Below are 56313 nucleotides of genomic sequence, written 5' to 3' on the forward strand. Positions count from 1 at the left end.
CGGTGGCGATCCGCCTGCGCACCACGGCGACCGGCGTGGAACTCCAGCTCCCGGACCCGCATCCGACAGCCCCGGACCTGGCAACCGCCATCCCGCTGGAACCGGTGGCACCGAACGGCGCGCAGCTTTCGCCCGAAGGACCCGACGGCGCCGCCCCCGCGCCCCTCGCCGACGCGACCGACGCGGGCACGGGCGCAGCCCGCTCCGGGAGCGGCGGCGCGCAGCTGCCGCCTCGGGGGCCGGGGGGCTTGCCCCCGGTTTCGGAAAGGGGCGGGGCGGGGGAAGAAAAACTGCCCACCCGCGCGCGCCTGGTCACCACGGACGCCGACACCGTGACCATCGAACTGGCCGGCGTCACCCACACCTTCAGCCACGCGACCAGCGCCGAGGGCACCTGGCTGGGCCGGGACGGGGACGCCTGGCACGTCCAGGACCACGACCCCGTCGAGGCGAGCCTGACCGGCGGCGCCCGCTCCGGAGTCGACACCCTCGCCGCGCCCATGCCCGGCACCGTCACCGTGGTCAAGGTGGCCGTCGGAGACCACGTCGCCGCCGGGCAGAGCCTCCTCGTCGTCGAGGCCATGAAGATGGAACACGTCATCTCCGCCCCGCACGCCGGCACCGTCACCGAGCTCGACGTGACGCCGGGCTCCACCGTCGCCATGGACCAGGTCCTGGCCGTGGTCACCCCGCAGGAGGAGTCATGACCGCCGCCGGCCCCGAGGCACTGCCGATGCGCGTACCGGCGAACAACCTGCCGGCTCACGTACGCATCCATGAAGTCGGCGCCCGCGACGGCCTTCAGAACGAGAAGACCGTCGTACCGACCGAGGTGAAGGCCGAGTTCATCCACCGTCTGGCCGACGCCGGACTCACCACCGTCGAGGCGACCAGCTTCGTGCACCCCGCATGGGTGCCCCAGCTCGCGGATGCCGAGGAGCTGTTCCCTCTCCTGCGCGATGTGAACGCCGAGCTTCCCGTCCTCGTACCGAACTCCCGCGGCCTCGACCGCGCCCTCGCGCTCGGCGCCCGCCGGATCGCCGTGTTCGGGAGTGCGACCGAGACGTTCGCGAGCCGCAACCTCAACCGGACCGTCGACGAGTCGCTCGCCATGTTCGAGCCGGTCGTCGCCCGCGCACGGCAGGACAGGCTCCACGTACGCGGCTACCTCTCCATGTGCTTCGGCGACCCCTGGGAAGGGGCCGTCCCGATCCGGCAAGTGGTCAGGGTCGCCAAGGCGCTCCTCGACCTCGGGTGCGACGAACTGAGCCTCGGCGACACGATCGGCGTTGCCACCCCCGGCCACGCAGTGGCCCTGCTCACCGCCCTCAACGAGGCCGGAGTCCCCACCTCCGCGATCGGCGTGCACTTCCACGACACGTACGGCCAGGCCCTCGCCAACACCCTCGCCGCACTCCAGCAGGGCGTCACCACCGTGGACGCGTCCGCGGGCGGCCTCGGCGGCTGCCCGTATGCGAAGAGCGCCACCGGAAATCTCGCCACCGAAGACCTCGTGTGGATGCTCGACGGCCTCGGCATCGAAACCGGGGTCGACCTCGGCCGCCTCACCGCCACCAGCGCGTGGATGGCCGAACGGCTGGGCCGCCCCAGCCCCTCCCGCACCGTGCGTGCCCTGTCCCACAAGGAGTCGTAGCCATGCCCCTCGACCACCGCCTCTCCCCCGAACACGAAGAACTCCGCCGCACGGTCGAGGAGTTCGCCCACGACGTCGTCGCCCCGAAGATCGACGACCTCTACGAGCGCCACGAGTTCCCGTACGAGATCGTCCGCGAAATGGGCCGCATGGGCCTCTTCGGTCTGCCCTTCCCCGAGGAGTACGGCGGCATGGGCGGCGACTATCTCGCCCTCGGCATCGCCCTCGAAGAGCTCGCCCGCGTCGACTCCTCCGTGGCCATCACCCTCGAAGCGGGCGTCTCGCTCGGCGCGATGCCGATCTTCCGCTTCGGCACGGAGGAGCAGAAGCGCGAGTGGCTGCCCCGACTGTGCTCCGGCGAACTGCTGGGCGCGTTCGGACTGACCGAGCCGGACTGCGGCTCGGACGCCGGCGGCACGAAGACCACCGCACGCCGCGAGGGCGACGAGTGGGTGATCAACGGCTCCAAGTGCTTCATCACCAACTCCGGTACGGACATCACCGGCCTCGTCACGGTCACCGCGGTGACCGGCCGCAAGCCAGACGGCAAGCCGGAGATCTCCGCGATCATCGTCCCGTCCGGCACCCCCGGCTTCACGGTCGCCGCCCCGTACTCCAAGGTCGGCTGGAACGCCTCGGACACCCGCGAGCTGTCCTTCTCCGACGTACGCGTCCCGCTCGCCAATCTGCTCGGTGAGGAGGGCCGCGGTTACGCCCAGTTCCTGCGCATCCTCGACGAGGGCCGCGTCGCCATCTCGGCGCTCGCGACGGGTCTCGCGCAGGGCTGCGTCGACGAGTCGGTGGCGTACGCGAAGGAGCGCCACACCTTCGGCCGTCCCATCGGCTCCAACCAGGCGATCCAGTTCAAGATCGCCGACATGGAGATGCGCGCCCACATGGCCCGCATCGGCTGGCGCGACGCGGCATCACGCCTGGTCCAGGGGGAGCCGTTCAAGAAGGAGGCGGCCCTCGCGAAGCTGTACTCCTCCACGGTGGCGGTCGACAACGCCCGCGAGGCCACCCAGATCCACGGCGGCTACGGCTTCATGAACGAGTACCCGGTCGCCCGCATGTGGCGCGACTCGAAGATCCTGGAGATCGGTGAGGGCACGAGCGAGGTCCAGCGCATGCTGATCGCACGGGAGTTGGGCCTCACGGGCTGACCGCCACGCGGGCACGGCGCGGCGGGACGTGGAGGCTTCCGGGGTCCACCCCTGGACAACGAATGAGGTTAGGCTAACCTACCTTCGGACTTGTCCCGTGGTGGACCCCGCACGTACGAAAGCAGACACCGTCATGCCTCACGCCCGAGCTTCCCACCTTTCCCGTCGCGGCCTGCTGGCCGTCGGCGGCGCCCTCGGCATCGGCGCCGCGCTGACCGCCTGCGGCGAGACCGCCGCGAAAAGCGAGGACAAGGCCGCGGGGAAGTCGGGGCCGTGGTCCTTCAAGGACGACCGCGGCAAGACGGTGAAGAGCCCCGCCACCCCGAAGAACATCGTCGCGTTCACCGGCGTCGCCGCCGCCCTCCACGACTTCGGCATAGAGGTCAAGGGCGTGTTCGGCCCGACCAAGACCGCCGACGGCAAGGCCGACGTGCAGGCCGGCGACCTCGACGTCAACAAGGTCAAGATCCTCGGCAACGCCTACGACGAGTTCAACGTCGAGTCCTACGTCGCCCTCAACCCCGACCTGCTGGTCACGGCCATGTGGGAGAAGGACAAGCTGTGGTACGTCCCCGAGGCGTCCACCGCGAAGATCCTCAAGGTCGCCCCGAGCGTCGCCCTGTGGGCCGCGGAGACCACCATCCCCAAGGCCATCCAGCGCCACGCCGACCTCGCCGCGTCCCTCGGCGCCGACGTGAAGTCCAAGAAGACCACCGACGCGAAGGCCCGCTTCGAGAAGGCCGCCGAGCGCCTGCGCCAGGCCGCCAAGGCCAACCCGAAGGTCAAGGTCATGATCGGCTCCGCGAGCCCGGAACTCTTCTACGTCTCCCTCGCGAAGATGTCCGCGGACACGCTGTACTTCCAGGAGCTGGGCGTGAAGTTCGTCGAGCCGAAGGTGAACGCGGCCGGCTTCTTCGAGGAGCTGAGCTGGGAGAACATCGACAAGTACCAGGCCGACATCATCATGATGGACAACCGGACCGGGATCCTGCAGCCCAAGGACCTCAAGAACAAGCCGACCTGGACCCGCCTGCCCGCCGTCAAGGCCGGCCAGGTCATCCCGCGCACCACGGAGCCGATCTACTCCTACGACAAGTGCGCGCCGATCCTCGAAGACCTCGCCGAGGCCATCGAGAAGGCCAAGAAGGTCGCCTGACCATGACCGAGGCCGAGACTGAGACTGCGGCCGAGGCTGAGACCGCCGGAGAAGCCGCCACCGTCCCGTTCCGCTTCTTCGGCCTGACGGTCGTGCGGACGCGACGGCTCAGCACCTCCATGCTCCGGGTGACGTTCGGCGGCGAGGACCTGCGGGCCTTCGCCTCCGGGGGCCGCGACCAGAGCCTCTCCCTCTTCCTGCCGCATCCCGGCCAGCCGGAGCCGGCGCTTCCGCCGGAGACGGCACCGGACTGGTTCGCGACGTACCGCGCGCTGCCCGACGACGTACGCGCGGTCATGCGCTCGTACACCCTGCGCGAGCAGCGCCGCGCCGCCGACGGGGCCGGGGCCGACGAGATCGACATCGACTTCGCGCTCCACGACGACGGCGGGCCCGCCTGCCGCTGGGCGGCGCGGGCGAGCGCCGGTGACCGTGTCGTAATCCTCGGCCCGGCGGTCGAGGACAACACCGCCGTACGCTTCCGCCCGCCCGAGGACACCGGCTGGGTCCTGATGTGGGCGGACGAGACGGCGCTGCCGGCCGCCGCGGCCGCCCTGGAGTGGCTGCCGGCCGGGACGAGGGCCAAGGTCTGGATCGAGGTCCAGCACGCCGACGACCGTCTGGAGCTGACCACGGCGGCCGACGCGGACATCACCTGGCTGGTACGGGACGAGAACGCGCCCTGCGCGCTGGACGCGGTACGCGCCGTCCCCGACGCGGAGTTGCCCGAAGGCACGCCGTACGCCTGGATCGCGGGTGAGTCGTCGTCCGTACGGGCTCTGCGCCGCCACCTCGTCCAGGAGCGGAAGTTCGACCGCAAGCGCGTGACGTTCGTGGGCTACTGGCGCCGCGGGCTGAGCGAGGAGCAGCTCCGGGAGCGCGTGGAAGAGGAAGACGCGTAGGCCTTCGCCTGCGGTTTTCATCACAACAACTGAGCCTCCTGGGGGGCGAGGGGTCGTTGCGAGAGTAAGTAAGGTTAGGCTAACCTTACTTACACACCGCGCCCTCGCCCCCCTCTCCTGTCCTGAGGGCACGTTGAATTCCCGTACCCGGGAGGACAGTTCATGCGCTCACACCTGCTCAATGACACGACCGCCGAGCGGTATCGCCGGACCGCCACCGCAGCGGTCGAGCGGGTGGCGGACAAACTCGCCGCGACCGACCGGCCGTTCACCGGCATCACGCCGGAACAGCTCGCCCCCACCTTCGACGCGATAGACCTCGACCGGCCGCTCGGTGACACCACCGCCGCCCTCGACGAGCTCGAATCCGTCTACCTCCGCGACGCCGTCTACTTCCACCACCCGCGCTACCTCGCGCACCTCAACTGCCCGGTCGTCATCCCCGCCGTCGCCGCCGAGGCCGTGCTCTCCGCCGTCAACTCCTCCCTCGACACCTGGGACCAGAGCGCGGGCGCCACCCTCATCGAGCGGCGCCTGATCGACTGGACGGCGAGCCGCATCGGCTTCGGTACGAACGCCGGTACGAGCCTCGGCACGAACGCCGAAACGAACGCCGACGGCGTCTTCACCAGCGGCGGCTCCCAGTCCAACCTCCAGGCCCTCCTCCTCGCCCGCGAGGAAGCCAAGGCGACCGACTCCGCCAAGCTGCGTATCTTCGCCTCCGAATGCGGCCACTTCAGCGTCCAGAAGTCCGCGAAACTCCTCGGCCTGACCCCCGAAGCCGTCATCGCGATCCCCTGCGACAACGACAAGCGCATGCAGACCCTGGCCCTCGCCCGCGAGCTGGCCCGCTGCACGAGCGAGGGCCTGGTCCCGATGGCCGTCGTCGCCACCGCCGGCACGACCGACTTCGGCTCGATCGACCCGCTTCCGGAGATAGCCGAGCTGTGCGAGCTGTACGGCGCCTGGATGCACGTCGACGCCGCGTACGGATGCGGCCTGCTGGCCTCCCGCACCCGCCGCCACCTCCTGGACGGCATCGAGCGCGCCGACTCGGTCACCGTGGACTACCACAAGTCCTTCTTCCAGCCCGTGAGCTCCAGCGCGCTGCTGGTCCGTGACGGCGCCACCCTGCGCCACGCGACGTACCACGCCGACTACCTCAACCCGCGCCGGATGGCCGAGGAGCGCATCCCCAACCAGGTCGACAAATCCCTCCAGACCACCCGCCGCTTCGACGCACTCAAGCTGTGGATGACCCTGCGCACCATGGGCGCCGACGGCGTCGGTGAGCTCTTCGACGAGGTGTGCGACCTGGCCGGCGACGGCTGGCAGTTGCTCGCCGGCGACCCGCGCTACGACGTCGTCGTCCGGCCCACGCTCTCCACCCTCGTCTTCCGCTACATCCCGGCCGACGTCACCAGCCCCGCCATGATCGACCGCGCCAACCTGTACGCCCGCAAGGCGCTGTTCGCCTCCGGCGACGCCGTCGTGGCCGGGACGAAGGTCGGCGGCAAGCACTACCTGAAGTTCACCCTTCTCAACCCCGAGACGACGCTGACCGACATCGCGGCCGTACTCGACCTCATCGCCGGCCACGCCGAGCAGTACCTGGGAGAGTCCCTTGTCCACGCCTCTTGAGCTCCTCGCGCCGCTCGACTTCATCGGTATCGGACTCGGTCCGTTCAACCTCGGTCTCGCCTGCCTGACCGAGCCCATCGACGAGCTCGACGGTCTCTTCCTCGAAACGAAGCCGAACTTCGAGTGGCACGCCGGGATGTTCCTGGAAGGGGCCCACCTCCAGACGCCGTTCATGTCGGACCTGGTCACGATGGCCGATCCCACCTCGCCGTACTCCTTCCTGAACTACCTGAAGGAATCCGGCCGGCTGTACTCCTTCTACATCCGCGAGAACTTCTATCCGCTGCGGACCGAGTACAACGACTACTGCCGCTGGGCCGCCGCCAAGCTCCGCACCATCCGCTTCAACCAGACGGTCGCCTCCGTCGAGTACGACGCCGAGGCCGAGGTGTACGTCGTCCGCACCCAGGACGCGACCTACCGCGCCCGCCACGTGGTGCTCGGCACCGGAACCCCGCCGTACATCCCCGACGCCTGCCAGGACCTGGGCGGGGACTTCATCCACAACTCGCGTTACGTGAGCGGCAAAGAGGCGCTCCAGGCCAAGAAGTCCATCACCCTGGTCGGCAGCGGGCAGAGCGCGGCGGAGATCTACTACGACCTGCTCTCCGAGATCGACGTACACGGCTACCGGCTCAACTGGGTCACCCGCTCGCCGCGCTTCTTCCCGCTGGAGTACACCAAGCTCACGCTGGAGATGACCTCCCCGGAGTACGTCGACTACTTCCACGCGCTCCCCGAGGCGACCCGCTACCGCCTGGAGTCCCAGCAGAAGAACCTCTTCAAGGGCATCGACTCCGAGCTGATCGACGCGATCTTCGACCTGCTCTACCAGAAGAGCCTCAAGGGCCCGGTCCCCACCCGCCTCCTCACCAACTCCTCCCTCAACACCGCGGCTTACGACGCCGAGAGCGGGACGTACGCCCTCGGGCTCCGCCAGGAGGAGCAGGGCAAGGACTTCGAGCTGAGCACCGAGGGCCTGGTCCTCGCCACGGGCTACCGCTACCGCCCGCCCGCGTTCCTGGAGGGCGTGCGGGACCGGATCCGCTGGGACGGCCAGGGCCGCTACGACGTGGCCCGCAACTACAGCATCGACACGACGGGACGCGGCATCTTCCTCCAGAACGCCGCCGTCCACACCCACAGCATCACCTCGCCCGACCTGGGCATGAGCGCGTACCGCAACGCCTACATCATCGGTGAGCTGCTGGGTCGCGAGTACTACCCGGTCGAGAAGGCCATCGCTTTCCAGGAGTTCGCCATATGAACAGCTCATTCTCCATCCGCCCGCTCGACCCCTTCGCGGACGCCGAGCTGCTGCACGGCTGGGTCACCCACCCCAAGGCGGCCTACTGGATGATGCAGGACGCGTCGCTGCCGGACGTGGAGCGCGAGTACATGGCGATCACGGCCGCCGAGCACCACGACGCCTTCATCGGTGAGTACGAGGGCAGGCCCGCCTTCCTCATGGAGCGGTACGACCCGGCCCACGTCGAGCTGGTCGGCCTGTACGACGCCCAGCCCGGCGACGTCGGCATGCATTTCCTGGTCGCGCCGACCGACACGCCCGTTCACGGCTTCACCCGCGCCGTGATCACCGCGGTGATGGAGACGCTGTTCGCCGATCCGGCCACCCGCCGCGTCGTCGTCGAGCCCGACGTGCGCAACACCGCGGTCCACCGCCTCAACGAGGCCGTCGGCTTCGAGACAGCGCGGAAGATCGCCAAGCCGGAGAAGGACGCCTACCTGAGCTTCTGCACGCGGGAGCAGTTCGAGGAAGCCACACGCACCGCCGGAGCCGCCCTGTGACCACCACCGCCGCCACCCCCGCCGTGACGCCCGCCGGGGCCGTCGCCCACCTCGCCCCCGAGCGGTGGGCCCACGCGAGCCGGCTGCTCGTCCGCAAGGCCCTCGCCGAGTTCTCCCACGAGCGCCTGCTGACCCCCGAGCCGCTGAACAACGACAGGTACGCGGTCCGTTCCGACGACGGCGCGACCGAGTACCGTTTCGCCGCCCGCCGCCACGCGCTCGACCACTGGCAGGTCTCCGCCGAGTCCATCACCCGCCACCGCGACGGCAACGAGCTCCCCCTCGACGCTCTCGAATTCTTCATCGAGCTGCGCGAAACACTCGGCCTGAGCCCGGAGGTCCTCCCCGTCTACCTGGAGGAGATCAGCTCCACCCTGTCCGGTACGGCGTACAAACTCACCAAGACGCCCGTCACCGCCGCCGCCCTCGCCCGCGCCGACTTCCAGGCCGTCGAGACCGGCATGACCGAGGGCCACCCCTGCTTCGTCGCCAACAACGGCCGGCTGGGCTTCGGCATCCACGAGTACCGCGCGTACGCCCCCGAGGCCGCCGCCCCCGTCAAGCTGATCTGGCTGGCCGCCCGCCGCGACCACGCCACCTTCACCGCGGGCGCGGGACTCGACTACGAGAGCTTCGTACGGGAGGAACTGGGCGACGCCACCGTCGACCGGTTCGCGGCGACCCTGACCGGCCTCGGCCTGGACCTGGCCGACTACTACCTCATCCCGGTCCACCCGTGGCAGTGGTGGAACAAACTGTCCGTCACCTTCGCCGCCGAGGTCGCCCAGCAGCGCCTGGTCTGCCTCGGCGCGGGCGACGACACGTACCTCGCCCAGCAGTCGATCCGTACCTTCTTCAACACCAGCGACCCGGCCAAGCACTACGTCAAAACGGCCCTGTCCGTCCTCAACATGGGTTTCATGCGCGGGCTTTCCGCCGCCTACATGGAGGCCACGCCCGCCATCAACGACTGGCTGGCCGGTCTGATCGCGAGCGACGACACCCTCCGGGCGACCGGCCTGACGATCATCCGCGAACGCGCGGCCATCGGCTACCACCACCGCCAGTACGAGGCCGCCACCGCCAAGGGCTCCCCGTACCTGAAAATGCTCGCGGCGCTCTGGCGCGAGAGCCCCGTCCCTTCGCTCGCGCCGGGCGAGCGCCTGGCCACCATGGCGTCGCTGCTGCACACCGACCACGACGGCGCGTCCTTCGCGGGCGCCCTGATCGCCGAGTCGGGTCTCGACCCCGCGAACTGGATGCGCCGCTATCTGCACGCGTACCTCACGCCGCTGCTGCACAGCTTCTACGCGTACGACCTGGTGTTCATGCCGCACGGCGAGAACGTCATCCTCGCCATCGAGGACGGCGTCGTCACCCGCGCTATCTTCAAGGACATCGCGGAAGAGATCGCGGTGATGGATCCGGACGCCGTCCTGCCGCCCGCCGTCGAGCGCGTGCGCGCCGAGGTCCCGGAGAACATGAAGCTGCTGTCGCTCTTCACCGATGTCTTCGACTGCTTCTTCCGCTTCCTCGGCGCCACGCTCGCCACCGACGGTGTCCTCGACGAGGACACGTTCTGGCGGACGGTCGCGGAGTGCGTGGCCGACTACCAGGAGGCCCACCCGCACCTCGCGGACAAGTTCAAGCAGTACGACATGTTCGCACCGGAGTTCGCGCTGTCCTGCCTGAACCGGCTCCAACTGCGCGACAACAAGCAGATGGTCGACCTTCAGGACCCGGCGGGCGCCCTCCAGCTCGTCGGCACCCTCACCAACCCGATCGCGCGGTACGCACCCGCCTGACCGGGACGGATGGACGGCGGGCGCCCGTGTCCAAGGCCCTCACGGACGCCCGCCGCACCATCCGGCGGCCGGTTACTCCGCCGGCCAGGGCACCTGCGGCGAGCGGTAGTAGTCGATCCCGAGCGCCGACATCCGCGGCCCCTGGGCCGCCAGTCGCACCTTGTACGTGTCCCAGTCGTGGGTGACCGCGGGTGACCAGCCGAGCTCGGCGATGCCCGGCAGCCTCGGGAACGCCATGAACTCGACCTGGTCACTGGTCCACAGCGTCTCCGACCACAGCGGCGCCTCGACGCCGAGCACCGACTCGGCCGGCGCGCCCTGCAGGTACGTTCCCGGGTTCCAGTCGTACGAGCGCTCCACCTCGACATAGCCCGCCCAGGCGAGCCCCAGCGGTGTGCTCTTGTTGTACTTCATGTCGAGGTACGCCCGGTCGGCCGGCGACAGCACCAGCTTGGTCCCCTTCCTGGCCGCGTCGGCGACCTGTGCCTTCTCCGTGTCGGAGGTCTTGTCGAGCCCCCAGTACTGGACGACGGCGCCCCTGACCGGGTTGCCGCCCGTCAACTGGTGCCAGCCCATCACCGTCTTGCCGTACTTGCCCACGATGGCCTGCGCCTTGTCCATGAAGGCGACGTAGTCCTTGTGCGGGGTCGAGTGCGCCTCGTCGCCGCCGATGTGGATGTACTTGCCGGGCGTCATCGCCGCGATCTCACGCACCACGTCGTCCACGAACTCGTACGTGATGTCCTTCGGCACGCACAGCGAACTGAAGCCGACGTCCGTGCCCGTGTAGAGGGGCGGTGCGACGCCGTCGCAGTTCAGTTCGGCGTACGAGGCGAGGGCCGCGTTGGTGTGGCCGGGCAGGTCGATCTCGGGGACGACCTCCAGGTGGCGGGAGGCGGCGTACCGCAGGATCTCCCGGTAGTCGGCCTTCGTGTAGTAGCCGCCGGGGCCGCCGCCGACCTGTGTCGAGCCGCCGTACGTCGCCAGCCGCGGCCAGGAATCGATGGCGATGCGCCAGCCCTGGTCGTCGGAGAGGTGCAGGTGGAGCTTGTTCACCTTGTAGAGCGCCATCTGGTCGATGTACGTCTTGACCTTGTCGACGCTGAAGAAGTGCCGTGACACGTCGAGCATCGCGCCCCGGTAGCCGTAGCGCGGCGCGTCCTCGATCGTGCCGCCCGCGACCGTCCAGGGCCCCCGCTGCCGGGTGTCCTTCTCCACCGAGGCGGGCAGCAACTGGCGGAGCGTCTGCACGCCGTGGAAGAGCCCCGCGGGCTTGCGGGCGGTGATGGTCACGCCGTGGCGGCCGGACTCCAGCCGGTAGCCCTCGTCGCCGAGCGAGGCGTCCCTCGACCCGAGCCGCAGCCGGATGCCGTCCTTGGCGTCCCACTCGGTGACGGGCAGTTCGAAACCGGTGGACGGACGCAGTATGTCCGCGAGGTACGAGCCGATCCGCCGTGCCTCCCGCGAGTCGTCGTCCACCCGGATGCGTGTGCGGTCCGTGAGGGCATAAGAAGGCCCGCCCTCCAAGACGGAGGCGGGCGCCGGAATCACTTGGCTCAACGGTCTTGCCCGCTCGGCCGGCTCGGCGGCCGCCGGAGTGGTCGCGACACTCGTCGCGCCGGCGGCTACGACCAGGAGCAGCGGGGCGAACAGGCGCGGAATCCTTCTGCGTTGACTCACGGGCGGTCCCTTCAGCGGGCTTCGCGACAGTGGCATGGTGCAGGCGAACGGTCACCATGGGTATCGCGCGCCACACTTCAGGGTCAAGGGTGTAGACCACTTCTCCCCCCTGTGTCGCCGCGGAGACATGCACGGCCGACATCCGGGCGCGACCTGCCCTTTTCGCTTTGTGACGGAAATCCTGCCCGATTGCGGGCAGATTTCTTGCGTACGCTCCGGATCCCCCGCAGTATCTACGGGTGCTCGAACGCCGCCCGTCGTCCCCGTACGACGACCTCATCGACCACCTGGTCCGCAGCACCGCGCTCCCGCGCGGTGAGGCCGCCCGGGTGGTGCTCGACGTACTGGCGTACTTCGACGAGACGGCCGAGGACTTCGTGCGCCGCCGGCATCGTGAGCTGCAGTCCGGCGGCCTGGTGAACGCGGAGATCTTCGAGCGGATCGCGGCCGAGATGCCGCACCGCGCCGTGGCGCCGCCCGAGCTGTCGCTCCGGCAGCTGCGCCGCATCGTCTACGGCTGAGCACCTACTCAACGACTCGAGGGATACACACTTTATGTGCGGAATCGTCGGTTATATCGGCAAGCGCGACGTCGCCCCGCTGCTGCTCGAAGGCCTCCAGCGCCTGGAGTACCGCGGCTACGACTCGGCGGGCATCGTGATCACGAGCCCGAAGGCCAGCGGCCTGAAGATGGTCAAGGCGAAGGGCCGCGTCCGCGACCTGGAGGCCAAGGTCCCCAAGCGCTTCGCCGGCACCACCGGCATCGCGCACACCCGCTGGGCCACCCACGGCGCCCCGAGCGACGAGAACGCCCACCCGCACCTCGACTCCGAGGGCAAGGTCGCCGTCGTACACAACGGCATCATCGACAACGCCACCGAGCTGCGCGCCAAGCTGGTCGCCGACGGCATCGAGTTCCTGTCCGAGACCGACACCGAGGTCCTGGTCCACCTCGTCGCGCGCTCGCAGGCCGTGACGCTGGAGGAGAAGGTCCGCGAGGCGCTGCGCCACGTCGAGGGCACGTACGGCGTCGCCGTCATGCACGCCGACTTCTCGGACCGCATCGTCGTCGCCCGCAACGGCTCGCCGGTCGTGCTCGGCATCGGCGAGAAGGAGATGTTCGTCGCCTCCGACATCGCGGCGCTCGTCTCGCACACCCGCCAGATCGTCACCCTCGAAGACGGCGAGATGGCCACCCTCAAGGCCGACGACTTCCGTACGTACACCACCGAGGGCTCCCGTACGACGGCCACGCCGACCACCGTGGAGTGGGAGGCCGAGTCGTACGACATGGGTGGCCACGACACGTACATGCACAAGGAGATCTCGGAGCAGTCCGACGCCGTGGACCGCGTGCTGCGCGGCCGCATCGACGACCGCTTCTCCACCGTGCACCTGGGCGGCCTGAACCTCGACGCCCGCGAGGCGCGCGGCATCCGCCGCGTCAAGATCCTCGGCTGCGGTACGTCGTACCACGCGGGCATGATCGGCGCGCAGCTCATCGAGGAGCTCGCCCGTATCCCCGCCGACGCCGAGCCCGCGTCCGAGTTCCGCTACCGCAACCCGGTGGTGGACCCCGACACCCTCTACGTCGCCGTCTCCCAGTCCGGTGAGACGTACGACGTCCTCGCGGCCGTGCAGGAGCTGAAGCGCAAGGGCGCCCGTGTCCTCGGTGTGGTCAACGTCGTCGGCTCGGCGATCGCCCGCGAGGCCGACGGCGGCATGTACGTGCACGCCGGACCCGAGGTCTGCGTCGTCTCCACCAAGTGCTTCACCAACACGGTGGTCGCCTTCGCGCTGCTCGCCCTGCACCTGGGCCGCATCCGTGACCTGTCCGTCTCGGACGGCAAGCGCCTGATCGCCGGCCTGCGCAAGCTGCCCGCCCAGATCGCCGCGATCCTGGAGACCGAGGAAGAGATCAAGAAGATCGCCGAGGAGTACGCCGGCGCCCAGTCGATGATGTTCATCGGCCGCGTGCGCGGCTACCCGGTGGCGCTGGAGGCCTCCCTCAAGCTGAAGGAGATCTCCTACATCCACGCTGAGGCGTACCCGGCCTCCGAGCTGAAGCACGGCCCGCTCGCCCTGATCGAGCCCGCGCTGCCGACGGTCGCGATCGTGCCCGACGACGAGCTGCTGGAGAAGAACCGCGCGGCGCTGGAGGAGATCAAGGCGCGCAGCGGCCGGATCCTGGCGGTCGCGCACCGCGAGCAGGAAAAGGCCGACCACACCATTGTGGTGCCGAAGAACGAGACGGAGCTGGACCCCATTCTCATGGGCATTCCGCTGCAACTCCTCGCATACCACACGGCTTTGGCCATGGGTCGCGACATCGACAAGCCGCGTAACCTCGCCAAGTCAGTGACGGTCGAGTAGCAGCCGAAACCTGGGTCGTCGTGATCCTGTACGTGACGTGTCGCGTTACGGGATCACGATGACCGGCCGCTGCGCGCGCCGCGCCAGCCGGCCCGCCACCGAGCCGAAGATCCGCCCGACGATCCCGTGCGTCGAGCCGACCACGATGGCGTCGGCCGAGTACTCCTGGCCGACCTCCTCCAGCTCGTGGCAGATGTCGCCGCCGCGCTCCACGAGGATCCACGGCACTTCGGCGAGATAGTCCGCGCAGGCCAGCTCAAGCCCGAGCACCTCGGTGCGGTGATCCGGTACGTCCACGAAGACCGGGGGCTCGCAGCCCGCCCAGACCGTGGTCGGCAGCCGGTTGGCGACATGGACGATGATCAGGCCGGAGCCCGACCGCACCGCCATGCCGATGGCGTACGAAAGCGCCCGCTCACTGGAGGTGGAGCCGTCGAAGCCGACGACGACGCCGTGCTGGAAGGCGGGATCGCAGGAGTGGCGCGCTTGTTCCACCGCCCGGAGGTCGTCCAGAGGATCGACGACCTGCTTGCGGTCCGCGGGTTCGGGGGTTTCGTGACCGGCCATGGGTGTCTCGGCGAAGAAGTCCTCTTGGGAGGGGTCGCTTTTATTGAGGGAAGGAGCGGCAAAGAGCGGTGGAGCTGTGTCCGGGAATCATCTTCCCAACCCCATACCCCCAAGGGTACGGCGACACTCCTCTGCTGCCCAGAGCCCGCCGGTCCCTCACACGGCGTTGGAGGGAGCATGCCCGAGCCGGGCCCGTAAGGCAATGCCGGTTGCCCCTTACAGGTGTCTCGGCAGGCGGTCACCGAGTGACCCCACGGCCCTGCCGCCCGTTAGCCACGCGCCCACCCGCGTACCGAGGGAGCGCGCCGTGACCGGCCCTTCGACCAGCCCCGCCCCAGCCCCCGGCCCCGGCCCGGCCCCCGCCGCCGGTGTCCCCGCGGGGCGCGGCCGCCGCAGGGCGCCCGAACCGCCGGCCCGCGGGCCGCATCCGGCCGACACGGTCGGTGATGTGGTTCGCTGGGCCGCGTTCAGCTGCGCCCTCGTCCCCGTGGTGCTCGTCATGTACGGCACGTCCTTCGGCGGGGCCGCCGCGGCCGCGCTGGGGCTGGCCACCGTGACCGCCGTCTGCCGGGTGCTGCTGCGCCGGTCCGAGCGCGCGGCGGCCGAGGCGGCGGCAGCCGCACACACCGGGGCACGGAGGAAGACGACGGGGGCGCACCGGGGCGGGCGCCATGCCGGGGGAAATACGCCGGGGAAATGACGGCCCCGCACACACGAGCCCGTACCTTTTCAGCCAACTTCTGGCCGTGACCCAACCCTTGGCGAAATGGCCTCCCAACCCCCGTACCACCAGGCATGAAAGGACCGTCTCCGGCCAATGCACCCTACGGGGACGGGCCATGAGCGGGACGCGTACTTCCCTGCGGGGCCCTTGAGTGGAACGCTTCGTGATCGAATGCTTCGCGCCAAGTGGCCTTGTCGACATAGTGCCGAATGCCGAAGTTGTCACGCCGGCACCACGGAACACAGTAGATTCGATCATGGGTATATACGGCGGGGGAATCATGCAGGACCGAGGGGAAACGTGCAGGACCGAGAGGACGCGAACACCAAGGGGGGCTTAGCGTCATGAGCCAGGACTCCACTGCCGTACCGGAGGCCGCACGGAAGCTCTCCGGACGCCGCCGCCGGGAGATCGTCGCAGTACTGCTCTTCAGTGGTGGCCCCATCTTCGAGAGCTCCATCCCGCTCTCTGTGTTCGGCATTGACCGGCAGGACGCAGGAGTGCCCCGTTACCGGCTACTGGTGTGCGCGGGCGAGGACGGGCCGCTGCGGACCACGGGAGGGCTCGAACTGACCGCCCCCTACGGCCTGGAGGCGATGAGCAGAGCGGGCACCGTCGTCGTACCGGCGTGGCGGTCCATCACCTCGCCACCACCGCCGGAAGCGCTCGACGCGCTGCGCCGCGCCCACGAGGAGGGCGCCCGCATCGTCGGGCTGTGCACCGGCGCCTTCGTGCTGGCGGCCGCGGGGCTGCTCGACGGGCGCCCGGCCACCACGCACTGGATGTACGCGCCGACGCTCGCCAAGCGCTACCCGTCGGTGCACGTCGATCCGCGCGAGCTCTTCGTCGACGACGGCGACGTCCTCACGTCGGCCGGCACGGCGGCCGGAATCGACCTGTGCCTGCACATCGTGCGTACGGACCACGGCACCGAGGCCGCCGGGGCGCTGGCCCGCAGGCTCGTCGTACCGCCGCGCCGCAGCGGCGGACAGGAGCGCTATCTCGACAGGTCTTTACCAGAGGAGATCGGCGCCGACCCGCTCGCCGAAGTCGTCGCCTGGGCGCTGGAGCATCTCCACGAGCAGTTCGACGTGGAGACGCTGGCCGCGCGCGCCTATATGAGCCGCCGCACGTTCGACCGGCGTTTTCGTTCGCTCACCGGGAGCGCTCCCCTGCAGTGGCTGATCACTCAGCGGGTGCTCCAGGCGCAGCGTCTGCTGGAGACGTCCGACTACTCGGTCGACGAGGTCGCGGGCCGCTGCGGCTTCCGCTCACCGGTCGCGCTGCGCGGACATTTCCGGCGCCAGCTCGGCTCGTCCCCGGCCGCCTACCGGGCCGCGTACCGGGCCCGGCGGCCGCAGAGCGAGATCCACTCCGGCCCGCCGGGGCTGTCCGGGGCCGGCCAGGCCCCGGACAGCCCGGTGCCGCAGCAGGCCAGGCGTACGGCGGCCGCGAGTACGCCGGCGGGTCCCACGGCGACCACGTCCGCGACCCCGTCGGCGGGCCACGAGCCGGGCAAGCCCAGCTCCGATGTGTACGCCCCCGGCCGCCCGATGCTCCCCGGCCAGCGGGAACGCCCCGTAGGGTGAGACACATGAACGATCGCATGGTGTGGATCGACTGCGAGATGACCGGGCTCTCGCTGACGGACGACGCACTCATTGAGGTGGCCGCACTGGTCACCGACTCGGAGCTCAACGTGCTCGGCGAAGGGGTGGACATCGTGATCCGCCCGCCGGACGCGGCCCTGGAGACCATGCCCGAGGTGGTGCGGCAGATGCACACCGCCTCGGGCCTGCTCGACGAGCTGGCGGGCGGAACGACGCTGGCCGACGCCGAGGCGCAGGTCCTGGCGTACGTACGCAAACACGTGAAGGAGCCCGGCAAGGCCCCGCTGTGCGGAAACTCGGTCGGTACCGACCGCGGCTTCCTGCTGCGTGACATGTCGACGCTGGAGGCCTACCTCCACTACCGGATCGTGGACGTCTCGTCGATCAAGGAGCTGGCCCGCCGCTGGTTCCCGCGCGCGTACTTCAACAGCCCGGAGAAGAACGGCAACCACCGGGCGCTCGCCGACATCAAGGACTCCATCGCGGAGCTGCGCTACTACCGGGAGGCCGTCTTCGTGCCGCAGCCCGGCCCCGATTCCGAAACGGCGAAGAAAATCGCCGCGAAGTACGTCCTGCCTGCGGAACACGCGTAATCAGCACCCGGCGAGGCCCGGTTAAACCTGGGCGCGAGCACCCTCTGGGACCCTGTACACTTTTTCTCAGCCGGTCGGAAACGACCGGCCACGGTGGGTGTAGCTCAGTTGGTAGAGCACCTGGTTGTGGTCCAGGTGGCCGCGGGTTCAAGTCCCGTCACTCACCCTGATTGATCAAGCTCTGACCTGTGGAAACAGGTCAGAGCTTTTTCATGTTCAAAAATTGGGTGCCCCGTGGACGCACCGCACCCACGCGAGACAGCCCTATCGTCTGCCCATGGCCTACATCGCGGAACGCTCCACGGCGGACGGATCGGTCACCTACAGGTCAAGTGGCGCGAGGGCGACAACGACGCCGCTCGTGCCTCCTCGATCGTCCCCCGTTCTCCCTCGGGGGAGGGCAGGGGCGGTTTCGTCATGCTGGTTCCGGCGCAGATAGCGCCGTGACGTGCAACATTGGGAGCATCTCCCCTCGCGGCGCCCCGTCGCCCCCTCGGTGGGGCGCTGCACAGGCGAAGACGCCCGCCGAGTGGCGGAGGTGAACTCCTGTCGCCTGTCAACGGGTTCGAGGCGTACCGTTCCAAGTGTCGAGCACGGAACGGAGTATCAGTATGCCGCAGTGGTCCGACTACAGTAACGGCGAGCGTGTCAAGATCCTTCGAGGCGGCGAGATCACGCAAGCTGATCTCGCAGAGATGACGGGTCTGTCGCTCCCTACCATCCAGGCAGCCGAGCAAGACAAACGGCTGTCGCTGCCGACCCTACTCAAGATCGCCGCCGCCCTCAGCGTCGACACTTCTGTGATCCTCGGGCAGCAGGCGCCGCGCCGCGCGTTGAGGCAGGAAGACCGAACGATGATGCGCGATCTCTCGCACGCCGTTCACGACACCGCGGCGGGCATCACACAAACGATCGAGGCACCGACCCTCGACGAACTGGAAGAGATCACCCGCCGGGGGTGGGAACTGTACTGGAAAGGTCACTACGCCGAAGCGGGCGCGATCGGTGCGCCGCTCCTGCGCTCTGCGGCGGCGCGGCTGCACGAGCAGCCGGCCGGGCACGAAGCGGCCGCTTGGGCACTGGTGGCCGACGCATACCGGATCTGTGCGTACGTCGCGAACCTGATGGGCGTGCGTGACCTCGCGTACGCCGCGATCGGTCACGCGCAGGGCGCCGCAGAGAAGGCAGGCGACGACCTGCGAAAGGCGCTCGTCGTCTCGGGCCGATCCTGGGTGTACCTGCGCGACGCCCGGCTGTCCGAAGCGCTCGACCTCGCCGAGCGCGCCGCGACCGACATCGAGCCTCGGTTCTCGCGGGCAACCCCCGAGCAGCTCACGGTCTACGGCTCGCACGTCAATTTCGCCGCGGTCGTCGCATCCCGTATGGGCGACAAGGAACGGGCTGCCGACTACCTCTCGCAATCACACGCCGCGGGCGCGCGCATGGGGCAGGAGGTGCGAGCGCACGGGACGCTCTTCGGTCCGGTATCGGCGAGCACGCAGGCAGTCGGCATCAACGTGTCGTTGGGGAAGATCGGCAAAGCGCTCGATCTGATCAACTCCATTCGCGACACGGCGCAGCTCAGCCAGGCCGCACAGAACCGGTACGAGCTCGACAAGGCCATGGCGCAGGCCGAGGCGAAGATGTGGGACGCGAGCCTTGACACCCTCGAATCGGCACTGCGCAACGCGCCGCAGTGGGCACGCCATCAAGCTCTGCCACAGGTGATCGTTTCGAAGGTCGGGAAGGCATCGACCACTCGACTTCGCCGAGTGTCCAAGCTGATCGGCGCTACGCCCGGGATAGCCGGATTCCCTGCAGCGACTGCTAAGACCGCGCTCTGACGACTGCTCAACTCGTACGTGACGTACGACTCTTCGCTCCCGCGGCGCGTCGAGTCGTACGTAACGAGTGGTTCCCACTGTGACGAATCTCGTAAGTCGTACACCCCCGTTCTGTACGGCAACGGACCGTAGCGGGACCGTTACAGCATGATCAGGACACGCGCACAGGAGCGACGCCAGCAGGCCTTGGCGAACGCCGCCATCGGCCGTACCGCGGTCGTTCTCTACGCCTGCGACGAAGGATCTCGCGCAGACGCGACGGCGGCTCTCGCCGGACTGCGCCGCTTCGCGAACGCCCGCGAGTGGGTCATCGTCGACGAGATACTCGACAGCGCTCCGCTTGCGACCCCGCTGGACGATCGGCCGATGTGGCACTCGGTACGCGAGGCGATCAGCGCAGGACTTGCCGAGGGCATCGTCGCACCGCCGAATCACACCTGCGACGACGTCGAGGGAGGGCGCGCAGAGCTCTTCGACTGGCTCGCCGAACACGCCGCTTTCCTCACGACCGCACACAGCCATGTGTGCACCGCACCCTGCCCCGGCCCTGGGGGTGACCGACGATGAAGAACGCTCGGCAAGACTGTGCTTATTGCCCCGAGAAGGGGGCCGACGTCTGCGTGAGGGTCGTGAGTGACCCGGGCCCCGACCGGCTCGCGGCCGCTCACCGCTCGTGCGCCGAGAAGCGCGAGGCGACGATCATGTTCGGGTTCGTCGATGAGCCCGCCGAGCAGGCGCGGTGATCGCGGCATGCGTCGGCGATCGCGTCGCCCTGCCCATCCCCGATCTTTGCTGGGTGCCGATGCCGAAGAACTCGACCCGCCGCTGCACGAATTCGGATCCGCACCACCAGGACGACCACGTGCACGAGTACTCGGGCACCACGTGGCCTCACTACACCAGCGAGCAGGCGGCACGCGAGCGGCAGCCATGACCACACGCGCTGCCAAGGCGACCACCAGGCCCGTGCGCTCCCGGTGCCGATACAAGAAGATTCCGCCTGCTCAAAAGCTCAGTTACGACGCGTACGCCGGCCGTGCCTGCTACGCCTGCGGCCGCACCCTCACAACGGGCGCGATACTCGTCGGCCGGGCGACCGGCCGCCAGGGCGTGCACGTTCTGGACGTCGACGTGTACGCCTGCCCCTGATCTCCAGCACGCGGGCGCAGCCCTGTCCGGCGCCCGCCCCATGACTCCTGCCTCGGCAGTCGAGGCAGGCCACCCGCACATCACATCGAACGAGGAGAGTCACATGTCCGATGACGGAAAGCACGCCGGTCAGCCTTCCGACAAGCCGTGGACGCCCCCGCCGTCCCCGCCGCCGTCCCCCGACGGTTCCGGCCCCAAGGTCGCCAACGCCGCCAAGGTTGGCCAGTGACGACGACGCAAGAGGCACAGCACGCCGCGCTCGTCGAGGCGCTCGCGATCCGCGGCCTGTTATCCCCAGAGTGGCGCAAGGTGTGGGAACGCGTGCCCCGCGATGCCTTCGTGCCCCCGGTGGTGTGGCGGCAGGGGGCCGAGCGATGCGAGCTCGTCACCACAGCCACCGAGTGGCGGCAGCTCGTCTACAGCGACGAACCCGTCGTGACCCAGGTCGACGACGGGGCCATCGATGGACCGGGCGTAGCCACGTGCTCGAACTCCAAACCGTCCATGGTCGCCGGCATGCTGCAACTGCTCGATGTGCAGGGCGGCGACAAGGTGCTGGAGATCGGCACCGGCACAGGTCATGTTGCGGCGCTGCTCTCCGAGCGCCTGGGCGATGACCACGTCGTCAGCGTTGAGATCGACCCCACCCTGGCCCGACAGGCACGGGAGCGTCTCGCGGCCGCCGGCTACTCGCCGACGGTCGTGACCGGGGACGGCGAGCAAGGGTGCCGGCAGGCAGCCCCGTACAACCGGCTGATCTCGACGTGCGCCATCCGGCACGTGCCGTACGAGCTGGTGCGGCAGGTACGGCCGGGCGGCATGCTCGTTACCCCCCTCGCTCGCGATTTCTGGAGCGGCGCGGTGGTCCAGCTGGCCGTACAGGACGGCCGGGCGTCGGGGCCGATCCGTGGCGGCGCCTCGTACATGCCGATGCGGTCGCACCGCACGCCGGACGGTCCGCCGGTTCAGGCCACCGGACGGGCGACCGACACGGGCCTGGACCCCCGGCGGCTGCTCAACCTCGGTTTCGCGATGTATGCCGGCGCCCGGCTGCCGGGCGTCTCGATGATCCATGCCGAGAAGGGCGGCACGGTCGAGGTGTGGCTGATGGATCAGACCGGTTCGGGGGCGTGCTGCGAGCCGGATGAGCAGGCGTGGCAGTTCGGCGAGCGCGACCTGTGGCGGGAGATCGAGAAGGTGTACGCGGAGTACGAGGCTCTCGGTAGCCCGAGCTCCGACGACTTCGGGCTGACTGTCACGGCCCGCGGTCAAGAGGTCTGGTTGACGCATCCGGGGCGAGTGATCGTCTCCGCGTAGCGCAGGTGAGTCGGGCGGCCGCTCGACGGCGAGCAGGATGAGCGGCTGCCCGATCTACCCCCGTACGAGGTCGGAGAGCGGTACGCCGATCGCGTCGGCGATGAGGATCAGCGTGTCCAGTAAGGGCGCATTGTGTCCGCGCTCAATGCGGTTGTACGTCGCCCGTTCCATCCCGGTCCGCTCAGCGACCGTCTGCTGCGTCAGGTTCGCGTTGAGTCGGGATGCTCAGATCTGGTCATCCCCACACGATCGGCCCTCCCTGCCCCAGGCACCAGGGAGCGGTCGCTACGCCCCCGACCTACGCGGTCGGGGGGTCCGTTCCGCCGCCAGTACCCATGAACGACCGCGCCCCTCTCACCTTCGGGTGGGAGGGGCGCATTGTGGGGGTGTCCGGGGTCAGTCGAGTGGGATCGCCTTGTGCGCCTCGACGATCGCGTCGATCCGGGCAGCCAGTTCGAAGTCTGCTGCGGTCAGCACATGGCCCGCGTCGTGGGTCGTGATGCCGAACCGCAGATGGTCGATCCGCAGGTCGATGTCCGCGTGGTGCTGGATCCGGCGCTCGCGGTCTGCCACATGCACGATCACCGCCACGCCCGCGTGATACCGAATGTCGTACCGGCGGGTGATCTCATTCCCCTGCTGCTCCCAGCCAGGCAGCTGCTCCAGACGCTCAGCTATCTCGTGGTCCGTCAGCGGTACCAGTCCCTGCGCCACATCATCCCCTCTCAGTCACTGGGGCCAGCAACTCATCGACCTCCTGGCCGATCGGGGCATCCTGCCACGGCCGCATGGCGTGCTCCAGGGCCCGCAGTTCGCGGAGCATCCGGGCTGACCGTGTCTCGACGCCAATCTGTGCCACCTGACGAGCGATCTCCACAGCCTGATCGGGCTCGCGTGCGGTGGCGGCGGCTGTGGCGTGCCGCGCGAGGTACACCCCACGGTCACGGTGTGCGGTCTCCGGCACGACTTGGAGCGCCTGCCCCCAAAGCGCCCCTGCTTCAACCCCGAGACCGAGACGCCCGTAGCAGGTAGCGCGCTCGACCTCGATGTAGCGAGCAGGATGAGCGGCGAGACGGCCGGGCGTCAGGACGAAGCGCGGGGTATCAGTTTTGTCGGGAGTACGATCTGGCGGCCCTTGGTGCCGCGGGTGGTCGCTGGGCGGCGGTCCGCGATCTCGGCGAGCAGGACGCGGGTCATCTCCCGGCCCATCTCCTCGATGGGCCAGTGGACGCTGGTCAGGGGCGGGTCCATCCGGTGGGCGATGGCCGAGTCGTCGAAGCCGACCAGGGCCACGTCGTCCGGGACCGTGCGGCCCCGTTCGCGCAGCACCTGGCGGGCTCCCACCGCCATCACGTCGGAGGCCACGAAGACCGCGTCCAGTTGCGGGCGGCGCTCCAGGAGTTCGGTCATGGCGCGGCGGCCGCCCTCCTCGGTGAAGTCGGCGGGGGCCACCAGCCCCTCGTCGGCATCGAGGCCGGCCGCGGCCAGTGCCTGGCGGTAGCCGTCGAGGCGGCACTGCGCGCCGTACACGTCGAGCAGGCCCGTGATGGTGGCTATGGTGCGCCGGCCCCGGGCTATGAGGTGGGAGACGGCGCTCCGCGCGCCTGCCACGTTGTCCGCGTCGACCCAGGCGAGCGGCTCGTTTTCGGAGCGGCGGCCGCTGAGGACGACCGGGATGTCCAGCTGGACCAGCAGCTCGGGCAGCGGGTCGTCGGCGTGCACGGAGACGAGCAGGACGCCGTCCACGCGGTTGCCCGCGAGGTAACGGGCGAGGCGGCTTCGCTCGCGGTCGTTGCCGACGATGGTGAGCAGCAGTTGCATCTCGGTGCTGTCGAGGGCGGCGCCGACGCCGCGCACGATGTCGGAGAAGTACGGCTCCGCGAAGAAGCGGGACTCGACCTCGGGGACGACGAGCGCGATGGCGTCCGTGCGGTTGGCGGCGAGGGCGCGGGCCGCGCGGTTCGGTACGTACCCCAGCTCGTCCACGGCGGCCTCGACGGCGGCGCGGGTCTCCTCGCTGACCCGCGGGGAACCGTTGACCACCCGTGAGACGGTGCCCCGGCCGACCCCGGCGCGTGCCGCCACTTCTTCAAGGGTCGGCCGCCCGCCGCTCCGGCTCCCCTGCCCCCGGATTCCACGCGTCACCATGTCCGACCTCCCCTTACTGTGCCCCGTCCGGTCGCCGTCCGGTGGCAGTCCGGCGCTGCGCAATATCTCATAACGGTCTCGGGCGGGAAATCCCGCCGTCCGGCGCCTTGACACTCCCGCAAGGAGCCGCGAACCTTCAACACATCACACATGGGAGCGCTCCCACAGTACCTGACTCATACACAACCCGCACGTTCCCCGCCCGGGCCGCAGCAGCAACTCAGATGTGTACCAACACAGTTGGCCGGGGGTCGGCACGTCAGGGCACAAGGAGGACGCAATGCGCACCAGCACCCGAACGCGTCACAGGGCGGTGGTCGTCGCCGCCGTGGTCGCACTCGGCGCAGGCCTGCTCGGCGGCTGTGCCGAGGACAGCGACGAGGGGACCGGCGGCTCCGGCGGCAGCAAGAAGGACGCCAAGGGCAAGACCGTCATCGAGATCGGCACCTTCGGCGTCTTCGGCTACAAGCAGGCCGGGCTCTACGACGAGTACATGAAGCTGCACCCGGACATCGTCATCAAGGAGGACGTGACCGAGCGCAACGACACGTACTACCCGGAACTGCTGACGCACCTCGCGGCCAACAGCGGCCTCCAGGACATCCAGGCCATAGAGGTCGGGAACATCAACGAGATCGTCACCACGCAGGCCGACAAGTTCGAGGACCTGTCGAAGGCGCCCGGCGTCGACAAGTCGAACTGGCTGGACTGGAAGTGGGCGCAGGGGTCCACCAAGGATGGGCGGACCGTCGCGCTCGGCACGGACATCGGGCCGATGGGCATGTGTTACCGCAAGGACCTGTTCGAGAAGGCCGGGCTGCCGACCGACCGCGAGGCGGTGGGCAAGCTGTGGGCGGGCGACTGGCAGAAGTACGTCGACGCGGGCAAGAAGTACAAGGCGAAGGGGCCCAAGGGGACAGCCTTCACCGACTCGGCGGCCGGTCTCTTCGCCGCCGTCAACAACGGTTACGCGGAGCGGTTCTACGACGCCGAGGGCAAGCTGATCTACAAGGACAGCCCGGCGGTCAAGACGGCCTGGGACCTGGCAATGCAGGCCGCCGAGGGCGGACTGACCGGCAAGCTCAAGCAGTTCGACAAGGCGTGGGACCAGGCGTACGCCAACGGCACCTTCGCCACCGTCTCGTGCCCGCCCTGGATGCTCGGTTACATCAAGGAGAAGGCAGGCAAGGCCGGCGAGGACAAGTGGGACATGGCGGCGGCCCCGAAACCCGCGAACTGGGGCGGCTCGTTCATCGGCGTACCGAAGGCGGGCAAGAACAAGGCTGAGGCGATCAAGCTCGCGGCCTGGCTGACCGCACCCGAACAGCAGGCGAAGCTCTTCGACAAGCAGGCGAGCTTCCCGTCCACCCCGTCGGCGTACGAGATGGACGTGGTCTCGTCCGCCAAGAACCCGTACTTCGGCGACGCCCCGACCGGGCAGCTCTTCGCCGACGCGGCCAAGGGCATTCCGACGCTGGTGATCGGCCCGAAGGACCAGCAGATCGGCACCGCTTTCGGTGACGTCGGCATCCTCCAGGTGGAGCAGCAGGGCAAGAGCCCGCAGGAGGGCTGGCAGGCAGCCCTGAAGGAGATCGACAACGCGGTGGACGGCTGATGCGTCCGTACACCGACCAGACCGGCCCGGCTGCGTCCCCCTCCTCGGGGGACGCGGTCCCGGACCGCACGGGCCCGGCGGTCGTCGAGCGGCCGCAGGGCACCGACCGCCGCCGGGTGTGGCGCAGCAGGCGCTACCGCTGGGACACGAAGTACAGCCCGTACGCCTTCGTCGCACCCTTCTTCGTCTTCTTCGCGGCCTTCGGGGTGTTCCCCCTCCTCTACACGGGCTGGTCGTCGCTGCACCGTGTGTCGCTGTCCGCGCCGAACGACTTGGAGTGGGTGGGGCTGCACAACTACACGCGGCTGCTGGGGGACGAGTTCTTCTGGAACGCGCTGCGCAACACCTTCACCATCGGGATCATCTCGACGGTGCCGCAGCTACTGATGGCGCTGGGCATCGCGCATCTGCTCAACTACCGGCTGCGCGCCTCGGGTTTCTTCCGCGTCGCGATCCTGACGCCGTACGCCACGTCGGTGGCGGCAGCGACGCTCGTCTTCGTGCTCCTCTTCGGGCGCGACTACGGGATGATCAACTGGGCCCTGGACGCGGTGGGGTTCGGGAAGGTCGACTGGCAGAGCGGGACCTTGTCGTCGCAGGTCGCGGTGTCGACGATCGTGATCTGGCGGTGGACCGGGTACAACGCGCTGATCTATCTGGCCGCCATGCAGGCCGTGCCGAACGATCTGTACGAGTCGGCCGCGCTGGACGGGGCGACCCGATGGCAGCAGTTCGTCCACGTCACCATTCCCTCGCTGCGGCCGACGATCCTCTTCACCGTCGTGGTCTCGACGATCGGCGCGACCCAGCTGTTCGGTGAGCCGCTGCTGTTCGGCGGGGCGGGCGGGCAGAAGGGCGGGGCGTCGCACCAGTTCCAGACGCTCGGGCTCTATCTGTACGAACAGGGCTGGTTCAACTTCCACCTCGGGCGGGCCTCCGCGATCGCCTGGGCGATGTTCCTGATTCTGCTGATCGTGGCGGGTGTGTACCTGCTGATCGCGCGCCGCCTGAGGAAGAGCGAATGAAGGCGATGAAGGCCAAGAAGGCGAAGAAACCAATGCGACCCATGCGGCAAGTGCAGCCGATGAAGCCGGCACTGGGCGTTCGCGCCGGGCGCCATCTGCACGGCGGCCCCCTCACCTACGCCGTGCTGATCATCTTCACGGTCGGCTCGCTCTTCCCGCTCGTTTGGACGGCGATCGCGGCTTCCCGCAACAACACCCGGCTGTCCCAGACACCACCGCCGTTCTGGTTCGGCGGAAACCTCTTCAAGAACCTCCAGACGGCGTGGACCGACGCCAACATGGGGCTGGCCCTGCTCAACACGGCAGTGGTGGCGGGGACCATCGCACTGGGTACGGTGCTCTTCTCGACCCTCGCCGGCTTCGCCTTCGCCAAGCTGCGCTTCCGCTTCAAGAACGTGCTGATGCTGCTGGTCGTCGCCACGATGATGGTGCCGCCGCAGCTCAGCGTCGTACCCCTGTTCATGACGGTCGCCGAGCTGCAGTGGACCGACCAGCTCCAGGCCGTCATTCTGCCGACTCTCGTCAGCGCCTTCGGGGTCTTCTTCATGCGCCAGTACCTGGTGCAGGCGCTGCCCAGCGAACTGGTCGAGGCGGCACGGGTGGACGGCGCGAGCAGCCTGCGGATCATCTGGCACATCGTCTTCCCCGCCGCCAGGCCGGCGATGGCGGTGCTGGGCATGCTCACCTTCGTGGCCGCGTGGAACGACTTCTTCTGGCCGGTCATCGCGCTGACGCAGGACAACCCCACCGTTCAGGTGGCCCTCGCCAACCTCGGCCAGGGCTTCGTACCCGACCAGTCGGTCATCATGGCCGGCGCTCTGCTGGGAACGCTGCCACTGCTGCTGGCCTTCGTGCTCTTCGGGAAGCAGATCGTGGGCGGGATCATGCAGGGCGCGGTCAAGGGCTGACGACTTCCACCTCCCTTTCTTCTCTCCCCCCTCTCCCATCTCCCTTCTCCTACCACCAGGAGCGCTTCCATGACCGGCAGCAATGAGAGCTTTCCGCCCGGATTCCTCTGGGGCACCGCGACCGCCGCGTACCAGATCGAGGGCGCGGCACAGGAAGACGGCCGCACCCCGTCGATCTGGGACACCTTCAGTCGTACGCCGGGGAAGGTGCTGGGCGGCGACACGGGCGATGTGGCCGTCGACCACTACCACCGGATGCGGGACGACGTACGGATGATGGCGGACCTGGGGCTGGGCGCGTACCGCTTCTCGGTGTCCTGGCCGCGCGTGCAGCCCACCGGCCGGGGTCCGGCCGTCGAGCGCGGCCTGGACTTCTACCGCGCGCTGACGGACGAGCTGCTGGCGGCCGGGATCACGCCCAGCCTGACCCTGTACCACTGGGATCTGCCGCAGGAGCTCGAGGATGCGGGCGGGTGGCCGGTGCGGGACACGGCGTACCGCTTCGCGGAGTACGCGGGGCTCGTGGCCCGGGCGCTGGGCGACCGTGTCGAGATGTGGACGACCCTCAACGAGCCCTGGTGCAGCGCCTTTCTGGGGTACGGGTCGGGGGTGCACGCGCCCGGCCGTACCGACCCGGTGGCCGCCCTGCGCGCCGCCCACCATCTGAACCTGGGACACGGCCTGGCCGTAGAGGCCCTGCGCGCCGCGCTGCCCGGGCGGGCGCGGATCGGCGTAAGCCTCAACCCGAGTGCGGTCAGGCCGCTGACGGGGTCGGCGGGCGATCTGGACGCACAGCGCCGTATCGACGCCCTCGCGAACCGGGTCTTCACGGGTCCGATGCTGACCGGTGCGTACCCGTCCGACCTGCTGGCCGACACCGCGCACCTGACGGACTGGCCGTTCGTACAGGAGGGGGACGCGGCGACAGCGGGTCGGCCGCTGGATTTCCTGGGCATCAACTACTACGCGCCGGCGGTGGTTTCGGCGGCCGACGCCCCCTCCCCGGCGGGAGCGAACCGTGACGGCCACGGCGTCAGCGACTACTCGCCCTGGCCCGGATCGGAGGCCGTCACCTTCCACCAGCCGCCGGGCGAACTGACGGCGATGGACTGGTCCGTCGACCCGACCGGCCTGTACGACCTGCTGATGCGGTACGCCCGTGAGGCGCCCGGAGTCGCGCTGATGATCACCGAGAACGGCGCGGCGTACGACGACAAGCCCGCCGCCGACGGCACGGTCCACGACCCGGACCGCATCCGCTACCTGCACGGCCACCTGGCGGCGGTGCGCCGGGCGATGCTGGACGGCGCGGATGTGCGGGGTTACTTCCTGTGGTCGCTGATGGACAACTTCGAGTGGTCGTACGGCTACAGCAAGCGGTTCGGCGCGGTGTACGTCGACTACGAGACGCAGCGGCGCACGCCGAAGTCGAGCGCGGAGTGGTACGGACGGGTGGCCAGGACGGGCGTGCTGCCGTATCCCATGCTGGAGGAGTGATCGCGGGGGGCCGGGGGGCTCCCGCCGGGCGCTCTCCGCTGCCGAGGGTCCGTCCGTCCCACTGCGGCGGTGGGGGCGGGCGGACCCTCGGCTGTGTGGGGACCGCTCACGCCCGGAGCCCGGCGCGCGTAGTCTGGAAGCGGACTCGGGGGTCGCTCGCGCCGCCGGGAGGCGGATGGTCATGACCGCGCTTGTGTGCAAGAACTTCGACTCCGCAGATGAGACCCGACCGTTCGAGGACGGTAAGGGCAGGCTGGATCTGCTCACCACGGACCGTGGCCCGGTCGGCCGCGCGGTCTTCGAGCCGGGCTGGCGGTGGTCGGAGCACGTCAAGCCCATCGCCGGGACCGAGAGCTGCCAGGCCTCCCACGTCGGCTACGTCGTGAGCGGCCGGATGAAGATCGTCATGGACGACGGCGAGAGCGGAGAAGCCGGACCGGGCGACTTCATCTCCGTCGCCCCCGGCCACGACGCCTGGGTACTCGGCGACGAACCCTGCGTAACCCTCGACTGGGTCGGCTTCGGGGACTACGCCGCCCCCTCCGGCTCCTGAGCCCAGACGTCGCTCCGTGTCCACCCCTGTGGACGTTCTGCGGCTGCCGCGCGCCCCGTACGGTCCCGGGGAGCGCCGGTAGGCCATCCGTGTTGTCATCGATGGAGGAGAGAACAAGGTCCCGAATGCGGGAGGAATCCAGACATCATGGCTACGAACAAGCAGCTTAAGGCCCGCGAAATCATGACCAGCGGGGTTCAGTGTGTCGGCGCACACCAGTCGCTGTTCGACGCGGCGCAGATGATGCGCGACCTGAACGTCGGCTGTCTGCCCATCTGCGGCGACGACAACAGGCTCACCGGCCTGATCACCGACCGTGACATCGTCGTGAAGTGCTGCGCCGAAGGCGTCGACCCGGCAACGGTGCAGGCCGGCACGCTCGGCGGACACGTGCACTGGATCGATGCCGACGCGGATGCCAACGAGGCTCTGCAGAGCATGGAGACGCACCAGATCAAGCGCCTCCCCGTCATCGACGTCGCAGGCGGCCACCAGCTGGTCGGAATGATCACGGAGGCCAACCTCGCCAAGAACCTCAGCGACGAACAGATCGCGGAGTTCGCGACCCGCGTCTACGCGAACGTCGCCGGATAACCGGCTGACCGGACGGCCGGGTCGGCCGGTCAGCCGGGGGCCGGACAGCCCGGCTGTCCGGCCCATGGGCGCGCCGCTTGGCGTGCCGGTCCCGGCGCCCGCCCGTCCGGGGCCGCCGGGACCGCGCCACTTCGCGCCCGTGCCGCAACGGTCAAAGGTTCACGCCCGAAGACCGCTTCCCGGACCCCGTACCCCTGCCCGTACCGGTCCCCCGCTTGCGCCGTCCCAGCCGGTGACCGCTGTGGTCCCCCGCCGCGCGCCGGCCGTCGAGTCCGAGCCCGATCCAGACGCGGACCTCCGTACCGCCGAGCACCGAGCGCCCGATGCGTACGTCGCCGCCCGTCGACTCCGCGACCCGCCGCACGATGTCCAGGCCCAGGCCCGTGGACCCGTCCCGGCCGCCGCTGTTGCCGCGTACCAGCGCCGCCTTCGGGTCGGAGATGCCTGGTCCCGCGTCCGAGACGAGGACGATGACGGCGTCGTCGCCGTTGTGCACGTCCACCGAGAAGGCCGTGCCCACGGGGGTGTGCCGGAAGACGTTGCCCAGCAACGCGTCCAGCGCGGCGGCCAGTTCCGGCCGGGCGACCGGGATGCGTACCGGCCGCTCCACGCCCGCGAGACGCACCTTCCTGCCCTCGTCCTCCGCCAGCGCCGACCAGAAGCCCATGCGTTCGCGTACGACTTCGGACACGTCGCAGCCGGGCCCGGGGCCCGGAACACCGTTCGCCTGCGTCCGCTGGTCGCGCGCCGTACGGATGATCGTGTCGACCTCGCGCTCGAGCTGCTCGACCGCCGCCCTTGTCTGCTCGGCGGCCGGGCCCTCCCCCAGCGAGGCGGCGTTCAGGCGCAGCACCGTCAGCGGGGTGCGCAGCCGGTGGGAGAGATCGGCGGCCAGTTCCCGCTCGTTGGCGAGGAGCTGGACCACCTGGTCGGCCATGGAGTTGAACGCGACGGCGGCGGACCGCAGTTCGGTCGGGCCCTCCTCGGGGACGCGTACGCCGAGCCTGCCCTCCCCCAGGTCGTGCGCGGCGCCCGCGAGCCGCTGAGCGGGCTGGACCATGCGTACGCCGAGCCGGTCCGCGACCGCCACCGAGCCCACGATCAGGGCGATGCCCACCCCCGCCAGCACGAGCCAGGCCATGGCCACGCCGTTGCTGACGTCGTCCTCGGGTACGAAGACCTCGACGACGGCGATCTTGCCGCTGGCGACCGCGGTGGGCTGGAGCAGCGCGAAGCCGCCCGTCACCTCCGAGATCGAGGCGCGGCCGATCTGCCGCGTGGTCTCCAGGTCCTGCTGCGCAGCCCGCCGCCTCCCGATCTCCAGCGGCAGGCTGCCCGGTTCGCCGGACGCCGGGACGTGCACGGCCATGCGTCCGTCGATGCCGACCTCGGTGGTCTGGACGGCCCGGTTGAGCGAGTCGCGGTCGGTGGTGATGGAGAGGGTGGGGCCGATGGTCGCGGCCCAGCGTTCGGCGTTGGAGAAGGCCCGGTCCCTGGCCATCTCCTTGATGACGAGCCCGAGCGGTATGGCGAAGGCCACCACGACCATCACGGTGACCGCCAGGCTCACCTTGACCAGGGCCCATCTCATAGCGGCGGCTCCAGCTTCACGCCGACGCCGCGCAGGGTGTGCAGGTAGCGCGGGTTCGCCGCCGTCTCGCCGAGCTTGCGCCGCAGCCAGGACAGGTGGACGTCGATGGTCTGGTCGTCGCCGTAACTCTGCTGCCACACCTGCGCGAGCAGTTCCTTGCGCGATACGACGACTCCGGGCCGCCCCGCGAGGAAGGCCAGCAGGTCGAACTCGCGGCGGGTCAGGTCGAGCCGCCCGCCGTCCAGCTCCGCCTGCCTGCGCAGCGGGTCGATCGACAGCCCGCCGACCTGGATCACGCGGGACGGCGGCTCGGCGCCCGCGACGGCGCGGGCACGCCGCAGCACGGCGGCCATGCGCGCGGACAGGTGTTCGACCGAGAAGGGCTTGGTGAGGTAGTCGTCGGCGCCGTCGTTGAGCAGCCGTACGATCTCCGCCTCGTCGTCGCGCGCGGTGGCGATGATCACGGGTACGTCGGTGATGCCGCGCAGCATCTTGAGCGCTTCCGACCCGTCGAGATCGGGCAGACCGAGGTCGAGAATGACCACGTCGAAGCTGAAATGGGCGACCTCGCGCAGCGCCTCAAGTGCCGTACCGACGCTGCGCACCGTGTGGGTGGCTTCGGTCAGGTGCCGGATGAGGGCGGAACGTACGAACTGGTCGTCCTCGACCACGAGCACACTTGCCATGGGCGGCACCGTACGCCATGTGGGGGATACGGGTCCCGTGAGGCGGGGCGCGGGGCAGGTGGTGCAGTATGGCCCCGATGCAACGAGGATTCGTACACGCCATCGCGTGGTCGCTCGCCACGGGCGCGGCGGTCACGCTGTCGTGGTGGGGCGTGCACACGGTGATGGCGGGGACGGCGTACGACCCTCCGCAGGCACTTCCGATCCCCACCGGCCTGCCGGAGCGGAGCGGCACCGCCCAGGGCGCGAAGCCGCAGGCGTCGTCGACGCGGCGGCCCGGCGGCGACCAGGACAACAAGCCGTCCCAGTCGCCGGAGCGTCCCCAGTCGCCGTCGGGCACTCCGGCCGCCCGGAACACCCCCGCCCCCAGCCGCACACCGGACGGTGCCGGCGGCCGCCCGCCGGGCTCCCCGTCCCCGCCGAGCCCGTCGGCGGCCGCGAACGGCCAGGTAAAGAGCTACAACACCGACGGCGGCCGGGTCACCTTCGACCTGGGGAAGACCTCCGCCACGCTGGTCTCGGCGACGCCGGCGACCGGCTGGTCGATGCAGGTCTGGAAGCACCCGAAATGGATCCGGGTGGAGTTCACGGCGGACACCGCGAGCGTCTCCGTCTTCTGCACCTGGCACGACCACGAGCCGAGGGTCGAGATCGTGAAGTCCTGAAGTCCTGACCCGCGGGCGGGGGTTTGCTTCCAGAGTTGCGTCCGGGGTTACGTGAAGGCGCCCGGCGGCGGTTCAGGTGAGGGGCGCGCGCTCGCGTCCGTGACGACGGCCGCGCCGCCCGTGAAGCCGGCCAGTTCCCGGCCGTGTTCCACCCGCCCCGGATGCGGGTCGGTCGCGACGCGACGGGTCCATTCCGCGATGGGCAGCGTACGGTCCGACGCCAGCAGCACCGCGTTGCCGAAGCGCCGGCCGCGCAGCACGGCCGGGTCGGCGGCCAGGGCGAGTTCGGGCCAGACGGCGGCGGCGGTGGCGATCTGGCCGCGCAGGTACGCGAGCGGCGGGCCGTCGGTGATGTTGGCGGCGTAGAAGCCGCCGGGCTTCAGCGCCCTCCGTACGTCGGCGAGGAATTCGGTGCTGGTGAGGTGTCCGGGCGTACGGGCGCCGCTGAACACGTCCGCGATCACCAGGTCCGCCCAGCCGTCCGCGACCTTGCCGAGGCCGGCGCGGGCGTCGAGGGAGCGGACCCGGATACGGGCCTGGGCGTCGAGCGGGAGTTGCCTGCGCACCAGTTGGACGAGCGCCGCGTCCACCTCCACGATCTGCTGGGGGGAGCGCGGCCGGGTGGCGGCGACGTAACGGGCCATGGTGAAGGCACCGCCGCCCAGGTGCAGGACGTGCACGGGCTGTCCCTGCGGGGCGGTGAGATCGGCGATGTGGCCGAGCCTGCGCTGGTACGCGAAGTCGAGGTACGACGGGTCGTCGAGGTCCACGTGGGACTGCGGGGCGCCGTCGATCAGCAGGGTCCAGCCGCGTGCGCGGTCCCGGTCGGGTATCAGCTCGGCGAGTCCGCCGTCGACGTGCTCGACGACGGGCTCGGGGGCGGCGCGCTCGCGCCGCCTGTTGTTCTTTGCCACCCAGCCAGTATCGGCTGCGGCTCAGCGCACGCGGTCGGCCGCCTCGATCAGCCGGGCCGCCTCGCCGAGTGCGGCCCTGAGCACGGCCGGGTCGGTGACCGGACCGGTGTCGGTGGGCGGCAGCAGCCAGCCGGAGCCGGTGACGGGCGGTTCCGGCAGCGGGGGCCGGGACTCCGCCCCGAGGTCACCGGCCGGGACCGGCGCCGCCGGGATGCGCAGGCCGCGCCCAGAGGTCTGCGTACAGGCGCTGCCCGGCATGTCCCAGCCGTCGGCGGTACCGGGGGGCACCAGGAAGCCGAGGGTGGCACGGGAGCCGTCGTGCAGGACGGGGCCGACGGCGGGGGCGGAGGCGCGGCGGATGATGTCCACCGCTTCGAGGCCCTGGCGCACCGGGACCGTCACCAGGTCGCACGGCTCGGCGCCCGGGCTTCCCGCAGGAGGTGGAACGGCGCTGAAGTCCTGGCTGGGCCTGTGCTGCGCCGTCGACCGTGAACCTGTCCGCCCGCCGCTGATGTCCATGCCGGCCTCCAACAAGGGAACCCCTCCTCGCTCGAGTGGGAGCCGCGCTCCCACTCCTCATGGTTAAACGCGCGGCGCTGTCAACGGCTACGGCGCCGCGCCGCCGCAAAGGATGGCAGTTCATGGCAAATCACGGGTGAGATATCCCGTTTGTAGCGGAACACCGCGTGTTCGACTCGTCACAGCCGGTACGTTTTTGCTCCGCCGAAGCACGCGAACCTTGCGGGAGGTCTTGGCCATGCCGAACAACGACTTCCGCCGCCTGCGAGGGTCTCGTTCACCGGCCGAATTCGCCGCCGCCGTCCGCAGGGCGGCGCGTGAGATCGGTGAACAGGTCGCATGCGACGCCCGCTACATCGGCCGCGTCGAGGCCGGCGACATCCGCTGTCCCAACTACGCGTACGAGCGCGTCTTCCTGCACATGTTCCCCGGCCTGACGCTGGCGGACCTGGGTTTCTCGGCCCGTGAAACGGTACGTGGCAGGGGGGCGCGCACCACCACGACCCCTAGCCACAGCGACGAGGAGAGCGACGTGCTGCGTCGCGCGTTCATGACGAGCGGCACCGCCACCATGGCGGCCGCAACCCTGGGGCTCGGCACCGCGCCGGGCACCTCCGCCTCAGCCTTCCCCCACCCCTCGGCCCCCGCCGTCCTCCCTGCCGCGTCCGGTACGCCGGGCGTGCCCCGCCGGGTCGGTGAGGCGGAGGTCAGCGCCGTGGAGGACGCGGTGCGCCAGATCCGGCTGCTGGACGACCGGCACGGCGCCGACGGCCTCTACAAGCGGGCCGCACAGCCGCTGCGTACCGCCTACGCCCTGCTCGAAGCCAGTACGACGTCCCGCAGATCGATGGCCGACCGGCTGCACACCGGCGCCGGTGAACTCGCTCTCTCGGTGGGCTGGCTGGCGCACGACTCGGGCCGCATCGACGACGCCCGCTCGCACTACGCGGAGGCGCTGGCGACGGCGCGGGTGGCCGGCGACCCGGCGCTGGAGGCCCACGCGTTCAGCAACTCGGCGTTCCTCGCGCGCGACACCGGGCGGCCGCGTGAGGCGGTACGGGCGGCCCAGGCGGGACAGCGCGCGGCGCAGCAGGTGGCGTCGCCGCGGCTGCTCTCGCTGCTCACCCTGCGCGAGGCCGGCGGCTGGGCGGGGCTCGGTGACCGTACGGGCTGCGAACAGGCGCTCGCCCGCGCCAAGGCACTCTTCGAGCGCGGTACGGCGCAGGCCGATCCCGAGTGGATGAGCTTCTTCGGGGAGGCGGAGCTGGAGGGTCTGGAGGCGCAGTGCTGGTCGGCGCTGGGCGACTGGGCCCGCGCGGCCCGGCACGCCCGGCGTGCGGCGGCCCTCCAGGACCCCCACTTCACCCGGAACCTGGCCCTCTACAGCGCGGAGCTCGCCGACGACCTGGTCCGCGCCGGGGCGCCGGACGAGGCGGCGGCGGTGGGAGAGGGCGTGCTGGATCTGCTGGAGGAGGTCCAGTCGTCCCGCGTACGGACGATGCTGTCGGAGACGACCCGCGTCCTGCTGCCGCATCGCCGCTCGCCGTCGGTGGCCCCGTTCCTGACGCGGCACGCGAACGCCTCGCGCAGCAGCGCGTGAGCGATACGAGCGTGTGAGACGGGGCCCTTGGGACGCGGCTTGTGAGGTGGACGCGGGGGTGGGTCAGCCGGTGAGATGGCCGATGTCGTTCCAGCGCTCGATCGCCGGGTCGCCGTACGCCCAGCCGAGGACCGACAGGGACGTCGGGTCGAGCCGGATGCGAGCGGCGAACGACACGTCCAGGCCGAGCCAGCGGGCGCCCAGCGCGCGCAGGATGTGGCCGTGCGCGAAGACCAGTGCGTCGCGGTCGGCCGAGTGCGCCCAGGCGATGACCTCGTCCGCCCGGTCCGAGAGCTGCTGGAGCGTCTCGCCGCCCGGCACTCCGTCGCGCCAGATGAGCCAGTCGGGCCGCTGCGCCTTGATCTCGGTGGGCGTCATGCCTTCGTACGCCCCGTAGTCCCACTCCATCAGCGCGTCCCACTCCTGCGCGCGGTCGCCGAACCCGGCGATCGCGCAGGTCTCGCTGGCCCGCCGCAGGGGGCTGGTGCGGACCTCGGCGTCCGGGAGGCCGTCGAGCGGCGCCCGGTTCAGGCGCTCGCCGAGCAGCTTCGCGCCGCGGCGGCCCTCGTCGAGCAGGGGGATGTCGGTCCGGCCGGTGTGCCTCCCGGACAGGGACCATTCCGTCTGTCCGTGCCGGGCCAGCAGGATGCGCGGTGCCATGACGATGTCTCCCTGGACGGTGCGAAGGGGCGTACTGCGGTGCGGGCAGGTGTCGCTTTCAGGGGCGCGACGAGCAGCCCGCACCATCATCGCGCACGCGGCGCAGGGGCAACCTCCGGGGCATTTTCCACGTCAACCTACTCGCGCACCCGGTGCGCGCACGTGTTCCCATACACCGTACGGTTGAAAGGGTGGCCAGTCAGCCCGTAGGCCGCACATCAGACAAATGGAGAGCGTCCGGATGCAGGACACCGCGCCCCGCGAAAGACCCCGCTGGTGGACAGAGCTGCTGCTCGTCGTGGTGGTCTACGCCGCGTACAGCGGCGGCCGGCTGCTCGTACGCGGTGGCGAGCCGGCCGCCGTCGAGAACGGCCTGGCGATACTGCGCGCCGAGAAGCTTCTGCGTCTCAACGCCGAACACCCCCTCAACCGGCTGTTGACGGAGCACGCGTGGCTCGGGATACCCGCCGACTTCGCGTACGCGTCACTGCACTACCTCGTGACCCCCGCGATCCTCGTCTGGCTCTTCAGACGCCGCACCGCCCGCTACCGGGCCGCGCGCACCTGGCTGATGCTCTCGACCCTCCTCGGCCTGGTCGGCTTCACGCTCGTGCCGACCTGCCCGCCCCGGCTCCTCGACGCGGGCCACGGCTTCGTCGACACGATGGCGCAGTACAGCGTGTACGGCTGGTGGGGCGGCGAGGCGAGCGCGCCGCGCGGGCTCGGCGGCATGACCAACCAGTACGCGGCGATGCCGAGCCTTCATGTGGGGTGGGCGCTGTGGTGCGGGGTGATGCTGTGGCGGCACGGGCGTACGCCGCTGCTGAGGTGGCTCGGTGTCGCGTATCCGCTGCTGACCACTTTCGTGGTGATGGGGACGGCCAACCACTACTTCCTCGACGCGGTCGCGGGGGCTGCCGTCATGGGCCTCGGACTGGCTCTCGCCAGGCCTTTCATACGACTGGCCGACCGGGTACGGGAGCGGTTGACGCCGATGTCCGGCGCCGCGGAGTCCTCGATTGCCGACGGCATTGTCAGTGCCGGATGCGAGACTTCCGAGGGTGAGCGAATCCCTGGGCAGCGGACCCGAACCGACACCGCCGCGAGTGCCACCGCGAGTGCCGCCGCAGGCGACCGCGCTGACGCCGGCACGGGTGCCGGCGACGGCGCTCCGGCAGCGGCTCGCTGAGCTGCGCGGCCCGTCCGTCGCACCGCTGCCTCTGGACGCGCGTGCGCTGGCGGCGCTCGCCGCCAATCCGGGCTGCAAGCGCCGCGCGCTGCTCGACGGCGCGGGGGTGAACAAGGCGGCGCTCGCGACGGCGCTCGGATCCCCTTCCGGCTTCGGCCAGTCGCAGTTCGCCTTCATGCGGGGCAATGCCTTCGAGGCCCGGGTCAAGGCCGACGGCGGCACGGAGCTGATGCGGCTGCTGTACGAACGTATGGGCGCCGGGGCCGGTCCCGGCTGCGAGCCCCCCGTAGCCGGCGAGACGCACGTACCGGACCTGGCGGCGGCGGGCCCGGAAGGCCGGGCGGCCCGTACCGCGCTGGCGCTGCGCGAGGCGACGGCGGCCGGGATGTGGACGCTGCTCGACCACCCGATGCTGGCCCTGGAGGTGGCGGGCTCCCCGGCGTACCTGGAGCCGGACGCGGTGGTGGTGCGCCCCGACGGGCACTGGAGCGTCGTCGAGATCAAGTCCTTCCCGATGATCGACGAATCGGCGGACGCGGCGAAGGTGGGCGCGGCGGCCCGCCAGGCGGCGGTGTACGTCCTGGCCCTTGAGCGGGTCGCGGCGAAGGTCGCGGGCGCGCGGGTCGGGCATGCGGTGCTGCTGGTCTGCCCCAAGGACTTCTCGAACCTGCCGGCGGCTTCGGTCGTCGACGTACGCAAGCAGCGGTCGGTGACCCGGCGCCAGCTGGAACGCCTGACGCGCATCGAAGACCTCGCGGCCGCGCTCCCCGAGGGCACGACGTTCGACGTGGACCGCCCGGCGGAAGAGCTGGCGGCGGCGGTCGAAGCGGTCGAAGCGGCGTACGCCCCCGAGTGCCTGGCCGCGTGCGAGCTGGCCTTCCACTGCCGCGCGAAGGCGCGGGCGGTGGGCGCGGTGGGGGCGCTGGGCCGGAGCGTGCGCGGTGAGCTGGGCGGTCTGACGACGATCGGCGAGGTCCTGGCGGCGGCGGAGGGCACGGCCGGCGACCCGGCCGACCCGACGGTGGCGGCACTGCGCCGGGCAGCGGCGCTGCGAACGGAGGCCCTGCGAGCAGCGGCGCCGACCGGGGCGGAGGCACTGGCCGGGGCGCGGGCCGGGGCGGGGGTCCGGTGCTGACGCCGCCCCCGGTCCGGGCCGGGGCCCCTGAGCGCGGCCGGGCGGCGCGTACCGCGCCGGGGTATGTCCTGCGGGTAGGGAAACTCGCCCACCGCTCACGGAAAGGCGCCACATGTCGCTGATCAGCACCCTCGCCCGGCTTGACGCCGTACGCAGCGGCCGTGCGCAGGCCCTGGCCACCGTCCGCCACCGGCACCTGTCCGAGCGGCCGATGGTCTTCGTTCCGCTCACCACCGCGGGCGAGGCCGGCGCGCCGCTCGGGGCGCTCGTCGGCACGGACCGGGACACCCCGCGGCTGCTCGCCGTGACGCAGCCCCGCGACCGCGACCTGCGGTTCGCGTTCCTCGCGGAGCTGGCCGAGACCGTCCTGCCGTACATCGACGGTTACGCCGACGACATCGAGGCGGCGGAGCGCAACGAGACCGACCCCGAGACCGGGAAGCGGGTCAAGGTCGAGGTCGAACTGTGCTCGGACGCGCCGCAGTTGATCGTGCCGAGCCGGGCCGGCATCGAGTACGTACGGCTCCTCGGGCGTTCGATGCGGTTCCGGCGTACGGCCGAGCAGGATCCGGACACCCCCTACCCCGCGCCGCCGCACATTCCGCTGCTCGGCCGCTGGCTGACGCACTACGGCGAGCGCGCCCGGGTACCGGGGTCCTCGCTGCTCCTCGCGGCGACCGATCTGCTGGGCCGCCACTGGGCGACCGGGCAGTCCAGCTTGGAGGACCAGCATCTGGGCGCGCTGCTGGCCTGGATCGACCCGACGAGCGGTGAGGCCGGCGAGTCCGGCGCCGAGGCCGCGCTGCGGGCGGAGCTGGAGCGGGACGGCGACGGCCAGTTGGTGTGCCCGCCGGCCGGCCCCGCGACCGACCCGGCCTTCGACAACAAGCTGCTGGCCCCCGCCATCGACCGCTACGACCGGGCCCGCAAGGCGCTCGCGGCGGCGGAGGACGGCCTCGCCGCCGACGCGCACCTCGGTGAACTGGCCGCCGCCGAGCGGCACATCCGCGAGCTGCTGGCCGCGCAGATGCGGCCCACCTGGGACGCGGTGTGGCGCGCGCTCGACCTGCTGAGGGGGCTGCCGGAGGGTGCGCGGGCGGCGGACCGCTGGACGCGCGACCGCTGGTCGTACACCGGCCACCGCGACCGCGTACGGGCCGGGGAGCCGCCGCAGCCCCGGCGCGACGACGCGGTGACCGCCGCGCAGAAGCTCGCCTCCCGCGAGACGGCGCAGGCGCAACTGGAGGCGCAGGAGGCACTCGACGATCCGCTGGTGATGGCCGGGCGCCGGCTCGCGGGCGAGGCGTTCACCAGCGAAGTACTGGACGTGGAGATGACCATGAGCGAGGGCAAGCGGCCGAGCCCCCGCCCCCTGGTCACCGTCCGCACGGACGACGCCCCGCACCTGGGCGAGCGCACGAAGGTCTACCGCTCGCTGGACGGCAGACCGCAGACCGCGGAGTTCGTGCGGTACGAGGAGGAGGCCGGCGTCCTGGTGCTGCGGGTGACCGACAAGATGGGCCGGGGCAAGGAGCCGGCGCCCGGGTCCGTGCCGGAGAAGGGCGAGCGCATCTGCTGGACGCTCTTCGAACACGACCAGCGCGGCGGCCCGCAGCTCCCCGACCCGGAGGCCACCCCCTGGACCCACGGCGGTCCGCCGGGCGCGAGCGCCGAGCGCCCCGACCCGGTGACCGCCGAGGACATCCTGTGAGCCACCGCGCTCCCGCCCCCGCCGTGACGGCGGCCGTCGTCACGGGCACCGGCCGGTATGCCCGCGCCGAGGCCGTCCGCCCCGTCCGCATGTCCTCGGAGGACCATCTGTGAACCAGCCCCTCTCCGCCGGAGCGCCGGGCTTCGACCCCGGCGCCGAGGCCGGCCGTGCGACCGCGGCGATCCTCCACGACACGCTGCACGGCGCCCACCGCGGCGTCGTCGTCGACTCGCCGCCCGGCGCCGGCAAGTCGACGCTCGTGGTACGGGCAGCGCTCGAACTGGCCGAAGCAGGCCGCCCGCTGATGGTGATCGCACAGACCAACGCCCAGGTGGACGACCTGGTCCTGCGGCTCGCGGAGAAGGCACCGGACCTCCCGGTCGGCCGGCTCCACAGCAACGACACCGACCCGTACGACAAGGCCCTCGACGACCTGGCGAACGTACGGAAATCCGCGAAGGCGGGTGACCTCGCGGGGCTGGACATCGTCATCTCGACCGCCGCGAAGTGGGCGCACGTGAAGACCACCGAGCCGTGGACGCACGCGATCGTCGATGAGGCGTACCAGATGCGTTCGGACGCGCTGCTCGCCGTGGCCGGGCTCTTCGAGCGGGCGCTGTTCGTGGGTGATCCGGGCCAACTGGACCCGTTCTCCATCGTCGGCGCCGAGCAGTGGGCGGGACTGTCGTACGACCCGTCGGCCAGCGCGGTGTCGACCCTGTTGGCGCACAACCCCGAACTCCCGCAGCACCGCCTGCCCGTGTCCTGGCGGCTCCCGGCCTCCGCCGCGCCGCTCGTCTCGGACGCGTTCTATCCGTACACGCCCTTCCGCAGCGGTACGGGCCACGGCGACCGGCGGCTCAGTTTCGGGGTTGCCTCCGACGGCTCGGGGCCGGACCGGGTGCTGGACGAGGCGGCCGCTTCGGGCTGGGGGCTGCTGGAGCTTCCCGCCCGGCACACCCCGCGCACGGACCCGGAAGCGGTGCGGGCGATGGCCCAGGTCGTACGACGCCTCCTGGACCGGGGCGGCGCGGCGGTCAGTGAGCGTTCCTCCGACCCGGTGCCGCTGACGGCGGACCGCGTCGCGGTCGGCACAGCCCACCGCGACCAGGCGGCGGCGGTCCGCGCGGCGCTGGCCGATCTGGGTGTCGTGGGGGTCGCGGTCGATACGGCGAACCGCCTCCAGGGCCGCGAGTTCGACGTAACGGTGGTGCTGCATCCGCTGTCGGGGCGGCCCGACGCGACGGCGTTCCACCTGGAGACGGGCCGCCTGTGCGTGCTGGCGTCGCGGCACCGGCACGCGTGCGTCGTGGTGTGCCGGGCGGGGGTGGCGGACCTGCTCGACGAACATCCTTCGACGGAGCCGGTGCAACTGGGCGTCACGGTCAAGTTCCCGGACGGCTGGGAGGCGAACCACGCGGTCCTGGCGCACCTGGCGGAGCACCGGGTGGCCTGGCGCCCGTGACCTCCACTCCCGCACCTGCCCAACAGACGATCACCCCGACGCCGCCAACCCGCCGGACGGAGTCCGGCACGCCGCCGGAGGCGGCCGAAGGTCACAGCCCCGGACGGCTGGGAGGCGAACCACGCGGTCCTGGCGCACCTGGCGGAGCACCGGGTGACTTGGCGCCCGTGACCTCCACTCCCGCACCTGCCCAACAGACGATCACCCCGACGCCGCCAATCCGCTGGACGGGGGTGAGACGTGGGGCGCCCTGGCGGCGGCGTCCGAGGCGTACTTGCACGGTCCGGGACAATGGACGGTGGCCATCGAGCACACGTGGCCGCGAGAGGGAAGGAAAACCCATGGCGGAACCCGAACGCACCGAGCGGCGGCTACGCCCCGCGCCGCTTCTCTTCGAGCCTTCGGAGGCAGCCGCCGACCCCGAGCACTTCTTCGACCTGGAGTCGATGGAAGACCCCGGTGAGCTGCTGGAACGTGCCACCGAGCTGACGCTCGCGTTCCGGACTGCGGCCGACCGGGCCACCGAGTTCCAGGCCGTCGCGGCCGCCCAGCTCGCCGATCCGAAGCGCTTCGACCGGCTTTCGACGGCGGATATCGCGCAGCGCGCCGACTGGACCGAGGACTACGCGAAGAAGATGGTCGAGTTCGGCCGCGATCTGCTGCGCGGCCCGAAGCATCCGTAGCCGTAGCCATAGCCGCAGCCGCAGCCGTGAGTCAGACGCGGGCAACCAGGCGAGTAGGCGCGCTGGAGACGTGATCCACAAAGGTCACGAGCTCTTGGCATATGCCCGGCCGCAAGATACTCCCTCCCGCCCCGCCCTGTCCCCGTTTTCAGCAACTCTCCGAAACGGAACGGACACTCGCGGTAGATGTTGCTCCATGACCGCCCTCACCCAGCACAGCGACCTCCCCGCCCATCCGCACCCCACCACCCCCGCCCAGGTCACGCCCGCCGGCGCCGCCTGGCTCGCCTCCGCCACCGCGCACCCGCGCAGCACCCTCTCGCTCTGGGAGACCCGTCCCACCGATCCCGGCGTCCTGCCCTGCGGCTCCGTGTTCGACATCGTGAGCGTTCCCGCGGTCTTCGGCCGCCGGATGCTGGACCGGTTATGGGCGGACGGGCCCGGCTCCGGGCCGGTCGCCACCCACCGTGGCCGCATGCTGCTCTTCACCTCCCCCGGCACCGCGCAGCGGCTCCCGTCGCTGCTCGCCTGGGAGGAGTGGGGCCGTACCGGGAGTGCCGCCGACAGCAGCAGGATCGCCGCCGCGCCGCCCGTCCTGTGCCACGGCTCGGGCGACGCCGTGACCGTCCCGCCGCTCAGCGCCCCGGACGCCCCGGCCGGCGCGGGACCACGCTGGCTGGTCGCCCCTGACGTGCGCCGTCCGTGGCTGCCGGGCGCCGAGGCGATGCTCTGGGCGTGTGTACGGGCGGCCCGTCCGGGCTCCTGCACCGGGGCCCGGATATCGATTTTTCCTCCCGCCGATCCGGGTGCTAATGTCTACGACGTCAGCAGGCGCCGCTAGCTCAGTTGGTTAGAGCAGCTGACTCTTAATCAGCGGGTCCGGGGTTCGAGTCCCTGGCGGCGCACAGACGGGAAAGGCCCCTCGCGAAAGCGGGGGGCTTTTTCGTTGCCCCGGACACCGGACACCACGGATTCAGGAAACCGCCCGGCTCACGCCCCCGGCGTGATCCGCACCGTCCACGCCCCCGACCGCGTACGGTCCGCCACCTCCACCCGGACCCCCTCCCCCGGCACCGTGAACGTCTCCCCCTCCCGTACCGGCGCGTCCGCCAGCGGCGGATACACCGACCGGTCCCAGCACGCGTCGCTCTCCGGGTGGGCGTCCACCACCTCGATCGGCCCGCCGCCCGAGGGCGCCCCGTTGGTCACCCGGTAGATCAGTACGCCCTCCGTGCACAGCGACTCGTCGTTGCCGGTCGCGCTCCTCGCCTCGATGGCGAGCACGCTGCCCTGCCCGGTCCGTACGACCGCGAGCCGCGTACCGCCCGTCCCGCCACGGGGCAGCTCCGCCGACAGGGGCTCCAGCGTCAGCCGGGTCGCGCCCGTCCCCAGTACGCAGGCCACCTGCCGGCGGTCCAGCCAGCCGAGCTTCCACTTGTGCCAGCCGAAGAGTTCCGGGGCGAGCCCGAACTGGCTGCCCATGACGTCCCAGTCACCGACGTGCGTGTCCCAGTCGCCCTTGCCGTCCACCGGCCGGTGGTAGAGATCAGGCAGGTCGAAGACGTGGCCGGTCTCGTGGGCCAGCACATTGCGGTCCGGCGGATGCTGCTCGAACACGGTCACCATGCGCCTGATGTCCCGCCCGTCGGCATGCAGCGGCTTGTCGAAGTTGACGACCTTCGTCGCGTCGGAGTCGACGCCCGGCGCGTCCGGGTCCGCGACGAGGTAGACGATGTCGTACTGGGTGAAGTCGACCCGGTCGTCGGCCGCGGCCACGGCGTCGCGCAGGTAGGCCGTGCGCTGCCGGGCGTCCCAGTCGCGCTGTATGCCGTACGTCGTGGACTCCTGCGGCATCTCGACCCACTCGCGCTGCGGATGCGGGCGCAGCGCGAACTTTCCGTACGAAGCGCGCCGGAAGAAGTCGCTGGTGGCGGGGAAGTAATCGGCGGCGAGTTCGTCCGGGGTGGTCGTGGGCTGCGAATCGGGGAAGGCCAGGAAGATCATGACCGCGTCGAGGGTGCTGACGGGGCGCGGGTAGGCCGGGTTCCAATTGTCGAGGCCCAGCGAGTGGTGCGCCGGAGTGCGCGCCAGCACACACGGCCCTTCGCTCCGCGCCGCCGCGGCGGGGCCGGCGATGAGGGAGGTGGCGGCGAGCGCCGTGAGGGAGGTGAACACGGCGGCCGTACTGCGCAGACGCTCGCGGCGGCGTCGGCGCGACCGGTCGACTCCCCAGGGCGTCTGCTGGCGGACCACGTCGACCTCCGGGTGCGGAAATACCGGTGCGGAAATACGGGGCTCGCCACCCACATTGTTGCGTTTTCATGACGGATGCCCTGTTCCACTGCCCCACACGGGTGACCAGGGCCTTCCGTGTCCGCCGACGGGACGACACCCCGGCGGGATCACGGAAAGTGACAATCGATCGCGCGGGAACACCGCAAGGCGCACCTGTGCAGAAACGATCGTCCGCAGATGTCGCGTGCTCCGCGTCACGGCGGTGTAGCTGGAACGGCCCTGTCGAGTGCCTCTATGATCGGCACACTTTCCTGCGTGGAATCCGGCCCTTGCGGGGTTCTCCACCCCGCCGACGACCCCGACGACATCTGTGAGCGATCAATGCCCTGCGGGAGCGAGCGGTGAGCGGAACCTCCGAAGGACCCGGTCAAGCCACCGGCACGATCCGGCCAGCCGTCACACACAGTTACCAGGCTGATCGCTCGGTGTCCGAGCTGCGCGACTACCGGGCGGCCTTCAACGCCGCTCACCTCGCCATGGCCGTTGTGGACCGCGACGGACTCGTCGTCAGTGCCAACGCCTCCCTCGCCGGGCTCCTCGGTACGAACGCCGCCCAGTTGCGCGAGCAGCCCGCGGCGGACCTCCTCGACCTGGCGTCCGACGCCCGCGGCTTCTGCGCCTACCTCGAAGTCCTCGCCGGCCGCCGCGCCCGGTTCCGCTGCACCCGCAGGCTCAAACACCCCGACGGACGCACGCTCTGGGCCGAGATCACCATCACGCCCGTACCGGACACCGGCACCGTCCTGCTGTCGGTCACGGACACCAGCGACCGGCGTGAGCTGGAGGCCAGGCTGCGCCATCTCCAGATGCACGACCCGGTGACCCGGCTCCCCAACCGCACGCTGTTCTTCGAGCGCCTCACCGCCGCGCTGGAGAATTCGGCGTACGACGACGGGGGCACCGGCCGGATCGGCGTCTGCTATCTCGACCTCGACGGGTTCAAGGCCGTCAACGACACCCTCGGCCACCGCGTCGGCGACCGGCTGCTGACCGCTGTCGCCTCGCGGCTGGTCCGGTGCGCCGACCAGTACGGCTGCGCACGGGCCGGCAGCCATCTGGTCGCGCGGCTCGGCGGCGACGAGTTCGCGCTGCTCGTGGAGGACTCCACCGGTACGGAGCAGCTCGCCGGCCTCGCCCAGGCCGTACTGACAGCCCTTCAGCAGCCCTTCGACCTGGCAGGGCAGCGGCTGGCGGTGTCCGCGTCCATCGGGGTCGTGGAGCGTGCCGCGGCCGGGACCACGGCGACCGGCCTGATGCAGGCGGCGGACACGACGCTGTACTGGGCGAAGGCGGACGGCAAGGCGCGCTGGACGCTCTTCGACCCCGAGCGCAACGCCCACCGCATGACCCGCCAGGCCCTGTCCAGCACGCTGCGCCCGGCGGTCGAGCGCGGCGAGTTCACGCTGGAGTACCAGCCGCTGGTGGACCTGGAGGGCGGGGGCGTGCGGGGGGTGGAGGCGCTCGTCCGCTGGGAACATCCGCAGTTCGGGACGCTGGCGCCGAATCGGTTCATCTCCATCGCGGAGGAGGACGGCTCGATCGTCCAGCTCGGCCGCTGGGTGCTGCGGACCGCCTGCCGCCAGGCCAGGCAGTGGCAGCTCGCGCACCCCGGCACGCCGCCGATCTTCGTCAGCGTCAACGTCGCCGTACGCCAGGTGTGGGACTCCGACCTGGTCGCGGACGTCGCCGAGATCCTCGCGGAGACGGGGCTCGCGCCGGATCTGCTGCAGCTCGAACTGACCGAGTCGGCGGTGATGGGCTCGGCGGGACGGCCGCTTCAGGCCCTGCAGGCGCTCAGCGACATGGGCGTGCACATCGCCATCGACGACTTCGGGACCGGCTACTCGAACCTCGCGTACCTGAGCCGGCTGCCCGTCTCGGTGCTCAAGCTGGACGGGTCGTTCGTCCGCGGCTTCCAGGACGAGGCGCACGCCAACCCGGCCGACGAGACGATTGTCGAGGCGCTGGTGCAGCTCGCGCACCGGCTGGGGCTGACCGTGACGGCCGAGTGCGTGGAGACGTCCGGGCAGGCGGCGCGGCTGCGGCGGATCGGGTGCGACACGGGGCAGGGGTGGCTGTACTCGCGGGCGGTGACGCCGGAGCGGATCGCCGCGATGATCGCCGTCACTCCGCAGCGGGTCTGACGGCGATCATCCGGGATGGTCGCGAGGACGCGAGGTCACGTCCGGGGCAGGCCGTAGGCGTCCGCGATGAGTTCGTACGAGCGCAGGCGGGCGTCGCCGCCGTGGGCGTTGGCCGTGATCATCAGTTCGTCGGCGCCGGTGCGCTTGGCCAGGTCGTCGAGGCCGGTGCGGACCGCGTCCGGCGTGCCGTGGATGACGTTGCCGAGCCAGCCGTCGACGAACTCCCGCTCCAGGGGGCTGAACTCGTACGACTCGGCCTCCTCGGGGGTCGGGATCAGCCCCGGACGGCCGGTGCGCAGGCGGACCATCGACAGGGCGCCGGTCAGGACCTGGCGGCGGGCCTCCTTCGCGTCGTCCGAGGCGAGGGCCGATACGCCGATGAGCGCGTACGGGGCGTCAAGGACGGCCGAGGGGCGGAACGACTCGCGGTAGAGGTCGAGCGCCGGGATGGTGTTCTGCGCGGAGAAGTGGTGCGCGAAGGCGAACGGCAGGCCGAGGGTGGCGGCCAGGCGGGCGCTGAAGCCGGAGGAACCGAGCAGCCAGATGGGCGGGCGGGCGGAGTGGCCCTGAACGGGGCCGGGGACCGCGTGGATGCGGGCGTACGGGTGGCCGTCGGGGAAGTCGTCGTCGAGGAACCGGGTCAGCTCGGCGAGCTGCTGCGGGAACTCGTCGGCGCCTTCGTGGGGGCGGTCGGTGCGGCGGAGTGCGGCGGCGGTGGCGCCGTCGGTGCCGGGGGCGCGACCGAGGCCGAGGTCGACGCGGCCGGGCGCGAAGGCTTCGAGGGTTCCGAACTGTTCCGCGATGACCAGCGGTGCGTGGTTGGGCAGCATGACGCCGCCGGAGCCCAGGCGTATGCGGTCGGTGTGGGCCGCGATGTGGGCGAGGATCACGGCCGGGGAGGAGCTGGCGACGCCGGGCATGGAGTGGTGCTCGGCGACCCAGTAGCGGTGGAAGCCGCGGGCCTCGGCCTGACGGGCGATGGCGACGCTGGTGCGCAGGGCCGTGGTGGCGGTGGTCCCGCTGCCCACGGTCGCCAGGTCGAGTACGGAAAGGGGTACCGGCGCGCTTCCGCTCGCCGTGCCTCGGATGGCGTCCACCGGTGGGTCCTCCTGCGTAGGTAGTGCGGTGTGTGCGACTCCAGGCGGCAACAGGAGGGTGGCTCCGGTTATTCCCGCGTGTCGGGGAGCGACGCGGGAGCGGGCCGGTGGCTACGCGCGGCGGGCGAAAAGGCGGCCCAGGCGGTTCGACCACTCCCGTCGCCCCGCCAGCCGCAACCCCTCCCACACCGTGACCTGGTTCGCCGTGAGGACCGGCTTGCCCAGCGCCTCCTCCAGCTCCGGCAGGTACGCCGCCGTATGCAGCGCCGTATCCGGCAGCAGCACCGCCTCCGCGTCCGGGTGGTCGCCCGCGCGGGCGAGCTCCAGCACCTCCTCCCGCCCCCAGGTGCCCACCTCGGCGGCGGTGACGATGCCGCTGCCGCGCGTCGCGACCACCTCGATGTCCGCCGCCTTCAGGAAGTCGGTGAAGTACGCCGCCACGTCCTCGGGGTACGTCGCCGCGACCGCGACCCGCCCCACGCCCAGGTCCCGTACCGCGTGGGCGAAGGCGAACGACGTACTGGAGGCGGGCAGGCCGGCGGCCTGGGCCAGCAGGCTGACCTGGTCCTTCGCGCCGTGCCAGCCGAAGACGAAGCTTCCGCTCGTGCAGGCCCACACCACCGCCTCGGCGCCCGCGTGCCGCAGTTCCTCCATGCCGGCCACCAGGCGCGCGGGCGAGCCCATTTCCAGGAGGGCGTCGACGCGGTGCGCGTCCTCGCCGATGTCGGTGTGCACGACGGGCAGCCGCACGTCGCTGTCGAGCAGCATTTCGATCCGCGGGTAGTCGTCCTCCGCGGAGTGACCCGGGTAGAGAAACCCGACCGCTGTCATGATCACCCTTCTTGTTGCTGTTGCTGTTGCTGAGACTGTTCCTGGGCCGACGTCCGCGTCCGCTCCTCCTCGTCGATCAACAGCCGCTGGTACGGGCCCACCGCGCACGCCCCGATCCGCCGCAGCGCCGACCACATCGTGACCTGGTTCGCCGAGAGCACCGGCATCCGCAGCTCGGCCTCCAGCTGCGGGATCACGTCGTACGTCGGCAGATTCGTGCAGCTGATGAAGAGGCAGTCCGCCGCTCCCACCACCGCCTGTCTCGCCATGTCGACCACATCCCGGTAGGGGACCTTCCAGATGTGCCTGGTCAGTCCGAGGAAAGCGCGTCCCGTGACCGCTATCCCGGCCTGCCCGAGATATTCCTCCAGGGAGCTGGTCACGGACTCGGTGTACGGGGTCACCACCGCGATCCGCCGCGCACCCATCGCGGCGAGGGCGTCGAGCAGCGCGCCCGACGTCGTCACCGACGGCAGCTCGCCGGCCCGGGTCATCGCCGCGCACATCGCGCGCTCACCGGCCACTCCGCCGACGAAGCTCCCCGACGTACAGGCGTACGCGACGACTTCCGGCGCCACCGCGCACAGCGCCCGCACCGCCTCGCGCAGCGTCTCGTGCTCGCTGACGAGCCGGGCCAGGTCGAGGCTGACCTCGACGGGAACGAAGGGGGTGCGGGTGAGATGCAGCGAGATCTCGTCGGGGACCCAGCGCCACAGTTCCCGGTCCAGCGCGAAGTCGAAGGGGGCCACGACGCCTACGCCGCGCTGTGGCCTTGGTCCGCCGAGGAAGGAGAGGTCCAATGCGGCCCCCAGGTGCGTGTGTTGACGACCGTAGGTTCGGGTGCGAGCGTGGTCAATCCGTACATCAATCCGTACATCTCAGACGTGTCGAAGGGGTTTCGCCTCCATGTCCGAAGAGACCGAAGCAACCCTTCTCGTACTCGACGCCGATCCACCGCCCCGCCTGGGCAGGCTGACCGGACGTGTCCGCATCCTGCACGGTGACGAGAAGACGCTCGCCCGTCAACTCCCGCTCGCCGATGTGCTGCTGGTCTGGGACTTCACCTCCGACGCGGTACGCCGCGCCTGGCCGGGCGACGGTCCCCGGCCGCGCTGGGTGCACACCGCGAGTGCCGGCGTCGACCACCTCATGTGCCGCGAGCTGATCGAGTCGGACACGGTGGTGACCAACGCCCGCGGAATCTTCGACCTGCCGATCGCGGAGTACGTGTCGGGCCTGGTCATCGCCATGGCGAAGGACATTCCCGGCACGCTGGAACTCCAGCGGCAGCGGCGCTGGCGGCACCGCGAGACCCTGCGTGTGGCGGGGAGCAGGACGGTGATCGTGGGTTCGGGGCCGATCGGGCGGGAGATCGCCCGACTCCTCCAGGCCCTGGGGGTCGTCACAGCTCTGGTCGGCCGCACCGAGCGCCCCGGCGTGCACGGCGCCCATGAGCTGACCCCGTTGCTCTCACGCGCCGACTGGGTGGTGTGCGCGGCGCCGCTCACGGACGCGACGCGCGGCATGTTCGACGCCGCGGCCTTCGACGCCATGCAGCCGTCCGCCCGCTTCATCAATGTGGGGCGCGGCCCGCTCGTCGTCGAGGACGACCTCGTGGCGGCCCTGCGCAAACGGTGGATCGCGGGCGCGGCGCTGGACGTGTTCGGCGAGGAGCCGCTGCCGCCGGACAGCCCGCTGTGGGACGTTCCCGGCCTGATCGTGTCGCCGCACATGAGCGGGGACACGGTCGGCTGGCGCGACGAGCTGGGCGCGCAGTTCGTCGAATTGTACGAACTATGGGCGTCCGGCAGCCCTCTGCCGAACGTGGTGGACAAGAAACGTGGGTACGTCCCCATGCATGACTGACCTGAGCGCACTGACCGCCCGTCAACTGCTGGCCGGGTACGAGAAAGGTGAGTTCTCCCCGGTCGACGCGACCCGCGCCACGCTGGCCCGGATCGAAGCCGTACAGCCGCTCGTCAACGCCTTTGTCCGCGTCGACGCCGAGGACGCACTCGCTCAGGCGGAGGCGTCCGCGGCGCGGTGGCGCCGGAAGGAGCCGCTGGGCCTGGTCGACGGGGTGCCGGTGTCGGTGAAGGATCTGCTGCTGATGCGCGGCGGGCCGACGCTGCGGGGCTCCAGGACCGTACGGCCGGACGCGGCCTGGAACGAGGACGCGCCGTCGGTGGCGCGGCTGCGGGAGCACGGCGCGGTGTTCCTCGGCAAGACGACCACGCCCGAGTTCGGGTGGAAGGGCGTCACCGACTCGCCCCTCTCCGGCGCGACCGGCAATCCGTACGATCCGTCGCGCACGTCGGGCGGCTCCAGCGGCGGCAGCGCGGCGGCCGTGGCGCTCGGGGCGGGGCCGCTGTCGCTCGGCACGGACGGCGGGGGCTCGGTCCGCATTCCGGCCTCCTTCTGCGGGATCTTCGGCCTGAAGCCGACGTACGGCCGCGTGCCGCTCTACCCCTCCAGCCCGTTCGGGACGCTCGCGCACGTGGGCCCGATGACGCGGGACGTGGCGGACGCGGCGCTGCTGATGGACGTCATCAGCGGCCCCGACTGGCGCGACTGGTCGCAGCTCGCACCGGGCGGGAGCATGACCGCGGAGCTGGACGGCGGGGTGAAGGGCCTGCGGGTGGCGTACTCGGCGTCCTTCGGCGGGCAGGTGGCGGTACGGCCGGACGTGGCGGTGGCGGTACGCGCGGCGGCGGGAAAGCTGGCCGAGCTGGGGGCGTACGTCGAAGAGGCGGACCCGGCCATGGGAAGTGAGCACAGCGCGGACCCCATGGAGGCCTTCCACACCCTCTGGTTCAGCGGGGCCGCGCGCCTGGTGCAGCACTTCGGCGCGAAGCAGCGCGAGCTGCTGGACCCGGGCCTGCGGGAGGTTTCGGCGCTGGGCGCGCGGTACAGCGCGCTGGACTACCTGGCGGCGGTCGACGCCCGCATGGAGCTGGGCCGCCGCATGGGCCGCTTCCACGCGACGTACGACCTCCTGCTCACGCCGACGCTGCCGATCACCGCCTTCGAGGCGAACGCCGAGGTTCCGAAGGGGTCGGGCCACCGGCGCTGGACGGGCTGGACCCCGTTCACGTACCCCTTCAACCTCACCCAGCAGCCCGCCGCGACCATGCCCTGCGGCCTGGACGCCGACGGACTGCCCATCGGCGTCCAACTGGTCGCGGCCCGCCACCGGGACGACCTGGTACTGCGCGCGGCACACGCGCTGAAACACCTCGTCGGGAGCCCAACCGCCGCTTTGTGACCGCCATTTGGCGAGCCCTGGAGCGGAATGGGCTATTCCAAAACAATCGGGCATTAAACCATTTAAATGGCGCGCAGACGGGTCCGCCGTCTGCCACAGTCACCCCAACGGGCCGCCTCGCGCCCGGAGTCAGGGGGAAAACGGAATGAGACTCACCACGAGAACGAAATCACTCGGCGCCGGAGCACTCGCCGTAGCGCTGTCCGTCGTACTGCTGCCGGTTCACGGCGCCAACGCCGCCGTCGACAACGGCTGGGGGCACACCGGGGACGCCTCGGTGGAACGCACGGTCGGCGAGAAGACCACCGGGGACTTCGCCGCCCTCGCCGACGCCGTGCTCACCAAGCGCACCTCGGCCCTGCTCGACGGGACACGGCCCGCGGCCCGCGCGGCAATCGCCCCGGTCGGTGACGTACGCGTCGCCGGCGGTGTGGCCCGCGCCGAGGACCGCGCCGTCACCGGGCTGCTCGACCGCAAGGCGCGGCTGGCCGGACTGCACGAGGCGTACACCGCGGCGGATGTCGACGTCGACGTGGAGAAGGTGGACGTCACCGGCGACCGCGCGACAGCGGAGGCCACCGAGACCACGGTGCTCACGTACAAGAAGATCCGCGGTGACGAGCCACCCACAACGGGGTTCCAGGCGCGGCACCGACTGACCTTCACCGCAGCCGCGGACGGCGGCTGGCAGCTCACGGGCATCGCGTCGCTCAGCGAGGGAGGCCCCGCCGCGGTCAACGCACCGGAGACCGCGGTCGTGGACGAGGGCGGCGAAGCCGCACCGTCGGGCCAGGCCGCCGGTACCACCGAGCCGGCCCGGCCCGAGGCGAAGGTTTCCGCCATGGCGGGCTACAACTACACCGCCATGGCGAAGTACGCGGAGAAGCACTGGAAGAACTACAACCCGGCGTACCGCAAGTTCAACGGCGTGGGCGGGGACTGCACCAACTTCATCAGCCAGTCGCTGAGGGCCGGCGGGTGGCAGAACGACACCGGCTGGTACCGGAGCTACAAGAACTGGTGGTACACCTCGTCCAACCAGACCTGGTCCTGGACGAGCGTTCCCTACTGGGCCTCGTTCGCGCTCCACAGCAAGCGGACGTACAACCTCTCGAACGTGTACCACATGGGCGTCGGGGACATCCTCCAGATGGACTTCAGCAGCAACGGGTCCAAGGACCACTCGATGATCACGACGTACCGGAGTTCGCGCGGTGTCCCGTACCTCACCTACCACTCCGACAACACCTATCGAAAGTCGGTGGCGAGCATTGTGGCGTCCAACCGGGGAGCGACGTACTACGCCTTCCGCACCTGACCCGGCACGCCGGGTGTCCCGCTTCGGCGCGCTGAGCGCGGCCGTGCTGTGCGCGGGGCTGCTCTCCGCGTGCGGCGGGGCACAGAAGGAGGCGGACCTGGCGGACCAGGACCGCTTCCTCAGGGAGTACGTGGACCTCCTCAACCAGGCGGACGAGGACGGCCTGGCCGACCTCCTCGACGACCATCCGCGCGGCAAGGAGGACGCCCGTGCCCGGATCAAGGCGTACGGCGGCCAGAAGTGGGACGTCACCTGGAACCGCACCTCCGAGTTCCAGGACGTCTGGCGGGTCCGGCTGACCGGAACCTCCGGGGCGGACGACCGTCCCGTCAAGGTCGTGGAGACCGTGAGCTGGGAGGACGAGCACTGGCTGCTGACTCCGCTGGACGGCGTGGTTCCGAAGCCGCCCAACGCGGCGGAGACGACGCCGCCGGGCTGACCGCCACGGGCCCGCGCTCCTGAGGGAGCGCGGGCCTTTCTACGTCCGGCGGAAGCTCAGGGTCTCGCCGAGTGCGCCTGCGCGCCACAGGTCCTGGCAGGCCTCCGCCATCCGGTCCAGGCCGTCCACCACCGTGCCCCAGACGATGGCGGGGACCCAGCCCGTGTCGCCGTTGAGCAGCAGGTTGTTGCGTTCGTAGAAGAGGGCGAGGTCGACGACGCCGTGGCCGGGGCGGATGGTGGGTTTCGGGCCGTAGCCGTGGGACGCGGTGCCGAGCTGGGTGTCGGAGAAGGCGAAGTAGCAGAGGTCGCCGGGGATGGGGGTGACGGTGGGGTTCTCCAGCGGCGGCTCCTCGGCGGCGAAGGGGGGAACCAGAGCGTAGATCTCGTTGCGGGCGTACTTCGCGTGATAGACGTCCCCGCCCAGCGGGAGCGCCTGCCACACCGCCTCGCAGGTGACCGGCGCCCGGTCGTCCAGGAGTCTCGCGGTGCAGCGCACACCGCGCTTGTCGAGCGACACGTCCACGAATCGGTCGGTCATCTCCCCATGGTCCCCAGTGGGTCAAGGGCGCCCCCTCGCGGCACCCGCCGCGAGACGGGCCGGAATTGACCGGCATACCTTCCTTGGAGTCGGGTAGCCGCGCGCCCATGCCTCCACCACCAGGGAACGACTCGGACAGCACGACAAGACACTCCATACGCCGCCGCTCGCTGCTGCTGGGAACGGCCGCGCTGGGCGCCGCGGGGGCGCTCGGCGCGGCCGGCTGCGGCAAGGTCCCGTCCGGCGACACGCTAGCCCGGCTGAAGTCGCAGGGCACGGTACGGCTCGGCATCGCGGGCGAGGCTCCGTACGGGTACATCGACGAGCAGGGCGCCTTCACCGGCGAGGCGGTGGAACTCGCCAAGGTGATCTTCAAGCGGCTCGGGGTGCCGAAGGTGCAGCCGTCGCCGACCGACTTCTCCTCGCTGATCCCCGGCCTCCAGGCGCAGCAGTTCGACGTGGTCTCCGCCGGGATGTACATCAACAAGGAACGCTGCGCCCAGGTCCTCTTCGCCGACCCCGAGTACCAGATGCTCGACTCGTTCATCGTGCGCAAGGGCAACCCGAAGAAGCTGTATTCGTACCAGGACGTGGTCGAGGCGAAGGCGAAGATCGCCACCGGCGCCGGATACGCCGAGCTCGATTACGCGGTCGCCGCCGGCATCCCGCGCAAGGAGATCGCGATCTTCCAGGACCCGGTCGCGGGCCTGAACGCCGTGGAGTCCGGCCGGGTCGACGTCTTCGCGGGCACCGCGCTGACCGCCCGCGGAGTGGTGAAGAAGAGCACGAAGGCCGAGGCCACCAAGCCCTTCGCGCCGGTCGTGGACGGCACGAAGAAGGTGGACGGCGGCGGCTTCGCCTTCCGGCTCGGCGACGGCGAACTGCGCGACGCCTTCAACGTGGAGATCCACAAGATGAAGAAGAGCGGCGAGCTCTTCCGGATTCTCCAGCCGTTCGGCTTCACCAAGGCGGAGATGACCACGATGACCGCAGAGGAGCTGTGCGCATGACAGCCGGACTGTGGACGAACTGGATCATCCCCGGCATCTGGATCACCATCCAGCTCACCGTGTACAGCGCCGCCCTGGCCGCCGTCGTGGCCTTCGGTATCGGCATCGCCCGTACCCACCACTCACGCGTGGTCCGTTTCCTGGCGGCCTTCTACACCGAGGTCTTCCGCGGCACGTCTGCTCTGGTGCTGATGTTCTGGCTGTTCTTCGTGATGCCGGGACTCTTCGG

At 70.6% G+C, this 56313-nt stretch carries 54 protein-coding genes, 2 tRNA genes and 1 pseudogene (2 of these 57 running past the window's edge); 42 read left to right on the forward strand and 15 right to left on the reverse strand.

Going from position 1 to position 56313, the window contains the following annotated elements; genetic code table 11:
- The 9 genes from G412_RS0107545 to G412_RS0107585 form a co-directional block, all read left to right on the forward strand.
- Window positions 1-707: the 3' end of an ATP-binding protein gene (locus G412_RS0107545; protein WP_028811556.1), read on the forward strand. 1543 nt of this gene lie to the left of the window's left edge; 707 of the gene's 2250 nt are visible here — the last part of the coding sequence; its start codon lies off the left edge, out of view; the stop codon is at window positions 705-707.
- Complete coding sequence (locus G412_RS0107550) at window positions 704-1654, forward strand: hydroxymethylglutaryl-CoA lyase (RefSeq protein ID WP_028811557.1); 951 nt, start codon at window positions 704-706, stop codon at window positions 1652-1654. The genes G412_RS0107545 and G412_RS0107550 overlap by 4 nt, the downstream gene beginning before the upstream one ends.
- Before the next feature lie 2 nt (window positions 1655-1656).
- Window positions 1657-2817 carry an acyl-CoA dehydrogenase family protein gene (locus G412_RS0107555; RefSeq protein WP_028811558.1) on the forward strand — a complete coding sequence of 387 codons (1161 nt, stop codon included), beginning with the start codon at window positions 1657-1659 and terminating at the stop codon, window positions 2815-2817.
- A gap of 133 nt (window positions 2818-2950) precedes the next feature.
- Window positions 2951-3973, forward strand: coding sequence for an ABC transporter substrate-binding protein (locus G412_RS0107560; protein ID WP_028811559.1), 1023 nt, complete (start codon window positions 2951-2953; stop codon window positions 3971-3973).
- A gap of 2 nt (window positions 3974-3975) precedes the next feature.
- On the forward strand, window positions 3976-4875 hold the full coding sequence (locus tag G412_RS33595; protein ID WP_051338196.1) for a siderophore-interacting protein: 900 nt from the start codon (window positions 3976-3978) through the stop codon (window positions 4873-4875).
- A 162-nt stretch (window positions 4876-5037) separates the two neighbouring features.
- A complete protein-coding gene (locus tag G412_RS0107570) occupies window positions 5038-6516 on the forward strand; it encodes a pyridoxal phosphate-dependent decarboxylase family protein (protein WP_028811560.1) in 1479 nt (492 codons plus the stop codon).
- Complete coding sequence (locus G412_RS0107575) at window positions 6500-7783, forward strand: lysine N(6)-hydroxylase/L-ornithine N(5)-oxygenase family protein (protein ID WP_028811561.1); 1284 nt, start codon at window positions 6500-6502, stop codon at window positions 7781-7783. Before G412_RS0107570 ends, G412_RS0107575 begins: the two co-directional genes overlap by 17 nt.
- Complete coding sequence (locus G412_RS0107580; protein ID WP_028811562.1) at window positions 7780-8325, forward strand: GNAT family N-acetyltransferase; 546 nt, start codon at window positions 7780-7782, stop codon at window positions 8323-8325. Before G412_RS0107575 ends, G412_RS0107580 begins: the two co-directional genes overlap by 4 nt.
- Window positions 8322-10130 (forward strand): IucA/IucC family protein, encoded by a 1809-nt coding sequence (locus G412_RS0107585; RefSeq protein WP_037648041.1) that lies wholly within the window; start codon window positions 8322-8324, stop codon window positions 10128-10130. The genes G412_RS0107580 and G412_RS0107585 overlap by 4 nt, the downstream gene beginning before the upstream one ends.
- 72 nt (window positions 10131-10202) lie before the next feature.
- Here the strand turns inward: G412_RS0107585 and G412_RS0107590 are convergent, their stop codons facing one another.
- Entirely contained in the window at window positions 10203-11846 is a 1644-nt protein-coding gene (locus tag G412_RS0107590) for a beta-N-acetylhexosaminidase (protein WP_051338197.1), read from the reverse strand.
- 203 nt (window positions 11847-12049) lie between these two features.
- Between G412_RS0107590 and G412_RS0107595 the strand changes: the two genes are divergently transcribed.
- On the forward strand, window positions 12050-12331 hold the full coding sequence (locus G412_RS0107595) for a hypothetical protein (protein ID WP_028811565.1): 282 nt from the start codon (window positions 12050-12052) through the stop codon (window positions 12329-12331).
- A 34-nt stretch (window positions 12332-12365) separates the two neighbouring features.
- On the forward strand, window positions 12366-14183 hold the full coding sequence (gene glmS, locus G412_RS0107600; RefSeq protein ID WP_028811566.1) for a glutamine--fructose-6-phosphate transaminase (isomerizing): 1818 nt from the start codon (window positions 12366-12368) through the stop codon (window positions 14181-14183).
- A gap of 45 nt (window positions 14184-14228) precedes the next feature.
- Here the strand turns inward: glmS and G412_RS0107605 are convergent, their stop codons facing one another.
- Window positions 14229-14750, reverse strand: a complete 522-nt coding sequence (locus G412_RS0107605) for a universal stress protein (RefSeq protein WP_028811567.1) — start codon at window positions 14748-14750, stop codon at window positions 14229-14231.
- A gap of 307 nt (window positions 14751-15057) precedes the next feature.
- On the opposite strand from G412_RS0107605, the gene G412_RS41570 reads away from it, so the two are divergent.
- The 9 genes from G412_RS41570 (at window position 15058) to G412_RS0107660 (ending at window position 21987) form a co-directional block, all read left to right on the forward strand.
- On the forward strand, window positions 15058-15450 hold the full coding sequence (locus G412_RS41570) for a hypothetical protein (protein WP_028811568.1): 393 nt from the start codon (window positions 15058-15060) through the stop codon (window positions 15448-15450).
- A 368-nt stretch (window positions 15451-15818) separates the two neighbouring features.
- The gene (locus G412_RS0107615; protein WP_028811569.1) at window positions 15819-17063 is read left to right on the forward strand and encodes a helix-turn-helix domain-containing protein; all 1245 of its coding nucleotides are present in this window, start codon (window positions 15819-15821) and stop codon (window positions 17061-17063) included.
- A gap of 5 nt (window positions 17064-17068) precedes the next feature.
- Entirely contained in the window at window positions 17069-17677 is a 609-nt protein-coding gene (gene orn / locus G412_RS0107620) for an oligoribonuclease (RefSeq protein WP_028811570.1), read from the forward strand.
- 93 nt (window positions 17678-17770) lie between these two features.
- Window positions 17771-17843: transfer RNA gene (locus G412_RS0107625), tRNA-His, on the forward strand.
- 445 nt (window positions 17844-18288) lie between these two features.
- Window positions 18289-19521, forward strand: coding sequence for a helix-turn-helix domain-containing protein (locus tag G412_RS0107630; RefSeq protein WP_028811571.1), 1233 nt, complete (start codon window positions 18289-18291; stop codon window positions 19519-19521).
- 147 nt (window positions 19522-19668) lie between these two features.
- A complete protein-coding gene (locus tag G412_RS0107635) occupies window positions 19669-20088 on the forward strand; it encodes a hypothetical protein (RefSeq protein ID WP_157839069.1) in 420 nt (139 codons plus the stop codon).
- Window positions 20089-20451: 363 nt separating this feature from the next.
- On the forward strand, window positions 20452-20670 hold the full coding sequence (locus tag G412_RS33600) for a hypothetical protein (protein ID WP_037648047.1): 219 nt from the start codon (window positions 20452-20454) through the stop codon (window positions 20668-20670).
- A 103-nt stretch (window positions 20671-20773) separates the two neighbouring features.
- Window positions 20774-20899: a hypothetical protein gene (locus G412_RS41355; RefSeq protein WP_279626758.1), complete on the forward strand. Its 126-nt coding sequence runs from the start codon at window positions 20774-20776 to the stop codon at window positions 20897-20899.
- Complete coding sequence (locus G412_RS0107660) at window positions 20896-21987, forward strand: methyltransferase domain-containing protein (protein ID WP_028811575.1); 1092 nt, start codon at window positions 20896-20898, stop codon at window positions 21985-21987. The genes G412_RS41355 and G412_RS0107660 overlap by 4 nt, the downstream gene beginning before the upstream one ends.
- A 54-nt stretch (window positions 21988-22041) precedes the next feature.
- On the opposite strand, the pseudogene G412_RS33605 reads toward G412_RS0107660, so the two are convergent.
- The 3 genes and pseudogenes from G412_RS33605 to G412_RS0107680 all read right to left on the reverse strand — a co-directional run.
- A pseudogene (locus G412_RS33605) lies at window positions 22042-22194 on the reverse strand (helix-turn-helix domain-containing protein); the annotation flags it as partial.
- Window positions 22195-22383: 189 nt separating this feature from the next.
- Window positions 22384-22701 (reverse strand): 4a-hydroxytetrahydrobiopterin dehydratase, encoded by a 318-nt coding sequence (locus G412_RS0107670; RefSeq protein ID WP_028811576.1) that lies wholly within the window; start codon window positions 22699-22701, stop codon window positions 22384-22386.
- A gap of 369 nt (window positions 22702-23070) precedes the next feature.
- Entirely contained in the window at window positions 23071-24135 is a 1065-nt protein-coding gene (locus tag G412_RS0107680; protein WP_028811577.1) for a LacI family DNA-binding transcriptional regulator, read from the reverse strand.
- 280 nt (window positions 24136-24415) lie between these two features.
- Here G412_RS0107680 and G412_RS0107685 point away from each other — a divergent pair, with 280 nt between their 5' ends.
- The 6 genes from G412_RS0107685 (at window position 24416) to G412_RS0107710 (ending at window position 30327) form a co-directional block, all read left to right on the forward strand.
- The gene (locus G412_RS0107685; protein ID WP_028811578.1) at window positions 24416-25750 is read left to right on the forward strand and encodes an ABC transporter substrate-binding protein; all 1335 of its coding nucleotides are present in this window, start codon (window positions 24416-24418) and stop codon (window positions 25748-25750) included.
- Window positions 25750-26775 (forward strand): carbohydrate ABC transporter permease, encoded by a 1026-nt coding sequence (locus tag G412_RS0107690; protein WP_028811579.1) that lies wholly within the window; start codon window positions 25750-25752, stop codon window positions 26773-26775. Before G412_RS0107685 ends, G412_RS0107690 begins: the two co-directional genes overlap by 1 nt.
- Window positions 26776-26834: 59 nt before the next feature.
- On the forward strand, window positions 26835-27683 hold the full coding sequence (locus tag G412_RS0107695; protein WP_028811580.1) for a carbohydrate ABC transporter permease: 849 nt from the start codon (window positions 26835-26837) through the stop codon (window positions 27681-27683).
- A 69-nt stretch (window positions 27684-27752) separates the two neighbouring features.
- A complete protein-coding gene (locus G412_RS0107700) occupies window positions 27753-29180 on the forward strand; it encodes a GH1 family beta-glucosidase (RefSeq protein WP_028811581.1) in 1428 nt (475 codons plus the stop codon).
- 181 nt (window positions 29181-29361) lie between these two features.
- The gene (locus G412_RS0107705) at window positions 29362-29733 is read left to right on the forward strand and encodes a cupin domain-containing protein (protein ID WP_028811582.1); all 372 of its coding nucleotides are present in this window, start codon (window positions 29362-29364) and stop codon (window positions 29731-29733) included.
- Between the two features lie 147 nt (window positions 29734-29880).
- Window positions 29881-30327: a CBS domain-containing protein gene (locus G412_RS0107710; RefSeq protein ID WP_028811583.1), complete on the forward strand. Its 447-nt coding sequence runs from the start codon at window positions 29881-29883 to the stop codon at window positions 30325-30327.
- 151 nt (window positions 30328-30478) lie between these two features.
- Here the strand turns inward: G412_RS0107710 and G412_RS0107715 are convergent, their stop codons facing one another.
- Both G412_RS0107715 and G412_RS0107720 read right to left on the reverse strand, forming a co-directional pair.
- Window positions 30479-31918 (reverse strand): sensor histidine kinase, encoded by a 1440-nt coding sequence (locus G412_RS0107715; protein WP_028811584.1) that lies wholly within the window; start codon window positions 31916-31918, stop codon window positions 30479-30481.
- Complete coding sequence (locus tag G412_RS0107720; protein WP_028811585.1) at window positions 31915-32604, reverse strand: response regulator transcription factor; 690 nt, start codon at window positions 32602-32604, stop codon at window positions 31915-31917. Before G412_RS0107720 ends, G412_RS0107715 begins: the two co-directional genes overlap by 4 nt.
- Window positions 32605-32681: 77 nt before the next feature.
- Between G412_RS0107720 and G412_RS0107725 the strand changes: the two genes are divergently transcribed.
- A complete protein-coding gene (locus tag G412_RS0107725) occupies window positions 32682-33269 on the forward strand; it encodes a hypothetical protein (RefSeq protein WP_037648143.1) in 588 nt (195 codons plus the stop codon).
- A gap of 47 nt (window positions 33270-33316) precedes the next feature.
- On the opposite strand, the gene G412_RS0107730 is transcribed toward G412_RS0107725, so the two are convergent.
- Together G412_RS0107730 and G412_RS0107735 are read right to left on the reverse strand one after the other, a co-directional pair.
- Window positions 33317-34183 (reverse strand): spermidine synthase, encoded by an 867-nt coding sequence (locus G412_RS0107730; protein WP_028811587.1) that lies wholly within the window; start codon window positions 34181-34183, stop codon window positions 33317-33319.
- Window positions 34184-34204: 21 nt separating this feature from the next.
- A complete protein-coding gene (locus tag G412_RS0107735) occupies window positions 34205-34702 on the reverse strand; it encodes a hypothetical protein (protein ID WP_028811588.1) in 498 nt (165 codons plus the stop codon).
- Window positions 34703-34940: 238 nt separating this feature from the next.
- On the opposite strand from G412_RS0107735, the gene G412_RS0107740 reads away from it, so the two are divergent.
- Window positions 34941-36302 (forward strand): NsdA family TPR-like regulatory protein, encoded by a 1362-nt coding sequence (locus G412_RS0107740; RefSeq protein ID WP_051338198.1) that lies wholly within the window; start codon window positions 34941-34943, stop codon window positions 36300-36302.
- Between the two features lie 63 nt (window positions 36303-36365).
- On the opposite strand, the gene G412_RS0107745 is transcribed toward G412_RS0107740, so the two are convergent.
- Window positions 36366-36962: a histidine phosphatase family protein gene (locus G412_RS0107745; RefSeq protein ID WP_028811590.1), complete on the reverse strand. Its 597-nt coding sequence runs from the start codon at window positions 36960-36962 to the stop codon at window positions 36366-36368.
- Window positions 36963-37188: 226 nt separating this feature from the next.
- On the opposite strand from G412_RS0107745, the gene G412_RS0107750 reads away from it, so the two are divergent.
- From G412_RS0107750 to G412_RS0107785, 7 genes are all read left to right on the forward strand, one after another.
- Window positions 37189-38151, forward strand: coding sequence for a phosphatase PAP2 family protein (locus G412_RS0107750; RefSeq protein WP_037648050.1), 963 nt, complete (start codon window positions 37189-37191; stop codon window positions 38149-38151).
- A complete protein-coding gene (locus G412_RS33615; RefSeq protein WP_051338199.1) occupies window positions 38069-39286 on the forward strand; it encodes a hypothetical protein in 1218 nt (405 codons plus the stop codon). Before G412_RS0107750 ends, G412_RS33615 begins: the two co-directional genes overlap by 83 nt.
- Window positions 39287-39398: 112 nt before the next feature.
- Window positions 39399-40997, forward strand: a complete 1599-nt coding sequence (locus G412_RS0107760; RefSeq protein WP_028811592.1) for a hypothetical protein — start codon at window positions 39399-39401, stop codon at window positions 40995-40997.
- A 109-nt stretch (window positions 40998-41106) separates the two neighbouring features.
- A complete protein-coding gene (locus G412_RS0107770) occupies window positions 41107-42462 on the forward strand; it encodes an AAA family ATPase (RefSeq protein ID WP_028811593.1) in 1356 nt (451 codons plus the stop codon).
- Between the two features lie 341 nt (window positions 42463-42803).
- A complete protein-coding gene (locus G412_RS0107775; RefSeq protein WP_028811594.1) occupies window positions 42804-43145 on the forward strand; it encodes a hypothetical protein in 342 nt (113 codons plus the stop codon).
- A gap of 196 nt (window positions 43146-43341) precedes the next feature.
- Window positions 43342-43986, forward strand: a complete 645-nt coding sequence (locus G412_RS37785; protein ID WP_078606845.1) for a bifunctional DNA primase/polymerase — start codon at window positions 43342-43344, stop codon at window positions 43984-43986.
- Window positions 43977-44050: transfer RNA gene (locus G412_RS0107785), tRNA-Lys, on the forward strand. Before G412_RS37785 ends, G412_RS0107785 begins: the two co-directional genes overlap by 10 nt.
- A gap of 85 nt (window positions 44051-44135) precedes the next feature.
- Here G412_RS0107785 and G412_RS0107790 read toward each other — a convergent pair.
- Complete coding sequence (locus tag G412_RS0107790) at window positions 44136-45398, reverse strand: M6 family metalloprotease domain-containing protein (protein WP_028811595.1); 1263 nt, start codon at window positions 45396-45398, stop codon at window positions 44136-44138.
- Window positions 45399-45781: 383 nt separating this feature from the next.
- Here G412_RS0107790 and G412_RS0107795 point away from each other — a divergent pair, with 383 nt between their 5' ends.
- The gene (locus G412_RS0107795; RefSeq protein WP_078606846.1) at window positions 45782-47584 is read left to right on the forward strand and encodes a putative bifunctional diguanylate cyclase/phosphodiesterase; all 1803 of its coding nucleotides are present in this window, start codon (window positions 45782-45784) and stop codon (window positions 47582-47584) included.
- A gap of 35 nt (window positions 47585-47619) precedes the next feature.
- Here the strand turns inward: G412_RS0107795 and G412_RS0107800 are convergent, their stop codons facing one another.
- From G412_RS0107800 to G412_RS33620, 3 genes are all read right to left on the reverse strand, one after another.
- Entirely contained in the window at window positions 47620-48681 is a 1062-nt protein-coding gene (locus G412_RS0107800) for an MsnO8 family LLM class oxidoreductase (RefSeq protein WP_028811597.1), read from the reverse strand.
- A gap of 111 nt (window positions 48682-48792) precedes the next feature.
- A complete protein-coding gene (locus G412_RS0107805; protein ID WP_028811598.1) occupies window positions 48793-49512 on the reverse strand; it encodes a maleate cis-trans isomerase family protein in 720 nt (239 codons plus the stop codon).
- A 2-nt stretch (window positions 49513-49514) separates the two neighbouring features.
- Window positions 49515-50312 (reverse strand): maleate cis-trans isomerase family protein, encoded by a 798-nt coding sequence (locus tag G412_RS33620; RefSeq protein ID WP_208857847.1) that lies wholly within the window; start codon window positions 50310-50312, stop codon window positions 49515-49517.
- A gap of 106 nt (window positions 50313-50418) precedes the next feature.
- Between G412_RS33620 and G412_RS0107815 the strand changes: the two genes are divergently transcribed.
- From G412_RS0107815 to G412_RS0107830, 4 genes are all read left to right on the forward strand, one after another.
- Window positions 50419-51378 carry a D-2-hydroxyacid dehydrogenase gene (locus G412_RS0107815; protein WP_028811599.1) on the forward strand — a complete coding sequence of 320 codons (960 nt, stop codon included), beginning with the start codon at window positions 50419-50421 and terminating at the stop codon, window positions 51376-51378.
- The gene (locus G412_RS0107820) at window positions 51371-52777 is read left to right on the forward strand and encodes an amidase (protein ID WP_028811600.1); all 1407 of its coding nucleotides are present in this window, start codon (window positions 51371-51373) and stop codon (window positions 52775-52777) included. The genes G412_RS0107815 and G412_RS0107820 overlap by 8 nt, the downstream gene beginning before the upstream one ends.
- Before the next feature lie 145 nt (window positions 52778-52922).
- Window positions 52923-54095 carry an amidase domain-containing protein gene (locus tag G412_RS0107825; RefSeq protein ID WP_028811601.1) on the forward strand — a complete coding sequence of 391 codons (1173 nt, stop codon included), beginning with the start codon at window positions 52923-52925 and terminating at the stop codon, window positions 54093-54095.
- 13 nt (window positions 54096-54108) lie between these two features.
- Window positions 54109-54534 (forward strand): outer membrane protein assembly factor BamD, encoded by a 426-nt coding sequence (locus G412_RS0107830; protein WP_028811602.1) that lies wholly within the window; start codon window positions 54109-54111, stop codon window positions 54532-54534.
- A 39-nt stretch (window positions 54535-54573) separates the two neighbouring features.
- Here G412_RS0107830 and G412_RS0107835 read toward each other — a convergent pair whose 3' ends face one another.
- Window positions 54574-55074, reverse strand: a complete 501-nt coding sequence (locus G412_RS0107835) for a DUF3830 family protein (RefSeq protein WP_028811603.1) — start codon at window positions 55072-55074, stop codon at window positions 54574-54576.
- A gap of 107 nt (window positions 55075-55181) precedes the next feature.
- Here G412_RS0107835 and ehuB point away from each other — a divergent pair, with 107 nt between their 5' ends.
- On the forward strand, window positions 55182-56084 hold the full coding sequence (ehuB, locus tag G412_RS0107840) for an ectoine/hydroxyectoine ABC transporter substrate-binding protein EhuB (protein WP_078606849.1): 903 nt from the start codon (window positions 55182-55184) through the stop codon (window positions 56082-56084).
- Window positions 56081-56313, forward strand: partial view of an ectoine/hydroxyectoine ABC transporter permease subunit EhuC gene (ehuC, locus tag G412_RS33625; protein ID WP_051338201.1) — the beginning only. The gene runs 451 nt beyond the window's last position; 233 of the gene's 684 nt are visible here — the first part of the coding sequence; its start codon is at window positions 56081-56083; its stop codon lies beyond the right edge, outside the window. The genes ehuB and ehuC overlap by 4 nt, the downstream gene beginning before the upstream one ends.

It is taken from the genome of Streptomyces flavidovirens DSM 40150 (assembly GCF_000429085.1).
Taxonomy (GTDB): domain Bacteria; phylum Actinomycetota; class Actinomycetes; order Streptomycetales; family Streptomycetaceae; genus Streptomyces; species Streptomyces flavidovirens.

Excerpts from the sequence above, each read along its gene's own strand:
- G412_RS0107775 (WP_028811594.1), top strand. The coding sequence starts at position 42,804 with ATGGCGGAACCCGAACGCACCGAGCGGCGGCTACGCCCCGCGCCGCTT.
- G412_RS0107820 (WP_028811600.1), top strand. The coding sequence starts at position 51,371 with ATGACTGACCTGAGCGCACTGACCGCCCGTCAACTGCTGGCCGGGTAC.
- G412_RS0107705 (WP_028811582.1), top strand. The coding sequence starts at position 29,362 with ATGACCGCGCTTGTGTGCAAGAACTTCGACTCCGCAGATGAGACCCGA.
- G412_RS0107700 (WP_028811581.1), top strand. The coding sequence starts at position 27,753 with ATGACCGGCAGCAATGAGAGCTTTCCGCCCGGATTCCTCTGGGGCACC.
- G412_RS0107835 (WP_028811603.1), bottom strand. The coding sequence starts at position 55,074 with ATGACCGACCGATTCGTGGACGTGTCGCTCGACAAGCGCGGTGTGCGC.
- ehuB (WP_078606849.1), top strand. The coding sequence starts at position 55,182 with ATGCCTCCACCACCAGGGAACGACTCGGACAGCACGACAAGACACTCC.
- G412_RS0107805 (WP_028811598.1), bottom strand. The coding sequence starts at position 49,512 with ATGACAGCGGTCGGGTTTCTCTACCCGGGTCACTCCGCGGAGGACGAC.
- G412_RS0107695 (WP_028811580.1), top strand. The coding sequence starts at position 26,835 with ATGAAGCCGGCACTGGGCGTTCGCGCCGGGCGCCATCTGCACGGCGGC.
- G412_RS0107760 (WP_028811592.1), top strand. The coding sequence starts at position 39,399 with ATGTCGCTGATCAGCACCCTCGCCCGGCTTGACGCCGTACGCAGCGGC.
- G412_RS0107825 (WP_028811601.1), top strand. The coding sequence starts at position 52,923 with ATGAGACTCACCACGAGAACGAAATCACTCGGCGCCGGAGCACTCGCC.
- G412_RS0107735 (WP_028811588.1), bottom strand. The coding sequence starts at position 34,702 with ATGGACATCAGCGGCGGGCGGACAGGTTCACGGTCGACGGCGCAGCAC.
- glmS (WP_028811566.1), top strand. The coding sequence starts at position 12,366 with ATGTGCGGAATCGTCGGTTATATCGGCAAGCGCGACGTCGCCCCGCTG.
- G412_RS41355 (WP_279626758.1), top strand. The coding sequence starts at position 20,774 with ATGTCCGATGACGGAAAGCACGCCGGTCAGCCTTCCGACAAGCCGTGG.
- G412_RS0107570 (WP_028811560.1), top strand. The coding sequence starts at position 5,038 with ATGCGCTCACACCTGCTCAATGACACGACCGCCGAGCGGTATCGCCGG.
- G412_RS0107725 (WP_037648143.1), top strand. The coding sequence starts at position 32,682 with ATGCAACGAGGATTCGTACACGCCATCGCGTGGTCGCTCGCCACGGGC.
- G412_RS0107590 (WP_051338197.1), bottom strand. The coding sequence starts at position 11,846 with ATGCCACTGTCGCGAAGCCCGCTGAAGGGACCGCCCGTGAGTCAACGC.
- G412_RS0107630 (WP_028811571.1), top strand. The coding sequence starts at position 18,289 with ATGCCGCAGTGGTCCGACTACAGTAACGGCGAGCGTGTCAAGATCCTT.
- G412_RS0107750 (WP_037648050.1), top strand. The coding sequence starts at position 37,189 with ATGGAGAGCGTCCGGATGCAGGACACCGCGCCCCGCGAAAGACCCCGC.
- G412_RS0107685 (WP_028811578.1), top strand. The coding sequence starts at position 24,416 with ATGCGCACCAGCACCCGAACGCGTCACAGGGCGGTGGTCGTCGCCGCC.
- G412_RS0107740 (WP_051338198.1), top strand. The coding sequence starts at position 34,941 with ATGCCGAACAACGACTTCCGCCGCCTGCGAGGGTCTCGTTCACCGGCC.
- G412_RS0107555 (WP_028811558.1), top strand. The coding sequence starts at position 1,657 with ATGCCCCTCGACCACCGCCTCTCCCCCGAACACGAAGAACTCCGCCGC.
- G412_RS0107815 (WP_028811599.1), top strand. The coding sequence starts at position 50,419 with ATGTCCGAAGAGACCGAAGCAACCCTTCTCGTACTCGACGCCGATCCA.
- G412_RS0107680 (WP_028811577.1), bottom strand. The coding sequence starts at position 24,135 with ATGGTGACGCGTGGAATCCGGGGGCAGGGGAGCCGGAGCGGCGGGCGG.
- G412_RS0107560 (WP_028811559.1), top strand. The coding sequence starts at position 2,951 with ATGCCTCACGCCCGAGCTTCCCACCTTTCCCGTCGCGGCCTGCTGGCC.
- G412_RS0107720 (WP_028811585.1), bottom strand. The coding sequence starts at position 32,604 with ATGGCAAGTGTGCTCGTGGTCGAGGACGACCAGTTCGTACGTTCCGCC.
- G412_RS0107690 (WP_028811579.1), top strand. The coding sequence starts at position 25,750 with ATGCGTCCGTACACCGACCAGACCGGCCCGGCTGCGTCCCCCTCCTCG.
- G412_RS0107580 (WP_028811562.1), top strand. The coding sequence starts at position 7,780 with ATGAACAGCTCATTCTCCATCCGCCCGCTCGACCCCTTCGCGGACGCC.
- G412_RS0107615 (WP_028811569.1), top strand. The coding sequence starts at position 15,819 with ATGAGCCAGGACTCCACTGCCGTACCGGAGGCCGCACGGAAGCTCTCC.
- G412_RS0107715 (WP_028811584.1), bottom strand. The coding sequence starts at position 31,918 with ATGAGATGGGCCCTGGTCAAGGTGAGCCTGGCGGTCACCGTGATGGTC.
- G412_RS33600 (WP_037648047.1), top strand. The coding sequence starts at position 20,452 with ATGACCACACGCGCTGCCAAGGCGACCACCAGGCCCGTGCGCTCCCGG.
- G412_RS33595 (WP_051338196.1), top strand. The coding sequence starts at position 3,976 with ATGACCGAGGCCGAGACTGAGACTGCGGCCGAGGCTGAGACCGCCGGA.
- G412_RS0107605 (WP_028811567.1), bottom strand. The coding sequence starts at position 14,750 with ATGGCCGGTCACGAAACCCCCGAACCCGCGGACCGCAAGCAGGTCGTC.
- orn (WP_028811570.1), top strand. The coding sequence starts at position 17,069 with ATGAACGATCGCATGGTGTGGATCGACTGCGAGATGACCGGGCTCTCG.
- G412_RS0107635 (WP_157839069.1), top strand. The coding sequence starts at position 19,669 with ATGATCAGGACACGCGCACAGGAGCGACGCCAGCAGGCCTTGGCGAAC.
- G412_RS0107745 (WP_028811590.1), bottom strand. The coding sequence starts at position 36,962 with ATGGCACCGCGCATCCTGCTGGCCCGGCACGGACAGACGGAATGGTCC.
- G412_RS0107550 (WP_028811557.1), top strand. The coding sequence starts at position 704 with ATGACCGCCGCCGGCCCCGAGGCACTGCCGATGCGCGTACCGGCGAAC.
- G412_RS37785 (WP_078606845.1), top strand. The coding sequence starts at position 43,342 with ATGACCGCCCTCACCCAGCACAGCGACCTCCCCGCCCATCCGCACCCC.
- G412_RS0107710 (WP_028811583.1), top strand. The coding sequence starts at position 29,881 with ATGGCTACGAACAAGCAGCTTAAGGCCCGCGAAATCATGACCAGCGGG.